The organism is Chloracidobacterium sp. (genome assembly GCA_025057975.1).
GTDB lineage: Bacteria > Acidobacteriota > Blastocatellia > Chloracidobacteriales > Chloracidobacteriaceae > Chloracidobacterium.
Window position 1 is genome coordinate 57,672 of sequence record JANWUV010000001.1, and the last position, 57,671, is coordinate 115,342.

Annotated in this window: 51 protein-coding genes and 1 tRNA gene (2 of these 52 cut by a window edge); 33 read left to right on the top strand and 19 right to left on the bottom strand. The window is 60.9% G+C overall.

Annotated elements, in window-relative coordinates; genetic code table 11:
• Window positions 1-1,253: the 3' portion of a diguanylate cyclase gene (locus NZ585_00240; GenBank protein ID MCS7078466.1), read on the top strand. The gene continues 973 nt to the left of window position 1, outside the view; the window shows 1,253 of its 2,226 coding nt (coding positions 974-2,226); the start codon falls outside the window, past its left edge; it ends in the stop codon at window positions 1,251-1,253.
• Here NZ585_00240 and xseA read toward each other — a convergent pair.
• Window positions 1,244-2,626: an exodeoxyribonuclease VII large subunit gene (xseA, locus tag NZ585_00245; protein ID MCS7078467.1), complete on the bottom strand. Its 1,383-nt coding sequence runs from the start codon at window positions 2,624-2,626 to the stop codon at window positions 1,244-1,246. The two genes, NZ585_00240 and xseA, sit on opposite strands and share 10 nt — an antisense overlap.
• A gap of 35 nt (window positions 2,627-2,661) precedes the next feature.
• Window positions 2,662-4,224 (bottom strand): sugar transferase, encoded by a 1,563-nt coding sequence (locus tag NZ585_00250; GenBank protein MCS7078468.1) that lies wholly within the window; start codon window positions 4,222-4,224, stop codon window positions 2,662-2,664.
• A gap of 209 nt (window positions 4,225-4,433) precedes the next feature.
• Between NZ585_00250 and NZ585_00255 the strand changes: the two genes are divergently transcribed.
• From NZ585_00255 to NZ585_00305, 11 genes are all read left to right on the top strand, one after another.
• Complete coding sequence (locus NZ585_00255) at window positions 4,434-5,192, top strand: metallophosphoesterase (GenBank protein ID MCS7078469.1); 759 nt, start codon at window positions 4,434-4,436, stop codon at window positions 5,190-5,192.
• Window positions 5,193-5,213: 21 nt separating this feature from the next.
• The gene (locus NZ585_00260; protein MCS7078470.1) at window positions 5,214-6,386 is read left to right on the top strand and encodes an MFS transporter; all 1,173 of its coding nucleotides are present in this window, start codon (window positions 5,214-5,216) and stop codon (window positions 6,384-6,386) included.
• A gap of 136 nt (window positions 6,387-6,522) precedes the next feature.
• Window positions 6,523-7,770: a VWA domain-containing protein gene (locus NZ585_00265; GenBank protein ID MCS7078471.1), complete on the top strand. Its 1,248-nt coding sequence runs from the start codon at window positions 6,523-6,525 to the stop codon at window positions 7,768-7,770.
• The gene (locus NZ585_00270) at window positions 7,751-8,437 is read left to right on the top strand and encodes an outer membrane lipoprotein carrier protein LolA (protein ID MCS7078472.1); all 687 of its coding nucleotides are present in this window, start codon (window positions 7,751-7,753) and stop codon (window positions 8,435-8,437) included. The genes NZ585_00265 and NZ585_00270 overlap by 20 nt, the downstream gene beginning before the upstream one ends.
• A gap of 338 nt (window positions 8,438-8,775) precedes the next feature.
• Window positions 8,776-9,978 carry an aminotransferase class I/II-fold pyridoxal phosphate-dependent enzyme gene (locus NZ585_00275; protein ID MCS7078473.1) on the top strand — a complete coding sequence of 401 codons (1,203 nt, stop codon included), beginning with the start codon at window positions 8,776-8,778 and terminating at the stop codon, window positions 9,976-9,978.
• 105 nt (window positions 9,979-10,083) lie between these two features.
• Window positions 10,084-11,901 carry a signal peptide peptidase SppA gene (gene sppA / locus NZ585_00280; protein MCS7078474.1) on the top strand — a complete coding sequence of 606 codons (1,818 nt, stop codon included), beginning with the start codon at window positions 10,084-10,086 and terminating at the stop codon, window positions 11,899-11,901.
• Window positions 11,902-11,992: 91 nt separating this feature from the next.
• The gene (locus tag NZ585_00285) at window positions 11,993-13,144 is read left to right on the top strand and encodes a response regulator (protein MCS7078475.1); all 1,152 of its coding nucleotides are present in this window, start codon (window positions 11,993-11,995) and stop codon (window positions 13,142-13,144) included.
• Between the two features lie 187 nt (window positions 13,145-13,331).
• Entirely contained in the window at window positions 13,332-14,078 is a 747-nt protein-coding gene (locus NZ585_00290) for a YebC/PmpR family DNA-binding transcriptional regulator (protein MCS7078476.1), read from the top strand.
• Between the two features lie 8 nt (window positions 14,079-14,086).
• A complete protein-coding gene (locus NZ585_00295) occupies window positions 14,087-14,950 on the top strand; it encodes an alpha/beta fold hydrolase (GenBank protein ID MCS7078477.1) in 864 nt (287 codons plus the stop codon).
• 5 nt (window positions 14,951-14,955) lie between these two features.
• Window positions 14,956-15,810 carry a 16S rRNA (cytidine(1402)-2'-O)-methyltransferase gene (gene rsmI, locus NZ585_00300; protein MCS7078478.1) on the top strand — a complete coding sequence of 285 codons (855 nt, stop codon included), beginning with the start codon at window positions 14,956-14,958 and terminating at the stop codon, window positions 15,808-15,810.
• Between the two features lie 84 nt (window positions 15,811-15,894).
• The gene (locus tag NZ585_00305; protein ID MCS7078479.1) at window positions 15,895-16,962 is read left to right on the top strand and encodes a 3-deoxy-7-phosphoheptulonate synthase; all 1,068 of its coding nucleotides are present in this window, start codon (window positions 15,895-15,897) and stop codon (window positions 16,960-16,962) included.
• Window positions 16,963-17,001: 39 nt separating this feature from the next.
• Here the strand turns inward: NZ585_00305 and NZ585_00310 are convergent, their stop codons facing one another.
• The gene (locus NZ585_00310; protein MCS7078480.1) at window positions 17,002-17,376 is read right to left on the bottom strand and encodes a hypothetical protein; all 375 of its coding nucleotides are present in this window, start codon (window positions 17,374-17,376) and stop codon (window positions 17,002-17,004) included.
• Window positions 17,377-17,630: 254 nt separating this feature from the next.
• Here NZ585_00310 and NZ585_00315 point away from each other — a divergent pair, with 254 nt between their 5' ends.
• From NZ585_00315 to NZ585_00360, 10 genes are all read left to right on the top strand, one after another.
• Complete coding sequence (locus NZ585_00315) at window positions 17,631-18,125, top strand: flavin reductase family protein (protein ID MCS7078481.1); 495 nt, start codon at window positions 17,631-17,633, stop codon at window positions 18,123-18,125.
• Between the two features lie 35 nt (window positions 18,126-18,160).
• Complete coding sequence (locus NZ585_00320; protein ID MCS7078482.1) at window positions 18,161-19,450, top strand: HD domain-containing protein; 1,290 nt, start codon at window positions 18,161-18,163, stop codon at window positions 19,448-19,450.
• Between the two features lie 119 nt (window positions 19,451-19,569).
• Window positions 19,570-20,088 carry a pantetheine-phosphate adenylyltransferase gene (gene coaD, locus NZ585_00325; protein ID MCS7078483.1) on the top strand — a complete coding sequence of 173 codons (519 nt, stop codon included), beginning with the start codon at window positions 19,570-19,572 and terminating at the stop codon, window positions 20,086-20,088.
• 698 nt (window positions 20,089-20,786) lie between these two features.
• A complete protein-coding gene (locus NZ585_00330; protein ID MCS7078484.1) occupies window positions 20,787-21,212 on the top strand; it encodes a MerC domain-containing protein in 426 nt (141 codons plus the stop codon).
• Window positions 21,213-21,441: 229 nt separating this feature from the next.
• A complete protein-coding gene (locus tag NZ585_00335) occupies window positions 21,442-23,508 on the top strand; it encodes a dehydrogenase E1 component subunit alpha/beta (GenBank protein MCS7078485.1) in 2,067 nt (688 codons plus the stop codon).
• A 9-nt stretch (window positions 23,509-23,517) separates the two neighbouring features.
• Complete coding sequence (gene hisA / locus NZ585_00340; protein ID MCS7078486.1) at window positions 23,518-24,246, top strand: 1-(5-phosphoribosyl)-5-[(5-phosphoribosylamino)methylideneamino]imidazole-4-carboxamide isomerase; 729 nt, start codon at window positions 23,518-23,520, stop codon at window positions 24,244-24,246.
• A 65-nt stretch (window positions 24,247-24,311) separates the two neighbouring features.
• A complete protein-coding gene (locus NZ585_00345; protein MCS7078487.1) occupies window positions 24,312-24,977 on the top strand; it encodes a transcriptional regulator in 666 nt (221 codons plus the stop codon).
• Window positions 24,977-26,056, top strand: coding sequence for an Mrp/NBP35 family ATP-binding protein (locus NZ585_00350; GenBank protein MCS7078488.1), 1,080 nt, complete (start codon window positions 24,977-24,979; stop codon window positions 26,054-26,056). The genes NZ585_00345 and NZ585_00350 overlap by 1 nt, the downstream gene beginning before the upstream one ends.
• 4 nt (window positions 26,057-26,060) lie before the next feature.
• On the top strand, window positions 26,061-26,294 hold the full coding sequence (locus NZ585_00355; GenBank protein ID MCS7078489.1) for a hypothetical protein: 234 nt from the start codon (window positions 26,061-26,063) through the stop codon (window positions 26,292-26,294).
• A 263-nt stretch (window positions 26,295-26,557) separates the two neighbouring features.
• Window positions 26,558-27,316 carry a glycerophosphodiester phosphodiesterase gene (locus NZ585_00360; protein MCS7078490.1) on the top strand — a complete coding sequence of 253 codons (759 nt, stop codon included), beginning with the start codon at window positions 26,558-26,560 and terminating at the stop codon, window positions 27,314-27,316.
• Here the strand turns inward: NZ585_00360 and NZ585_00365 are convergent.
• The 7 genes from NZ585_00365 to gatA all read right to left on the bottom strand — a co-directional run bounded on the left by NZ585_00365 (window position 27,303) and on the right by gatA (window position 36,910).
• Window positions 27,303-28,763: a trypsin-like peptidase domain-containing protein gene (locus NZ585_00365; GenBank protein MCS7078491.1), complete on the bottom strand. Its 1,461-nt coding sequence runs from the start codon at window positions 28,761-28,763 to the stop codon at window positions 27,303-27,305. The two genes, NZ585_00360 and NZ585_00365, sit on opposite strands and share 14 nt — an antisense overlap.
• Before the next feature lie 150 nt (window positions 28,764-28,913).
• Window positions 28,914-30,182 (bottom strand): ammonium transporter, encoded by a 1,269-nt coding sequence (locus NZ585_00370; GenBank protein ID MCS7078492.1) that lies wholly within the window; start codon window positions 30,180-30,182, stop codon window positions 28,914-28,916.
• Window positions 30,179-30,604 carry a P-II family nitrogen regulator gene (locus NZ585_00375; GenBank protein ID MCS7078493.1) on the bottom strand — a complete coding sequence of 142 codons (426 nt, stop codon included), beginning with the start codon at window positions 30,602-30,604 and terminating at the stop codon, window positions 30,179-30,181. The genes NZ585_00370 and NZ585_00375 overlap by 4 nt, the downstream gene beginning before the upstream one ends.
• Window positions 30,561-30,941 carry a hypothetical protein gene (locus NZ585_00380; protein ID MCS7078494.1) on the bottom strand — a complete coding sequence of 127 codons (381 nt, stop codon included), beginning with the start codon at window positions 30,939-30,941 and terminating at the stop codon, window positions 30,561-30,563. Before NZ585_00380 ends, NZ585_00375 begins: the two co-directional genes overlap by 44 nt.
• Before the next feature lie 70 nt (window positions 30,942-31,011).
• Window positions 31,012-34,029 (bottom strand): ATP-binding protein, encoded by a 3,018-nt coding sequence (locus tag NZ585_00385; GenBank protein MCS7078495.1) that lies wholly within the window; start codon window positions 34,027-34,029, stop codon window positions 31,012-31,014.
• Between the two features lie 189 nt (window positions 34,030-34,218).
• Window positions 34,219-35,232 (bottom strand): HEAT repeat domain-containing protein, encoded by a 1,014-nt coding sequence (locus tag NZ585_00390; GenBank protein MCS7078496.1) that lies wholly within the window; start codon window positions 35,230-35,232, stop codon window positions 34,219-34,221.
• A 226-nt stretch (window positions 35,233-35,458) separates the two neighbouring features.
• Window positions 35,459-36,910, bottom strand: coding sequence for an Asp-tRNA(Asn)/Glu-tRNA(Gln) amidotransferase subunit GatA (gene gatA / locus NZ585_00395; GenBank protein ID MCS7078497.1), 1,452 nt, complete (start codon window positions 36,908-36,910; stop codon window positions 35,459-35,461).
• Between the two features lie 154 nt (window positions 36,911-37,064).
• On the opposite strand from gatA, the gene hutH reads away from it, so the two are divergent.
• Window positions 37,065-38,576, top strand: a complete 1,512-nt coding sequence (gene hutH / locus NZ585_00400; GenBank protein ID MCS7078498.1) for a histidine ammonia-lyase — start codon at window positions 37,065-37,067, stop codon at window positions 38,574-38,576.
• 32 nt (window positions 38,577-38,608) lie between these two features.
• On the opposite strand, the gene NZ585_00405 is transcribed toward hutH, so the two are convergent.
• Entirely contained in the window at window positions 38,609-39,667 is a 1,059-nt protein-coding gene (locus NZ585_00405) for a homoserine dehydrogenase (protein MCS7078499.1), read from the bottom strand.
• 100 nt (window positions 39,668-39,767) lie between these two features.
• Here NZ585_00405 and NZ585_00410 point away from each other — a divergent pair.
• Window positions 39,768-39,844: transfer RNA gene (locus NZ585_00410), tRNA-Val, on the top strand.
• A gap of 12 nt (window positions 39,845-39,856) precedes the next feature.
• Here the strand turns inward: NZ585_00410 and amrB are convergent.
• The gene (amrB, locus tag NZ585_00415) at window positions 39,857-41,143 is read right to left on the bottom strand and encodes an AmmeMemoRadiSam system protein B (protein ID MCS7078500.1); all 1,287 of its coding nucleotides are present in this window, start codon (window positions 41,141-41,143) and stop codon (window positions 39,857-39,859) included.
• A gap of 249 nt (window positions 41,144-41,392) precedes the next feature.
• On the opposite strand from amrB, the gene NZ585_00420 reads away from it, so the two are divergent.
• The 3 genes from NZ585_00420 to NZ585_00430 are packed head-to-tail and all read left to right on the top strand — an operon-like array spanning window position 41,393 to window position 44,209.
• Window positions 41,393-42,040, top strand: coding sequence for a sigma-70 family RNA polymerase sigma factor (locus NZ585_00420; protein ID MCS7078501.1), 648 nt, complete (start codon window positions 41,393-41,395; stop codon window positions 42,038-42,040).
• 28 nt (window positions 42,041-42,068) lie between these two features.
• On the top strand, window positions 42,069-42,746 hold the full coding sequence (locus NZ585_00425; protein ID MCS7078502.1) for a hypothetical protein: 678 nt from the start codon (window positions 42,069-42,071) through the stop codon (window positions 42,744-42,746).
• A gap of 14 nt (window positions 42,747-42,760) precedes the next feature.
• Window positions 42,761-44,209 carry a PDZ domain-containing protein gene (locus tag NZ585_00430; GenBank protein MCS7078503.1) on the top strand — a complete coding sequence of 483 codons (1,449 nt, stop codon included), beginning with the start codon at window positions 42,761-42,763 and terminating at the stop codon, window positions 44,207-44,209.
• Here the strand turns inward: NZ585_00430 and lpxC are convergent.
• From lpxC to NZ585_00445, 3 genes are all read right to left on the bottom strand, one after another.
• A complete protein-coding gene (gene lpxC / locus NZ585_00435; GenBank protein ID MCS7078504.1) occupies window positions 44,145-45,065 on the bottom strand; it encodes a UDP-3-O-acyl-N-acetylglucosamine deacetylase in 921 nt (306 codons plus the stop codon). The two genes, NZ585_00430 and lpxC, sit on opposite strands and share 65 nt — an antisense overlap.
• Before the next feature lie 494 nt (window positions 45,066-45,559).
• Window positions 45,560-46,219, bottom strand: coding sequence for a GNAT family N-acetyltransferase (locus NZ585_00440; GenBank protein MCS7078505.1), 660 nt, complete (start codon window positions 46,217-46,219; stop codon window positions 45,560-45,562).
• A 56-nt stretch (window positions 46,220-46,275) separates the two neighbouring features.
• A complete protein-coding gene (locus NZ585_00445) occupies window positions 46,276-47,061 on the bottom strand; it encodes a hypothetical protein (protein MCS7078506.1) in 786 nt (261 codons plus the stop codon).
• Between the two features lie 205 nt (window positions 47,062-47,266).
• On the opposite strand from NZ585_00445, the gene NZ585_00450 reads away from it, so the two are divergent.
• The gene (locus tag NZ585_00450; GenBank protein MCS7078507.1) at window positions 47,267-48,163 is read left to right on the top strand and encodes a DUF3108 domain-containing protein; all 897 of its coding nucleotides are present in this window, start codon (window positions 47,267-47,269) and stop codon (window positions 48,161-48,163) included.
• Between the two features lie 580 nt (window positions 48,164-48,743).
• The gene (locus tag NZ585_00455; protein ID MCS7078508.1) at window positions 48,744-49,376 is read left to right on the top strand and encodes a response regulator; all 633 of its coding nucleotides are present in this window, start codon (window positions 48,744-48,746) and stop codon (window positions 49,374-49,376) included.
• On the opposite strand, the gene NZ585_00460 is transcribed toward NZ585_00455, so the two are convergent.
• Complete coding sequence (locus NZ585_00460; GenBank protein ID MCS7078509.1) at window positions 49,364-49,834, bottom strand: 23S rRNA (pseudouridine(1915)-N(3))-methyltransferase RlmH; 471 nt, start codon at window positions 49,832-49,834, stop codon at window positions 49,364-49,366. The genes NZ585_00455 and NZ585_00460 overlap by 13 nt on opposite strands.
• Window positions 49,835-49,881: 47 nt before the next feature.
• Here NZ585_00460 and NZ585_00465 point away from each other — a divergent pair, with 47 nt between their 5' ends.
• Window positions 49,882-50,961, top strand: coding sequence for a glycosyltransferase family 2 protein (locus NZ585_00465; protein ID MCS7078510.1), 1,080 nt, complete (start codon window positions 49,882-49,884; stop codon window positions 50,959-50,961).
• Here NZ585_00465 and NZ585_00470 read toward each other — a convergent pair.
• Window positions 50,958-51,617: an HTH domain-containing protein gene (locus tag NZ585_00470; GenBank protein MCS7078511.1), complete on the bottom strand. Its 660-nt coding sequence runs from the start codon at window positions 51,615-51,617 to the stop codon at window positions 50,958-50,960. The genes NZ585_00465 and NZ585_00470 overlap by 4 nt on opposite strands.
• 102 nt (window positions 51,618-51,719) lie before the next feature.
• Between NZ585_00470 and NZ585_00475 the strand changes: the two genes are divergently transcribed.
• From NZ585_00475 to murI, 3 genes are all read left to right on the top strand, one after another.
• Window positions 51,720-52,817, top strand: a complete 1,098-nt coding sequence (locus tag NZ585_00475; GenBank protein ID MCS7078512.1) for a homogentisate 1,2-dioxygenase — start codon at window positions 51,720-51,722, stop codon at window positions 52,815-52,817.
• 103 nt (window positions 52,818-52,920) lie between these two features.
• Window positions 52,921-53,958, top strand: a complete 1,038-nt coding sequence (locus NZ585_00480) for a suppressor of fused domain protein (GenBank protein MCS7078513.1) — start codon at window positions 52,921-52,923, stop codon at window positions 53,956-53,958.
• Window positions 53,948-54,760 (top strand): glutamate racemase, encoded by an 813-nt coding sequence (gene murI / locus NZ585_00485; GenBank protein ID MCS7078514.1) that lies wholly within the window; start codon window positions 53,948-53,950, stop codon window positions 54,758-54,760. Before NZ585_00480 ends, murI begins: the two co-directional genes overlap by 11 nt.
• Before the next feature lie 190 nt (window positions 54,761-54,950).
• On the opposite strand, the gene meaB is transcribed toward murI, so the two are convergent.
• Window positions 54,951-55,925: a methylmalonyl Co-A mutase-associated GTPase MeaB gene (meaB, locus tag NZ585_00490; protein ID MCS7078515.1), complete on the bottom strand. Its 975-nt coding sequence runs from the start codon at window positions 55,923-55,925 to the stop codon at window positions 54,951-54,953.
• A 22-nt stretch (window positions 55,926-55,947) separates the two neighbouring features.
• Window positions 55,948-57,671: the 3' portion of a tetratricopeptide repeat protein gene (locus NZ585_00495; protein ID MCS7078516.1), read on the bottom strand. The gene runs 211 nt beyond the window's last position; 1,724 of the gene's 1,935 nt are visible here — the last part of the coding sequence; its start codon lies beyond the right edge, outside the window; it ends in the stop codon at window positions 55,948-55,950.

A 57,671-nucleotide genomic window follows, 5' to 3' on the forward strand; every position in this document is an offset into this window, starting at 1 on the left:
ACTTCCACATTGCCTCGCGGCTTTCCGACCGCACTAGCGTCCGGGCGACCTATCTTCAACGCCCTTCCGGGCTTATCCCCGACGTGCTGGAAGGCGGAGAAACTATCCTCTGTCGTGATCTGCGGCAACTGCCCGAATGGCGCGGACACTCAACGCGCTCCCGCTCCAAGATTGCGACGCCCATCTGGCTCGAAGGCCGCATTGAGGGGGTTCTGGAATTTGAAAGCGTCCGTCCCGGCGCATTTGACGAGGATGATTGCTCAATTGCAGAAGACCTCGCCTTGCAGGTGTCTGTCGCCATCCGCAACACCCGGCTCTACCACAGCGCGCAAGCCGAGCATGAGTATTTGCAGACGGTTCTCGATGTCGCCATTGACACCGCCATCATCTCCACTGACCCAGCTGGGAACATCGTCACGTTTAGTCGCGGCGCGGAAAAAATGTTTGGCTACGACGACAAGGAGGTGGTTGGCTCATCTATTTTGCCGCTCTTCAAGGATTCCAGCGTGGCGGAGAGCATAGCCAGACTCCTAGAAGGCAAGCCCGTTCACTTCGGCGAAACGGATGTGGAGCTTAGGCGGCGCAACGGTGACACCTTCTACGCCAGTCTCTCCGTACACCAACTGCGCGCCAAACGTGGCGAGGGCTTCCTGTTAGTTCTGATGGATGTGACGGAACGCCGCGCCCGGCAAGAACAGCTTCTCAAGCTAAGCATCACCGATGAACTGACCGGGCTGTACAACAAACGCTACTACCAAGACATTCTGCCGCGCGAAATCGCCCGCGCCCAGCGGCGCGACGCCACCTTTGCCCTGTGCTATTTCGACCTGGATGGTTTCAAACGATTCAATGACACGCGCGGACACGTCGCCGGTGACGAACTGCTCCGCTGGGTCGGCGGTCTAGTGCAATCCGTCATTCGGCGGCAAGTGGATTTGCCGTTCCGCTATGGCGGCGACGAGTTTGTGCTGATTTTGCCGGAGACGCCGGCGGAAGCCGCGCGGCGCGTCGGCGAACGGATTTGTCAAGGCGTTTTTGAACGCTTCAACGGCGAGGTGACGGTGAGTTTCGGCATCGTTGAGTACGCCGGCGAATCGGCCGAGGAGCTCACTGTCCGCGCCGACAAGATGATGTACGCCGCCAAGCGCGCCGGCGGCAATCGCGTCACGACCTACACCAGCGGCGAATGGCGCTTCCAAAGCGGCGGCTGGCCCGTTGCGACGACACCGGAAAAACCACTGACCTACGAATAATCGGACGGCGGCGTATCTTCCGAAAGGAGCGTCATGGCCACTGCGCGCCCATATAGCTCGCCGTCCGCCAGCCGAACGTGGAACATTTGCTCCGGCTGAATGTCGGCGACGGAGCGGATGAGTCGCCCGTCGGGATGCCGAACGATAGCGTAGCCACGGGCCAGCACGCGCAACGGCGACAACGCTTCCAATTGCGCCGTGACGTGCGCCAAATGGTGGCGTTCGTGCGCCATCCGTCTCCAACAGGCAGTGGCTAGCTTGTCCGCCAACTCCATCGTCGCTTGACGCCGCGTATGAAAGCGCAGGTCCCAGTTGCAACGGTGCAAGCGGTCGGCGGCTCGCTCCAGCCGCCGCTCGGCCGCCCGTAGCCGTTCCCGCATCGCCGATTGCGCCGCCAGCGCCAGTTCGTCGCACCGCTGCACGGCGTCGCGTAGGCGCGCACGCGCATCTTCGAAAACCGGATGCCGCGCTAGTCGCTCTACGGCGTCCCGCGCTTCCAGCAACCGAATTCGCATTGCGCCGACCAGCGCCGCCGTCCGCGCTTGAAGGTGCGCTAGCAGGTCAGCCCGCCGTGCTGCCACCATTTCCGCCGCCGCCGACGGCGTTGGCGCGCGCACGTCGGCGACGAAATCCGCAATCGTGAAGTCAATCTCGTGACCCACGGCCGAAATGACCGGAATGTTGGACTCGGCAATCGCACGCGCAACCTCTTCGGTGTTAAACGCCCAGAGCGATTCCGCGCTGCCGCCGCCGCGTCCGACAATCAGCACGTCCACCGGAAAGTCCGGGTCGGTATGGCGGCTAAACCAACGGACGCCCGCCGCAATATCAGCGGCGGCCTCCACGCCTTCCACTTGCGCCGGATAGAGCAACACACTCACGCTATCGTTCCGGCGGCGCAGTACGTTGAGAATGTCTTGAATTGCCGCGCCGGTCGGCGAGGTCACCACGCCAATCCGACGTGGAAGCAACGGCAGCGGGCGTTTGCGCTCCGGCGCCAGCAACCCTTCAGCGGCCAGCTTGGCCTTGAGCTGCTCAAACGCCAACTGGTGCGCCCCAACGCCGACCGGCGACATCGCCTCCACCGTCAGCTGGTACTCGCCCTTGGGGGCGTAAACCGTCACACGCCCACGGCACACCACGTACAACCCATTTTGCGGGCGAAACCGAATCCGGTAGTTCGTCCCGCGCCAGCAGGCGCAGCGAATCTGCGCCTGCGCGTCCTTGAGCGTGAAGTACCAGTGACCCGACGTATGGGCGACGAAATTTGAAATTTCACCTTCGACGACGACTTCGCCAAAGTCGCGTTCAAGTCGCCGTCGAATCTGCGCTGTCAGCGCCGAAACGGTCAGGCGCGGGGTTGATTCGAACATCGCCCACATCGAGCGTTCACACTCGCCGGTGGTTTTCAGTAAGTGTTGTCGCCACGGAGGACGACCGGAATCGTCCGCAGCAGAATCTTGATGTCAAGCCACAGTGACCAGTTTTCGATGTAGTAAATATCGAGCCGAACCATTTGTTCGAACGTCAGCCGGTTGCGTCCCGAAACCTGCCACAACCCTGTCACGCCGCCCTTGACGCTGAAGCGCGCCCGGTGCCAGTCCTCGTACTCGGCAACTTCGTAGGGAATCGGCGGACGCGGCCCGACCAAGCTCATTTCACCCTTGAGAACGTTCCACAGGTTCGGCAGCTCGTCGAGGCTGTAACGGCGAATCCACTTCCCGACTTTGGTCAGGCGGGGATCGTTGAACACCTTGCCGTAGAGCGGCTTCCCGCGTGTGCCGCGATTGGCACGCGACGGGTAGCGGATGGTCTCCACCATGAGCCGCCGGTGAATTTCGTCCGTCGCGTCGGCGTACATAGAGCGGAACTTGAGCATTTGGAACGTTCGCCCATCCATGCCGACCCGTTCCTGACGGTAGAAGATCGGCCCTGGCGACTCACGGCGGATGGCGATGGCGATGGCGGCCAGCACCGGCGACAGAACAATCAAGCCCACGCTTGCGCCCACGACATCCAGCGCCCGCTTCAGAAACCGGTTGACGCCCGACAACGGATCGCGGAAAAGCTGGATCATCGGCAGCGAACCCAGTTGTTCAATCTGGGTTTTTTCGGGCAAGCAGTTGAACAGGCTCGGTACGACGCGAAAGTTGAGATGGTGTTTCCGCCCGGCGTTCATCATGGCGTTGAAAATCCGGCGCGGATGAAGTTGCGAGTCGGTGATGAGTACTTCCTTGATGCCGAGCGCGCGGGCCAGTTCCGGCAGGTCGTCAAACGTACCGATAATCGGCACATCTTCAATCATGTCTGGCGTGTCAGGTGTGCGCTCGTCGGTTGTGAGCACGCCAAGCACTTTGTAGCCCAAGCGGGGCGACTCGTTGATTTCGGCGATACACACGCGCGCTTCCTCGCCAATCCCAACCACAAAGGCCGGAATGAGGTCGTAGCCTTCACTGCGTACCCAAGACTGCACTTGGCGCAACAGGATGCGACTAGCAACCACTAGGACCAGTAGGATGGCCCAGTCGCAGACGAAGACGACCCGCGAGAGGAACAACGGCTGGTCGAGCATGCCGCGATGGAAGAAAAACAGCGTCACAAAGCTGTAAATGCAGCCGAGCGAGACGCCTTTGAACGCTGCCAGCAAGTCGTCAGAATAGCGAAACGCCCCGCGTAAACGGTACAGCCCGTAGTGCCGCAGCGTCAGCAGTCGGACGAGGAGCAATGTGGGCAGAAAAGGGACGTAGGGCGTCAAAGTCGGCTCAACCTGCCAGAAGGCCGAGGCAATCCAGATGCCGGCAGCCAACGACCCGGTGGCAGCCGCGGTGTCGAATAGCACCAAGCCGGCGATGACGATGGGAGCAAAGAACTGAGACGTTGTGTCGCCAACCGAAGATAGGAGCGGGCGGACAAAAGAGACGGCGGTCGGCGACGAAGACGACCCAAGCGGTGGTAGTGTTGTTTGTGCCATGCTTTGTTTCAAAAAAGACAAAGGGAACAATCCGAGCAAAACGCAACCCCGGACCGGGGACTGCGCTGGAGTGATTTCATTACTTGCTTGCGGTAATTTCAACCAAATTTTCTTAGAAGCTTGGCTTTCTCATAGAGCGTACTTCATTTGAGAACGGCGGCGATAAAAAAGTCGGTCGCATTCCGCCTGCTTGCCAGGACGCTCATTCCATGCGTGTTTTTGCCCTTGGCGATCCTCACTTGTCCTTTGCCAGACCGAAGCCGATGCACATCTTCGGCGAACACTGGCGCGACCATGCCGCTAAGATCGAGCAGGCGTGGGCACGCATCGGGACGCCGGACGATGTACTCATTCTGGCCGGCGACCTTTCGTGGGCAATGCGGCTGGAAGACGCCCGTCCCGACCTTGATTGGATCGCCCGCTTGCCCGGACGCAAACTCATCATTCGCGGCAACCATGACTTCTGGTGGCAGTCGCTCGCCAAGGTGCGGGCGGCGGCGGATGCTTCCATCACGCCGCTCCAAGCTAGTTGCGTCATCATCGGGCGGATCGCCTTCGTTGGGACGCGCGGCTGGCAGTGTCCGGGCGACGAACCGAGTACAGACGTGCTGGAACGACAGGAAGCCGCCCTGCGCCGCGAGAAGCCGCGTCGTGAGTACACTGCGCAGGATCGAAAAATCTACGAACGCGAGGTGGGACGGCTGCGGCTAGGGCTGGAGGCGGCGCGCCGGCAACGCACGGCGTTTGACCGGCTGGTGGTCATTCTCCACTATCCCCCGATGAACGCCCGGCATGAGCCAAGCGGCTTCACGCAGTTGCTGGCGGAATACGAGGCCGACTGGTGCGTGTACGGTCATTTGCACGGCGAAGCCATTGCCACGGCGTTTAACGGCCGACTTGGGCGCACGCGCTTCCAACTGGTCAGCGCGGACAGCCTCGACTTCACGCCCTTCCAGCTTGAGCTATAACGGCTTGCACCGACTTGACCTATGACGACGCGCCGTCCCATTTCACGCCCGATTCTACTGCTGGGAGTCGTCAGTTTGTTGACCGACATGGCGAGCGAAATGCTCTATCCCATCGCACCGCTGTATCTGACGGGAACGCTGGGGGCGTCGCTTGTTTTGGTCGGGTCTCTGGAGGGTGTCGCCGAGGGCATGGGCGGTTTTCTGAAAGGTTACTTCGGCGCATTGTCCGACCGGTTGGGGACGCGCGCGCCGTTTGTTCGCGCCGGTTACACGCTGTCGGCGCTGTCAAAGCCGCTGCCGGGCCTCTGGCCGGCCGCCGGGGCGGTGGTCTTGGGACGGCTCGCCGACCGCCTTGGCAAGGGCTTGCGGAGCGCGCCGCGCGACGCCCTACTGGCGGGTTACGCGCCAGTCGGCGCGCAAGGGCGCGTCTTTGGCTTCCACCGCGCGATGGACACCGCTGGAGCGGTGTTAGGTCCGGCGGCGGCGTTGGCGTTTCTTGCGCTGCGGCCAGGCGACTATCGGACGTTGTTCCTGCTGGCTTTTTTTCCGGGCGTCTTGGCGGCGCTTTGCGTGTGGCGGGTGACGGACACGCCGTTTCAGCCTGCGCCGACGCGCCGCTTTGCGCCGTTTGCGGTTTTTGCCTACTGGCGACGTTCATCGCCGGCGTACCGCCACCTTGTCGTCGCCCTGACGCTGTTTGGGCTGGTCAACAGCAGCGATGTATTTTTGATTCTCAAGGCGCGGCAAGTCGGCTTTTCCGACGCCGCCGCCGTCGGCGGCTACGTCCTGTACAACGCTGTCTATGCGTTGGCGGCCTATCCAGCTGGCGACTTAGCCGACCGGCTAGGTAAGCAGCGGGTGCTGATATGGGGATTGGGACTTTACGCCGCCGTCTATGTTGGTTTCGCGCTGCTGACCCAGGCCTGGCAAGCCTGGGCCTGCTTTGCCGTCTATGGGTTGTACGCCGCCGCAACGGAAGGCGTCGGTAAGGCGTGGATTGCCGACCTGACGCCGCCTGAAGAACGTGGCGCGGCCATTGGGCTGCAGACGATGTTAGCGAGTTTCAGCGTTATCGCGGCGAGTACGGCGGCGGGCTTGCTCTGGGAAAAGGTTCATCCGTCTGCGCCGTTCTGGGTTGCCGCCGCCGGAGCAGGATTGTCTCTGCTTTGGTTGCGCGCCGCGCCGCGCATATGAGCGCCTGTTCCAGTCTCGCTTGTCGTCGCGGGCTGACTGTGACAAAACGCCGCCGAGGTGTTTGTCGCGGCATAGGCAACGCTAGGAGCTGGGTATGAGACAAACCCAAGTGAAGTCAGCACTTGGAGGTGACGACGTGAACTGGATACGGGTTTTCGGTCGCAGCACCGGTCGTTTTCCGGTCATCATTTTTTGCGCGATTTTTTGCGCGCTGGCGGTTGGATCACCGGCCGTTGCCCCGCTCCCCACAGCGCTGGCGCAGTCAGGCGCGACGCGCAAAACATCGCCGCCGCCCAACGACAAGCCGAACCGGACACTCCCAGACGAAAAACCATCCACCAAGCCCGGCGACGCCCCCCAAGGCGGCCAAGACCCAGACCGTCCTATGGGGACGCCGCGCCGCCGCCCGCCCACGAAAGAACCAACGACTGACGACGACGGCAACGTCATCGTTCTCACAACAAACGTCGTCAACTTGGAAGTCGTCGTCTGTGACAAAAAAACCGGTCGCATTTTCACCGATTTGAAGCCGTCCAACTTCACCATTCTCGAAGACGGTGTCAAACAGGACATCACCAACTTTCAGACCGGCGACAGCTCCATCACGTTGGTCATGGTGCTGGAATACAGCCGCGTCATCGGCCCGTTGGTTTTTGAAGTGCTTGAACCGGCGGCGCAGTTCATTGAACGGTTCGTCCGCCCAAACGATTACATTTCGATTGTGCCTTTCGACATTCGCCCCAAGGTCCTGACTGACTTCACCAACGACCCGGCGGTGCTGCGGTCAAGCATCGCGCTGCTATACCGAAACTTTCCGGCGTTTACCGAAAGCAATCTCTTTGACGCGCTCAAATTCGTCATCAAGGGCGGCAAACTTGACGGCGAGGACTACACCGGACTGGAGGAAGTGCAGGGGCGGACGGCGATTTTACTTATCGCGCTGGGGATTGACACCTTCAGCCGCATCAACTACGACCAAGCACGCAAAATCGTCGAGAACGCTGGCGTGCCCATCTACTGCATTGGCATCGGTAATCTGTTTTACAAGCTCAATGACCCGCTGCTGTCCCCGGAAGCCAATCTCACATTTCTTCAAGCGTTCAACACGCTGCGCACCTTCGCCGAAAGCTCCGGCGGACGCTACTTCCCGGTGACATTTGTCGGCGAACTGCCCACCACCCTGCGCTCGATAGATGCGCTGCTGCGCAGCCAGTATAGCATCGGCTATGAACCGACCAATCCACGCCGGGAGGGCAAGCGCCGGAAGATTGAGGTGCTGGTAGACATTGACGGCGACGGCAAACCGGACAACAAGCGGTTGGAGCTTCAGTACCGCCGGAGCTATGTCGAGCCGGGAGGCGGTGATGGCAAGCGCAAGAAGTAACCCGTCGCGCCTCGCACGGCGACGGTTTCTGGGTTGGTTCCTGCTTGCCGGGGGCGGATTATTAGGCGTACCAGTCGTCCGACCGGTTTCGGGATGCGCTGCCGGCGCAAGCGTGGACGCCCGCGCCGTTTTCGCTGGTGTGCTCCGGCGGTACGGACGCCTAACGGCGCTGACGGCGGATTTCACGCAGATTCATCAGGGCCGCCAAACCCTCCGCGAGCAAGGCAAACTGGCGCTTCGGCGCAATGGACGTATGCGGTGGGACTACGCCGCGCCCAACGTCAAGCAGTTCATCTGCGACGGCAAGCAAACCTACTTTTACAGCGCCGCCCGTGGGCGATACGTGGTTGAGCCGGTACGCGCCAGCCGCGACCCTCGGACGCCGTTTTTGTTCCTGCTGGGTGACCAGCGCGCGGCGCGGCTGTTCAGTCAGGTGGAGCTGGCGGCTGAGCCGCCGGTTCGAGCCGGCTACGTGGTACTGCGCCTGACGCCGCGCGAACGCCTTGAAACGGTCACGGCGGTGTTGGCAGAGTGCCACCCGACGACCTTCGAGTTGGCGCGCATTTCGCTGTTGAGCGCTTCCGGTGGCCGCGATGATTTTCTGTTCTCGAACATCGTTGAAAACCCATCGCTGCCGGAAAAGCTTTTCGAGTTCACGCTGCCCTGAGCTGCTGTGTCAACATAACGGAGGTCACGTGCGCCCCGATGAAGGTCGCCACTGCCCCTGCCTGTTAGCGATCAAAAGGACACGGCGACTTGGCGCGGGCCGGCACAAGCAGACATAGCAAGCTGACGCAGATTGAGAGCACACTTAGCGTATAGCCCTGTTCATTGGGGACGGCGGAGACGACGCCGTCCCTTCCCCACTCAGCCTGACACGGTGACCCGCACGCCGATTGCGAGTGGGACCGGATTCCGCTACAACCTAGCCGTTTCGTCAACGACTCACAGGGATTCGGTAGAAAGGCCCGCCGACGGCCTTTCCGCGCCGAGGAAAGGCTTTGTATGACCAGTCCTGCGCCGTTTCGTCCCGCCGAACGGACGAAGAACTACAACTATGCGATTCGCAATATCGTCGCGGCCGCCAAAGCCGTCGAAGCCGAAGGGCGGCCGGTGCTATACCTGAACATTGGCGATCCAGTGCTTTACGGCTTCCAACCGCCAGCTGCCCTGACGGAAGCCTTGGCGCGCGCCGCCCGCGACGGCCACAACGGCTACGCGCCGTCGGTCGGGACACTCGCGGCGCGTGAAGCCGTCGTCCGTGACGCCGAAGCGCGCGGCGTGTACCTGTCGCCGGATGATGTTGTGATCAGTTCCGGCGCGTCTGAAGCGGCGGACATGCTGCTCAGCGCGCTGCTGGAGCCGGGCGACGATGTACTGACACCTTGCCCGACCTATCCGCTCTATACGGCGATCATCGCCAAGCTGGGCGCGCGTGAAAACTACTACCGGCTTGATCCGGCGCAGGGCTGGACGCCCGACCCGGACGAAATCCGCGCCAAGATCACACCCCGAACGCGCGCCATCGTCATCATCAACCCAAACAATCCCTGCGGCTCGGTCTATGACGCCCGGCTGCTGTTGGAACTCCTCACCATTGCCGAAGAACACCGGCTTGTCGTCATTGCGGACGAGGTTTACTACCGGTTGACCTATGGGCCGCCGCCGCCGCCAATGGCGCAGCTGGCCGCCGGGATGGATGTGCCGGTCGTTACGCTGGAAAGTCTCTCAAAGTCACACCTTGTCCCCGGCTGGCGAGTCGGCTGGATGACCTACACGAATACACAACGGTTCGGCGATGTCATCGCCGCCGTCCGCAAAATCGCCGAGGCGCGCATTTGCAGCCCGCTGCCGACCCAGCAGGCGTTGCCGGCGGCGCTCGCCGACCAATCTCACCTGCCAGGGCTGGTTGAGGAAATGAAGCTCCGGGCCGCGATCACCGTTGAAGCGCTCAACGCCATCCCCGGCTTGAACTGCGTGGCGCCACAGGCGGCCTTCTACGCTATGGGACAGGTTGAGGACCTCAAGGGACAGACAGACGAAGCGTTTGTTCTGGCGCTTTTACGTGCGACGGGCGTACTGTTTGTCCACGGCTCCGGCTTCGGCCTCGACCCCTATGCTGGTTACTTCCGCATTGTCTTCTTGCCGCCGCCGGACACGCTGCGCGATGTCTATGCGCGTCTGGCGACTTATGTTCGGCAACGCTGAGGCAGCGTGTATAGTTAGGCGCGACAACAAAAACGATTCAAAACTTGCGCTGTTCGTCCCGTCACGACAACAGGCGGCGGACAGTGTTGGAAAGCGGGCGCGGTTATGCGGGAGTTTCTGAAGTACGTCTTTGCCAGCCTGACTGGTACCGTTATCTTTTTCGGTATTCTGCTGGGCGGCGTTCTCTTGTTGCTGGCCTCGATTGTGTCCCTGTCAGGCGGGCGGGGAGTCGAGCCTGACGTACGCGACAAAACCATCCTCGTCTTTGACCTCTCAACAACAATTTCCGATGTTGCGCCCAGCGAAGATGGGCGCAACATCGATGTGCAGCGCTTTTTGCGCGGCGGCAGCGGGCGGATTCTCCCCCTGAGCACCGCCCTGGACTGCCTCGACAAAGCCGCCGCCGACAAGCGGATTGTCGGGCTTTACCTGCACGGGAACCTGCAAAGCGAAGGTTACGGCTCCGGTTTCGCCGCGCTGCGTGAAATCCGTGAGGCGTTGCTGCGCTTCAAGGCCGCCGGAAAGCCTATCTATGCCTACAATGAGACCTATAGTGAACGGGACTACTACTTGGCGTCCGTAGCGGACAAGATTTTCCTCAATCCCTTCGGCTCAATAGAAATGAACGGTCTCGCCTCGGAAGTGATGTTCCTGGGCGAGGCGCTCAAGAAGTACGGCGTAGGTGTTCAGGTCACGCGGGTCGGCAAATACAAATCGGCCGTCGAGCCGCTGATCCTCGACAAGATGAGTCCTGAAAGCCGTGAGCAGACCCAGAAGCTGCTGGACGATGTATGGAGCGAGTTTGTCGCCAGCGTCGCCCCGACCCGCCAACTGACGCCCGACGACCTGCAACGGCTGGCGAACGAAAAAGCCATCCTGACCGGAGAAGACGCCGTAGCGGCCAAGTTGGCGGATCAGACCGCCTACTTTGATCAAGTGCTGACCGAACTGCGTAAGGTGACGGAAGTTGGGCAGGACGCCCCGTTTCGGCAAGTGAACCTGACAAGTTATGCGCGGGTGTCGCGTCGCTCGCTGGGCTTGGAACGCACCTCCCGCAATATCATCGCCGTCGTTTACGCCGAAGGCGAGATTGTGGATGGACAGGGCAACGACGGGCAAATCGGCGGCGACCGGCTCGCCAAAGAACTGCGCAAGTTGCGCCAAGACCGGGCCATCAAAGCCATCGTGCTGCGCGTCAATAGCCCCGGCGGCAGCGCCTTGGCTTCCGAAGTGATTCGGCGCGAACTGGCCGAAACGCGCGCCGCTGGCAAACCCGTCATCATCTCGATGGGCAGTGTCGCGGCGTCCGGCGGTTACTGGATTTCAACCGCCAGCGACAAAATCTTTGCTGCGCCTAACACGATTACCGGCTCGATCGGCGTCTTCGGCATCCTGCCGAACATCCAAAAGCTGGCCGCCGACTACGGCGTGACGTGGGACACAACCAAAACCAACCGCTACGCTGATTTGGGAACGATTACGCGCCCCAAGACTGAGGAAGAACTCAAGCTCATCCAAGCCAACGTCGATCGGATTTACGATGAATTCCTGACGCGCGTGGCCGAGGCCCGCAAGCTCTCGAAGGAAGCCGTGCAAGAGATCGCTCAGGGGCGTGTGTGGTCAGGCGCGGAAGCCAAGCGGCTGGGGCTGGTAGATGAATTTGGCGGTTTGGAAGCGGCTATCCGGGCGGCGGCTGAGGCGGCTAAGTTGGGCGCGGATTGGAAGATTGCAGAGTACCCCAAGCGCCGCAACTTGGCAGAACAGCTTGCCAAGCTCCTGGCGGATGAGGAGCCTGACCGGTTGGCGCAAGGGCCGCTCCAGCGTGAATTAGAGCGGATCTGGACTGAGGCGGCAGCGCTGGCCGCGCTCAATGACCCGCTGGGCGTCTACGCCCGGCTGCCCTTCACACTCCGCTTCAACTAAAGGCCTGCGCAACAAGCGGCCCCGTCCGGCGCGCGCGGAACGCCGATGTATGTTTCTCACTGAGCCCTAATCTTACTGAGCCCTAAAAGCCATGGATGACGCCCGCATTCGAAACGCCAAGATTCTTGTGGTTGACGATCTCGAACTAAACATCAAACTGCTGGAGAATCTCTTGGCGGAGGCTGGGTATCGGAACGTTTACAGCACCACCGATTCCCGTCAAGTCGCGCGACTCTACCGAGAACTGTCACCTGACTTGGTGCTGCTCGACCTCCACATGCCGCACCGCGACGGCTTCCAAGTCATGGAAGACCTGCGCGAAATCGAGCGGGATTCCTACATTCCGGTACTGGTTCTAACCGGGCTTCCTGACCACGCGACACGACTGCGGGCGCTGGAAGCCGGTGCGCGTGATTTCCTAAGCAAGCCTTTCGAGCACGTCGAAGCGCTGACGCGCATCCGCAACATGATTGAGGTGCGGCTATTGCACAACGATGTCCGCGAACAAAACCGACGGCTTGAAGAAAAGGTCCGCGAGCGAACCCAGCAGCTTCGGGAGACCCAGTTGGAAATCGTCCGTCGGTTGGGGCGGGCGGCGGAATACCGTGACAACGTGACTGGCATGCACGTCATTCGGATGAGCCACTACTGCGCCGAACTGGCCCGGGCCATCGGTTGGGACGAAGAAGCCTGTGAAATGCTGCTGCATGCCAGCCCAATGCACGACATTGGGAAAATCGGTATTCCTGACCGAATTCTCCTCAAGGAAGGCCAGCTCACGCCCGAAGAGTGGGAAGTCATGAAATCCCATGCCACCATCGGAGCGGAGTTGCTGAGCGGCTCCAACTCGCCGTTGATGCAAATGGCGATGGAAATCGCCCTCTCACATCACGAGAAATGGGACGGCTCCGGTTATCCGCGCGGCCTCAAGGGCGAAGACATCCCGATTGTCGGACGGATTGTGGCGCTGTGTGACGTGTTTGACGCCCTGACGACCGAACGCCCTTACAAACAAGCTTGGCCTGTTGAGGATGTCATCGCTGAACTAGAGCGTCAGAGCGGAAAGCACTTTGATCCCTACCTAGTCGAAACGTTCAAGAAGATTCTCCCCAAGATTCTACAAATCCGTGAACGCTACACGGAAAAGGCGGCGACCGCCGCCGCCAAACACAGCGGTAGCCGCCAGCCGTTAGCGCCGGACGAAAAGTACCACCTGCCGCCCTATTTCCAACCGCAAACGTGAGTTCCGGCAGGGACGGGCGCGACGCCTACGCCTGACGCACTGACCAATCACGTTGGTGCAGTCGCCGATTTGCTCCCGGGCTGCAAGACGCGCCGCTCCCGCCCCCTGTGGTAGAGTCACGGGCGTCAGTTGGTTTGAAAAACTTGACGAGTTTTGACACTTGCCTGGCTGAGGGAACCCAAACGTCATGTCCGGTCACAGTAAATGGCACACCATCAAGCACAAGAAAAGCGCGCTGGACGCCAAACGCGGCAAGATTACAACGCGGTTGGTTAAGGAGCTGACGGTGGCGGCGCGGGTTGGCGGCGGCGATCCGGCCGGCAATCCGCGTTTGCGCAAGGCCATCGCCGACGCCAAAGCCGAGAACATTCCGAACGACACGATTGAGCGGGCCATCAAACGTGGGACCGGCGAAATCGAAGGCGCTACATACGAAGAAATCATCTACGAAGGTTATGGCCCCGCCGGTGTCGCCATCTTGATTGAGGCGGCGACCGACAACCGCAATCGTACGGTCAGCGAGCTCCGGCATTTGTTTGCTAAAAACGGCGGCAACTTAGGCGAAACCGGCAGCGTCAGTTGGCTCTTTGAGCCTAAAGGCGTCATCACGGTTGAGAAGAGCGTCAAATCGGAGGAAGAACTGTTCGAGATCGCTGTTGGGGCTGGTGCGGAAGACATGCGCGATCTGGACGAATACTGGGAAATTCAAACCCAACCGGAAGCCTTCGACGCGGTTTTGGCGGCGCTGAAGGCGGCAAACATTCCTACTGTTTCCGCCGACCTAACGCGCGTCCCCAAAACCTACGTCAGGCTTGAAGGTAAGGATGCGCAACAGATGCTCAAGCTGTACGAAGCCCTCGACGATCATGACGACGTACAGAAAATCTTGACCAACTTCGAGATAGATGACGCCGAGTTCGACCGACTGAAGTAGCGCGCAGTATGTCATCTCTAGCCGAGCCGCCTGTGCATGCGCCGACTTCCGTCTGGTTGTGGCGCGGTCAGCGCATTCACTACGCCCGGCGTGGGGACGGCGACCCGGTGCTGCTCATTCACGGCCTCAATGCGGCGGCGTCCGCCTACGAAATGCGCAAAGTCTTTCTGGGGCTGGAAGACGCTTTTGATGTCGTCGCCCCGGACTTACCTGGTTTCGGGGCTTCGGAGCGGCGGCGGATGGACTACACAGCCGCCCTGTACGTTGACTTCATCCTCGATTTTTGCCGCGAACGGATCGGTACGGCCTGCCATGTCATCGCAAGTTCGCTGGGCGCGGCGTACGTCATTCGTGCGGCAAGTCTTGCGCCGGAGCTGTTTCGGAAGTTGATCCTGATTGCGCCGACCGGGATTCGCGCGCTGGCGGATGAGCGCCCGACGCGCTGGCGGCGGCTGGCGCGCAGTATTCTGTTTTCGCCGGTTGGGACGCTGGTGTTCGGGCTGCTCAGGACGCGCGCCGCCATCCGGTACTTCATGACGACGCAGGGGTTTCACAATCCGCGCAACTTTTCACGCGAATACGAGGATTATCTTTACCGGACGATGCGAGCGAAAAACGCTAAGTACGCGCCCATCGCCTTTTTGACCGGCATGGCGAACTGTAATGTCAGCCTGCTCTTTGGGCGTTTGACCATGCCGGTGCAACTGGTTTGGGGGAAAGACGCGCGCACCACCCCGGCGCGACAGGCGGAGGATTTTTTAGCGCGGAAGCCGGATGCGCAGCTGACGCTCTTTGACGCCTGCGCCCTGCTGCCACATGACGAACACGCCGACCAATTCAACCGACTGGCGAAGCGTTTCTTGCGCGAGTAACGGCAATGCCGCTCTACCTCGTCCCAACGCCGATTGGTAATCTGGAGGACATCACCTACCGCGCCGTGCGGGTTTTGCGTGAAGCCGACCTCATCGCTTGCGAGGACACACGCCGCACGCGCCAGTTATTGGCGCACTACAGCGTTTCAACGCCGTTGGTGAGCTACCACGAACACAATGAGCGCGCCCGAACGCGCGAGTTGCTGGAGCGCCTGCGCCGGGGCGAAACAGTGGCGCTCGTCAGCGACGCCGGGACGCCGGTGGTTTCTGATCCGGGTGCTTATCTAGTGCAAGCGGCGATTGCCGAGAATATAGCGGTCATCGCCCTCCCTGGCGCTTGTGCGGCCGTCACAGCGCTGAGCGCGGCAGGCCTGCCAACGGACGGCTTTCGTTTCGTCGGCTTTCTTCCTCCCAAAGCCAATGCGCGGCGCACGGCGCTGGCCGAACTGGCGGACGAGCCGGTGACGCTGGTGTTTTACGAGGCCCCGCATCGGCTGCCAGCGTTCCTGCACGACGCCTACGCGCTGTTGGGCGACCGGCCGGCTGTTGTAGCGCGTGAACTGACCAAACTGCACGAAACCTACGTGCGCGGTACGCTAGCGTCTCTAAGGGATCACTTTGAGACGGAAACGCCGCGCGGGGAAATCGTTGTGCTGATCGCTGGGAAAACCACCGCCGCGCCGCTGCCGCCGGACGACGCCACGCTTGTGGCCGAGATCGCCCGTCGGATGGACGAGGAAGGGCTAAGCGCCACGGAAGCGATCAAGCAGACGGCGCAACACTACGGCCTGCCGCGCCGCCGGGTGTACGAGCAATGGCTGCGCCGCGCCGCCATATCGGTTGCCAATGAAGGGCCGTAACTGCTATGCGTTGTTTACGCCGACAATTCGGTTGTGTAAGTCTGACTTCCCCCCTATGGCGTTTGTGCGGGGTTGTTTTGTCCCATGGACTACGCGATTGACGACGTTCGCATTCAAGCTTTTGAGCCGATTCCAACCCCCAACGAACTTCGGAAAGAACTGCCTATCACGCCCAAGGGCGCCGCAACGGTCTATTACACACGGGAGGCTATCAAGCGGATTTTACGCCGCGAGGACGACCGGCTGCTGGTCGTCGTCGGCCCGTGCTCAATTCACGACCCACAGGCGGCGCTGGAGTATGCGGAGCGACTGCGTCCGCTTTGTGAGACGTACGCTGACGACCTTGTGCTGACGATGCGGGTGTACTTTGAAAAACCCCGGACGACCATTGGCTGGAAGGGACTGGTCAACGATCCTGACCTCAATGGAACGTTCAATGTGCAGCGCGGTTTACGTCTGGCGCGGCAACTGTTGGTGACGTTGTCCGAAATGGGCGTGCCGGCCGGTAGTGAGTTTGTGGATTTGATTTCGCCGCAGTACACGGCGGAGTTGGTCAGTTGGGGTGCGATCGGCGCGCGGACGACGGAAAGCCAATCGCACCGTGAGCTGGCTTCGGGCTTGTCCTGCCCAGTAGGTTTCAAAAACGGAACCGGTGGAACGATTCAGATTGCTGTGGACGCTGTTCGCTCGGCGCGTGAGCCGCACGCTTTTCTGTCGCACACGAAAGAGGGCCGTTCGGCGCTATTTCGCACGACCGGCAACCCTGACTGCCACATCATCCTGCGCGGCGGCCGGACGCCGAATTACGACCCGCACCACGTCGCCGAAGCGGTGCGTTTGATGGAAAACGCCGGGCTGCCGGCGCGCATTATGATTGATTGTAGTCACGCCAACTCAGGCAAGGATTACCGGCGGCAGCCTATCGTCTGCCGCAGCGTCATGGCGCAGGTCGCTGAGGGTAATCGCGCCATCATTGGCACGATGCTGGAAAGTCACCTGGTTGAGGGCAGACAGAACTACGTCCCCGGACAGCCGCTGGTGTACGGACAGAGCATTACGGACGCCTGTATTGGTTGGGAGGAAACGACGAAACTACTGGAAGAACTGGCGCAAGCGGTTCGCGCCCGCCGCCGTACCCCGGCGCGCGCCTGACGGTTGACACCGGGGTGATAGCGGGTCGGTTGTTGGCTTTTACTCTTTCGGAAGCAACGAGCCAATTGTGCCAAAAACGGTGTCGGCAACGCCTTGAATAGTTCTCTCCACGGCTTTGTCGAGTCCGAGTCGCGCCACTTGGTCGGAAATCAGCTCTGTGCCTTCAAGGATGCCAAAGGGCCAGAGCATAAACAGCGCGACAAAGGGTGTCGCCAAAATGGTGACGCCGATCCGAACCAAGTCGTTGCTGCCAAACAGCGTCCCTTCAAGGAAGCGATACGTTTCCTTGCCGGAGCGGTAAATGCCCAGCAGCGGCGTCACCGGCAGCATCGTCATCGGATAAACATAGCCGGTGATCATTAGGTTGATGAAGCCACGTTCGGTGACGGGGGGAAGGGCAGTGGTTTCGCTCATAACAGCTGCGTACCTCGCACAGGAAACTGGCCATCGCCTCTGCCAGCGCCGCAATGAGAACCGGCGCAGCCATGGCGGCGAGCCGGATGCGATTTTGGGTTGTGTCGGGGACGCCGTTTGAAACGATAATCGTCAGGGCATGGTGCCCCTAGCGTACTCAATCCACGCCACGGCGCACAATGAAAATCTTGTCGCGGTTGAATTCACCGCGTCTTTTCTCGATGTTTTCCGACCTGTGAGGAGACTGCACCCTTATGACCGAGACCCTTCAGACGACCGATATGGAAGCCATCGGGGCGGCGCTGGGACGTATTTCCAGTGGCATTTTTATTCTGACCACCGGCGCGGGCGCAAAGGCCACCGGTATGCTGGCGTCGTTCATCAAACAGGTGAGCTTCCATCCTCCGATGGTGATGGCGGCCATTCGGCAGGGACGCCCCATTCTGACCCGTCTGCGAGAAAGCGGCGCGTTCGCCGTCAATGTCTGCCATAAGCAGAACGGTAAACTGGTCGCGCACTTCGCTAAGGGGTTCGCTTTAGATGAGCCGGCGTTTGAGGGCATTGCGCATGAGCCGGCTGTGACTGGCGTACCGGTCATCCCGGAGGCGCTGGCGTATCTCGATTGCGTCCTGCGGCAGGAAGTCACCGCCGGCGACCATATTCTGTTTTTAGGGGAGGTCGTCGCCGGCAAGGTGACCAGCGAGGGCGAGCCAATGATTAGGATTCGGAAAAACGGCTTTGACTACTAAGCGCCGGCTGAGGGCGCGAAAAGGAGAGCATCACCGTGCCGCCGCGCCGCTACAGCGACCCGGTTCACGGCATCATCACTTTGGAGCGCGAATCGTCGGGGGACGCTTTGTTGATGGCGCTCATTGACGCGCCGGAGATGCAGCGCCTGCGCCGGATTCGCCAGCTAGGGTTGGCCTGCGTCGCTTTTCAAGGTGCGGAACACAGTCGCTTCGCCCATAGCTTGGGCGTGATGCACACGATGACGCTGGCGCTTGACGCCCTGCAACGGAGCGGCGTCGCGTTGGACGCGGAAACCCGCCTCCAGGCCCGGGCGGCGGCGCTGCTACACGACCTCGGTCACGGCCCATTTTCGCACGTGATGGAGAAAGTGCTCCATCAGCGTCACGAAGACTGGACGACGCGCATTTTGTGTGCGCCGGAGACAGCGGTTCACGCCATTCTGGTCGCTTACGACCCAGCGTTGCCGGAAAAACTCGCCGCGCTGATGGCGGGCAAGTTTCAGCCGCGATTCATTGCGCAGCTAGTTTCATCGCAGCTTGATTGCGACCGATTTGACTACCTGCTGCGCGATAGTTTGATGACCGGCGTCAGTTACGGCCGCTATGACCTGCCGTGGATTCTGAACGCCCTCGCGGTGGACGGCGACGGCCGGCTCATTGTCCGCGCACGCGGCGTCCTTGCCGTCGAGGAATATCTGTTTGCCCGTTATCACATGTTCCGGCGGGTGTATTTCCACCATGCGCTGCGCGCCGCTGAAAACATGTTGGTGGCGATGTTTCGACGGGCTGTGACGTTGGCGGCGGCTGGGGCGCTGGTTTTTCGTCTGCCGGACTCTGCAATGGACAAACTCCTGACGATGCGCCCGTTGACGCCGCTGGAATACCTGAGCCTTGACGACGCCGATGTCCTGTTCCACATCAAGCAGTGGCGACATGACCCCGATCCGACGTTGTCCGATCTGGCGCAGCGATTCCTCAATCGGCGACTCTTCAAATCACTTGACGTTTCAGACTTTGCACCCGACCGGTTGGACGACCTCCGCACGGCGCTTGCCGAGGCGCTACACGCACGTGGACTTGACCCGGAGAGTTACTTGCTAGAAGACGACGCGCAGGATGTACCGTACTTTGGCCCCTACACGCCGGACGCCCCCGACCGCCGGATCATCGTGGAAGACGGACGGACACAGCCGTGCCTGCGTGAGATTTCTGAAGTTTCCAGCGCCGTCGCTGGTCTGCGCCCTTATCGTTTGCGTCGGCTGTGTTTCCCAGAGGAGGCGCGCGCCGTCGCCGACCGAGTGCTGCGCCAGACGGCAGCGGAATGACCGGGCGGTTACAGAGATTCGACATTCCTGCAACGTCACGGTAGAGTTTTGGCATAGGCCTGGTCGCCAACCAAACCGAACATACGCTTTACGACGACTGTCTGAAAGGAGCGCGCGCTGTGTGCCGTGCCGTATATCCGGGGTCGTTCGACCCTATCACCAACGGACATCTCGACATCATTCGTCGGGGCTGTACGCTCTTTGATCACATCACCGTCGGCGTTCTCAACAATGAGCAGAAAAATCCACTGTTCACCGTCGCAGAACGCATTGAAATGATCAAGCAGGTCACCGCGCCGCTGGCCGAGGCCACCGGCACGTGCATCGAAGTGGATAGCTTTGACGGCCTGCTTGTGGATTTTGCCAAACGCAAGCGAGCGAACTGCATCGTGCGTGGATTGCGCGCCGTCTCGGATTATGAGTACGAACTGCAAATGGCGCAGATGAACCGCCATATGCAGCCTGACATTGAGACGGTCTTTCTGATGTCGGCGGACACCTACAGCTTTGTCAGCTCACGGCTGATCAAGGAAATTTTCTTTCTGGGACGGTCAGTCGGACAGTTTGTGCCGCCGATTGTTGAGGCGCGGCTCAGAGCTAAGGTTCAGCACAAAGCAGCTGACTCAGAGCGTACGTGAAGAACCGCCGCCAGCCTTTCAGCTTGCGCGCCGACTTCCGCGCACTCAGGCTAGGGGAAGAATAACCACTAGTAACTCTTGACAATAAGCTCTGGCGATCGGTTCGCTGCGTTCAGGCGTCAGCTTGAGTTCACCGGCTCGAACACGTGACTTGCGCCACAATTGCGGCGCAAGTCACGTAGGTTGCGTGACGTACTTCGTCATGTGCTTCTCATGTGCGTTTACTCCGCACCGGCTACAACGGAGACCGGGGGAAGTCGCCATTGGTTCTTGCTCCTATCAGTCGCTGTTATTACGGCGGTGGTTTACATCCACGGGAACGCCTATCCGCTTGGTGGAGTCATCCAGACAACGGCTTTGACCGAAACGCGCAGCCAACGTCGCGCTGGGAAGCTGCAACCGTCCTGACTTCAGACCGCCCACCCAACCAGCGGGCGTCCCCAGCGTTCAGCCAGTCGTTGTCGCCGCGCCTGTCATTGTGGCGAAATCAAAGGTGATTTCCCTCCTCGCTCCTTGTCGAGCTTGTTGTGATAAGCGTCAGGCGGGGAACACAGGGTTTTGGGGCGCTGTGCATCAATGCAGGGGCTAGACTGTGGGGCGGCAGCCGACTTCGGCGGTGCAGATTGTCACGGCGGGGGCGCAGGCGTATAGTGGACGCCTGCAAACAATAATTTTCTTTGCTAGGGCGGAACTTGCCAGTGCCCGACACGTCAGTGCCCCAAACCGCCAGCCAAGCGTCCTGGTTGGAGCGTCTTAACTGGATCGCCGCCGCCGCCTCACTCATTTGCGCCATCCATTGCTTGGCGACGCCAGTTCTCATCGGCATCCTTCCGCTGCTTGGGTTGGGTTTGCTAACCGAACCGTGGTTGGAGTGGTCGCTGATCGGCTTTACCGGGACGGTTGGATTCCTGACACTGTGGCCAAGCTATCATCACCGGCATCGTCGGTGGCAACCACTGGCTCTGTTTGGGGTTGGTTTGGCTCTTATTCTCACCGCTAAGTTAGTTGCGGATGAAGGCTCATCGCTTGAAGCCTCCGGCATGGTTGCCGGCGCGTTGTTCGTCGCCGGTGCGAACTTGACCAACCACCGGCTGGTTCACACCTGCCCAACCTGCCGCCACTGACCTACGCCTCCCTCACGTTTGTCCGCCGCCCCGATTGTTGGTTGGGGGGCGGTTTCCACTTTAGACTTGAAAAACGGCGCGTGACAGACCACAAAAGAAGCTTTCTGCACCGTCGTCTGGCGGCGCGGCGCGCGCCTGACGCGCTCACTTTTTCCGAAAGGAGATTCGTTTCGTGCAGCCCCAGCCTGTTCTGCACCAGACGTACGCCGGTCTAGAGCCGGCGGACTTGATGGCGATGTACCGCACGATGGTGCTGTCGCGCCGTCTTGACGACAAGGAAATCCAGCTCAAGGGACAAAATAAGGTTTTTTTCCAAATCAGCGGCGCCGGCCACGAAGCTGTTCTCGTTGCGGCTGGGCGCGTCCTACGTCCCGCCTATGACTGGTTTTATGCCTACTACCGCGACCGCGCCCTCTGTCTCGAACTCGGTATGACGCCGCGCGAGATGTTGCTGGCGGCGGTGGGGGCGGCGGACGACCCTAACTCCGGTGGCCGCCAAATGCCCTCCCACTGGGGACACAAAGCGCTCAATATCGTCTCCAAATCAAGTTGCACTGGCACGCAGTTTCTGCAAGCTGTTGGCTTCGCCGAGGCAATGTACCGACAAGCGCGTTTGAATCTCGACCCTGCTGTTCTCGGTCGTCAGTTTCCGCCAGACGCCGTTGTGTACTGCTCGGCCGGCGAAGGCGCGACCAGCGAAGGTGAGTTTTTCGAGTCGCTCAATACGGCCTGCAATCTCAAACTGCCGGTCGTTTACCTGATTGAGGACAACGGCTATGCAATTTCCGTCCCAGTCGAGGTGCAGACGGCTGGCGGAAGTATTTCGCGTCTGGTACGTGGCTACCCTAATCTCCTTGTGCTGGAAGTAGACGGTACGGATTTGCTGGCCAGCTACCAAACAATGCAGATGGCGGTAGCCTATGTCCGCGAACGACGCGGGCCGGCGCTTGTTCATGCTCATGTCATCCGTCTCTACTCGCATTCGCTTTCTGATGATGAACGGCTCTACCGCACTCTGGAGGAACGCGAAAGCGACGCGCGGCGTGACCCGCTGGTGACATTCGCCGACTTTCTCCTGCGTGAGGGCATCGCTACGCAGGAGGAGTTAGCGGCGTTGCGCGCTGACGTAGAACGTGAAGTTAACGCCGCCGCCGATGAAGCCCTGTCCAGTCCGCAGCCGGCGCCGGAAACAGCGACCCTCTACGTCTATTCGCCAGATGTAGACCCGACTTCGCCCGCCTTCGATAGCCCGCGAACGCACCATGAGGGCGCACCGGCTACTATGGTGGATTTGCTCAACGCCTGTCTGCGCGACGAAATGGCCCGCGATCCACGCATTCTGGTGTTTGGCGAAGATGTCGCTGACGCCAGCCGCGAGGAAAATCTCAAGGAAGTCAAGGGCAAAGGCGGCGTTTTCAAAGTTACGCACAACCTCCAACGGCTGTACGGCGGCGACCGCGTTTACAACTCACCGCTTGCCGAAGCCAACATCATCGGCCGCGCCATTGGATTGGCGACGGCTGGCTTCAAGCCGGTGGTGGAGATTCAGTTTTTTGACTACATCTGGCCCGCCTACATGCAGCTGCGCAACGAGCTGGCCTTGCTACGATGGCGTTCCAACGGCGCATTCAAGTGTCCGGTCGTCGTGCGCGTCCCCATCGGCGGCTACCTCAAAGGCGGCGCGATTTATCACAGTCAATCAGGTGAAGCGCTCTTTACGCATATTCCGGGGTTGCGCGTCGTTTTCCCCTCGACAGCCGAAGACGCCAATGGTCTGCTGCGAACCGCTATCCGCGCCGACGACCCGGTGATTTTTCTCGAACACAAACACCTGTACCGACAGGCCTACAACAAAGGCGTCTATCCGGGTCCCGACTACATGATTCCCTTTGGCAAGGCCAAAGTCGTCCGAGAGGGTGACGACTTGACGGTGATTACCTATGGCGCGCTGGTTCAGCAGGCGCTTGTCGCTGCCAAGGAGGTCGAGCGGGACTACGATGTGTCGGTTGAGGTCATTGATTTACGCACGCTGTCGCCCTACGACTGGGGCGCGATTGTAGCGTCGGTCAAGAAAACCAACCGGGTCATCGTCGCGCACGAAGAGCCGTTGTCGTGGGGCTACGGCGCGGAAATCGCTGCCCGCATCGGCGAGGAACTCTTCGATTATCTCGACGCGCCAGTGCGGCGCATTGGCGCACTAGATACGTTTGTCGCTTACGCCCCGCAGGTTGAGGATTATATCCTGCCGCAGATTTCCGACTTGGTTGGCGCGATGGCGGCGCTGGCTGAGTACTGAGTCGCCGCGATGTTTGAGGTCATTCCGGCGATTGATCTCCGGCAGGGTAAGTGCGTCCGGCTGCAGCAGGGCGACAAAGACAGCGCCACGGTCTACGCCGCTGACCCGCTTGCCGTCGCCCAACGGTGGCGCGACGAAGGCGCTCGGCGGCTGCATGTTGTCAACCTCGACGGCGCGTTTGACGACGACGACACGGATAATCTTCAGGCAACAGCGCGCATCGTCCGTGGCGTAGATATTCCCATCCAGTTTGGCGGCGGCATTCGTAGTTTTGCGACGGCTGCACGGCTGTTTGAGCTGGGCGTCCACCGCATCGTCCTGGGTACCGTCGCCGTCGAACAACCAGCGCTGGTCGCCGAACTCATTACGCGCTTCGGCGCGGAAGCCATCGTGGTCGGCGTTGACGCTAAGCAGGGACGAGTGGCTACCCACGGCTGGCAAGTCGCCGGCGAGTGTACGCCGCTAGAGCTCGCGCAACGGGTGCAGGCGCTAGGCGTGACGCGCATCGTCTATACCGACATCACCCGCGACGGCATGCTCGTTGGGGGCAATGTAGCTGCAACAGCGGAACTGGCGCGGGCGACCGGGCTACGTGTCATCGCGTCGGGCGGCGTCGCCACACTTGCCGACCTTCAGGCATTGGCCGCCACAGGCGTCGTTGAAGGGTGTATTGTCGGTAAGGCGCTCTATGAAGGGCGCTTTTCGCTCCGCGCCGCCTTGCAGAGGCTTTTTGGCTAGGTTTTAGAAAAATAAAAACGTTTTTATTGACAAAAATCCCCACGGCGTGCATGCTTTGGCAGGGTATGACGACCTTTGCGGCACTACTCAAGGAACATCGCCACGACATCGTACGCCTCCTCAAGCAACACGGTGAAATGACGAGCGAGGCGCTGGCGGCGGCGCTTGGACTGACCCGCGTCAGCACGCGGCGTCATTTGGAAATCCTTGAGCGACAAGGTTACGTAACCTACCGCACGGTGGCGCGGGGACGCGGTCGTCCGAGTTACCACTACTCGTTGACGGCGCGGGCGGCGGAACTGTTTCCGCGCAGCTATGACACGCTGGCCTGTGAACTCCTGCAAATGACCCGCGAGTGCTTTGGGGAGGAAGGCGTTCTACGAGTGATTAGCGCACGGGCGGCGCAAGTGCTGCGGCACTTGGCGCCGCACCTCACGCCGCTCGATTTTCCAGCGCGTGTGGCAAAACTCGCAGAGTTCCTCATCGAGCGTGGCTATCTTGCTGAGTATGAAGCTCTCCCCGACGGCTCGTTCCGACTCATCGAGCGCAACTGCCCTACGATCAATGTCGCCAAGGCGTTTTCCGAGTTGTGCGCGCAGGAAAGGCAACTTTACGAGAACCTGCTGGGCGGCAAAGTCGTTCGTGAGCAATGGATGGCCAACGGCGACAGCGCATGCGGCTACCGAATCTTTCCACCGTCCGCAGCCGCTTCTTCGGGGGAGGCATCGTGATGCGCATTCTGGAACAGCAAGTACTGGACGCTCTCCGCGCCGTTGAGGACCCGGACCTCCACCGGGATGTCGTCTCACTCGGCATGATTCGAGATGTCGAGATTCGGGACGGCAACGTAGCTTTTCGCTTCGTGCTGACGACGCCGGCGTGTCCGGTCAAGGAGCAACTCGAACATCAGGCGCGGGCGGTCGTCGCAGCGATTCCCGGCGTCAAGCAGGTGACGGTCAAGATGGAAGCGCAAGTACCGCAGGGACGCGGCGTCCCCGAAAAAGCCGGTATTCCCGGCGTCAAAAACATCATCGCCGTCAGCTCTGGTAAAGGCGGCGTTGGTAAGTCCACGGTCGCCGTTAATTTGGCGGTCGCCCTTGCACAAACTGGTGCGCGCGTCGGGCTGCTGGACACGGATGTATATGGCCCGAATGTGCCCATCATGATGGGCGTTGTGGAAGAGCCGCGCGTCCGGGGCAACAAAATCATCCCGCGCGAAGCGCACGGCGTGAAGTTTATGTCTATCGGCCTGATTAACCGGGGCGACAAGCCAGTGATTATGCGTGGGCCGATGTTGCACGGCGTCGTTCAGCAGTTCCTGCGGGATGTTGAGTGGGGTGAACTGGATTACCTCATCGTGGATATGCCGCCGGGTACGGGTGACGTACAACTGTCGCTGGCGCAGCTTGTGCCAGTCTCTGGCGCGGTGCTGGTGACAACGCCGCAGGAAGTGGCGCTCGCCGACGTACGCAAGGCGTTCAACATGTTCAAGCAGGTCGGCGTCCCGATCTTCGGGATTGTTGAAAATATGAGTTACTTCTCACATCCAAACATCCCTGAACCGATTTACATTTTCGGCAAGGGCGGGGGCGCAAACATGGCCGAACAGTTCGGAACAGTTTTTCTCGGAGAGATTCCCTTGAGCATTGAAATCCGGGAAGGCGGCGACAACGGCGTGCCGGTCGTCGTCGGACACCCCCAGAGCACGCAAGCCAAAGCCTTTCAGTCCATCGCCGAACGACTCGCCGCCCAAGTATCCGTGGCGGCGATGGCGGCCCCGGAACTTCCTGAACTGAACATTGGAGGGTAAAACAGTGGAAGTGAAAACCATGGGACAGGTTGTTATTTGCGAAGAAAACCGTTTTTCCACCTTTGTCAAGAGTAAAAAGTCCGAAGGCTACCGAGACTTGGAACGCTGGCAACGGTGGTTCGCCGAACGGGGGATTCCATCCGTCATCGCCAGTACGCCAAGCGGCTACGCTCTCTACCGGAATGGGTTGATTCAGGTGGACATCCACGACGACAGACCGGCGCGAGCCGCCGCTTGAGACACAGCGTCAGGGGAGCAACACACAAGTTCCTCTGAGAGGGGGAAGAAGCCTCCCTCCCAATTGGGAGGGAGGCTTCCGATTCACAGCGCGTTGTGATCGAGGCGGGTTGACGGATTTCGTCTCGTGGAGGGAAACGAAATTACCTAGGTCGCTTAAGCGCCCAAGCCCTGCCGTCACAGGGCATGTGAACTAACCAAGTTATACACCCGTCGGTCCCCGCTGGCAACAGGTTTTCACCTTTTTGCGCCGGTCGCTTCTGTATGCCGCGTCCCCTAATCTTCGGACACCGAGGCGCGGCAGGAACGGCGCCGGAAAACACCCACGCGGCCTTTAGGCACGCTTTCGCTGTCGGAGCCGACGGCGTCGAACTGGATGTGCGGTGTTGCGCGTCGGGCGAGTTGGTGGTCATCCACGACGCTACTATTCATCGCACCTCCAACGGCGCAGGCTACGTTGGTCAGCTTTCGCTCAAGGCTTTGCGTACGTTTGACTTTGGCGGATGGCACAGTTCGCAGTTCAGCGGCGAACCTATCCCGACGCTGGAGGAAGTATTCGCACAGCTTCCGGCGGATAGACTCGTCAACGTCGAAATCAAAAACGACGGCTTCCACAGCCATGGCGAAGAAGCGGCGGTGGTGCAGCTTGTCGCCCGCTTCGGCCTACGCGAGCGCTGTTTGATTTCCTCGTTTAACCCACTTGTGCTGTGGCGGCTTCAGCAAGCCGACTCCCGCATTGCGCTGGCCTACCTTTACCGGCCAGAGTCGCCTTGGTACTTGCGCCGCCTACCCATCACTCGCCTGCTGCAACTCAAAGCCATCCATCCTCATCACACGCTGGTGACAGCAGCGAAGGTCGCCGCCGCCCATCGGCGCGGGTTGCAAGTCAATACTTGGACGGTCAACGAAGCAAGCGACTTTGAGCGAGTTCTCGCGTGTGGCGTAGACGGGATCATGACAGATTACCCAGAACGTCTCCTTGCCTGGTTGGACGCATGGCCGTATCGGGTCACGGCAACGTGAACGAAAAGAAGTTGGTGACGGCGCGACGTTCGCCTTGCGGCGTGCGTCCTAACGGACGGCTTACGGCTAGCACCAAGTCGTCGCCGGGACGCAAATCCGCCAACGCCGTGAGAAAATCCTCCGCTGTACGGACAGGACGGCGGTTGACAGCTGTGATGAGCATGCCCTCTTGCAAACCGCTCTCGGCCGCAAGGCTGACCGGGCTGACTTCTGTAATGAGCGCCCCGGCTTGCCCGCTGTAGAGGTCCTTTACGCCGAACTGCATCAGCTTCAGCGGCGAAGCGTCGGCGACATTCAAACCCAGTCGGCGGAGCATGGTTTCCGGTTCGTCGGGCGGTGCGTCGCTAGACGGGCCGCCGCGCCGCTCAAAGCGCGGGCGTGTTGTCCGCACTGGCGGCGAGAGGCGTTCTTCGGTGCGCAGGGTCACGACAGCTGGTTTCCCGTTGCGGAAGTAGCGCACTTCAACAGTAGTGTCGCCGGGCGTCGCCGCCAGCTCGCGGATCAGGTCGCGATCACTGCCGATCCGCCGACCGGCGTATTCGACCACGACATCGCCGCTGCGCAAGCCAGCGGTATAAGCTGCCCCGCCTTCCTCAACGTGCTGAATGAGCGCGCCTTGGTCATCCGGCAGACCATAAACCCGTGCATACTGTGGCGTCACGCGATCAATGTAGACGCCCAGCAGACTGCGCGAGACCTGGCCGCGTTCGATAAGTTGCCGGGTCACGTCGCGGACGGTGGACGAAGGCAAAGCGAATCCGATGCCGCTGTAGCCACCGTCCCGTGAGGCGATTTGCGTATTGACGCCGATGACCTCACCAGCCAAGTTGAGCAGCGGGCCGCCGGAATTCCCAAAGTTGATGGCGGCGTCGGTTTGCAGAAACTGCTGCAGCGTGTTGCGCCGGTCGGTCACGCGATCCTTGGCGCTAATGATGCCAGTCGTCACGGTTTGATCCAATCCGAACGGACTCCCAATCGCCACTACCCATTCCCCAACCCGTAGGGCGTCGGAGTCGCCGAAGGTAAGCGGCTGAATATCGGCGCGTCCAATGAGCTTGAGCACCGCCAGATCGGTTTCAGGGTCGCCGGCGACAAACCGCGCTGGAAGTTGCCTGCCGTCCGCTAACCGAACCGTTAGTCGGGCGGCGTTCTGGACGACATGCAGATTGGTGACAATATGCCCCTCGCGGTCAATGATAAACCCAGAACCGGTTGCGCCGCCCAGGCCGCGCGCCAAGCTCGGACCCGCCGCACGAATGTTGACGACTGCTGGGCGAGCCATCTGCGCCACCCGACTGAAAGCCAAGCTTAGCGCATCAGCGGTTGGTGCAGGCGCAGCTTGAGAAACCGTCCGCCCGTGCCGTCCCACCAGGACGCCCGCGCCAAGGGCGCACATCAGCGCCAAACCAAGCATGGCCGGTCGGAGATACCGTGGTTTGGCCGTCATCGCCGGACCTCCTTCAAACGCCGCACCCGGAGCCGCCGTTTCTTACCCGCTCAGCATGACGGCCGACGGGTGACTGAAAGCCCACAACTCTAGGAACCCTCCGAGAACGCCCCTAGCTGCACCAACGACAGACGAGCCACCATTTGGCGGTCACATCACTGCCGGGTCAAAGAGATCATCGCCGGTGGTCTCGTGGTAAGCGGCTTCGCCATGCGCGTGTCGGTCAATACCTTCGCGCTCTTGGGTTGGAGAAAGCCGCAGCGGGATCACCAACCCCACAAGCTTTAGCAGAACGAACGTCATCACGAGCGTGTAAGCCAACGTCGCTGCGACGGCCATTGCCTGCGTGAGCAAGAGTTTTGGATTGCCGGCAAGCAAGCCGTTTGCGCCCGCTTCATTGAGCGACTGTTGGGCGAACACGCCGGTCAGCAGTGCGCCGCACATACCGCCGACGCCGTGACAGGCGAAGACATCTAGTGTGTCATCCAAGCTCAAGCGGCTGCGCCACTGAATCGCAGCATAGCACGCGGCTGCGGTTAGTCCGCCAATCGCCATAGCGGCTAGCGGTGAGACAAAACCGGCCGCCGGCGTCACACCAACCAACCCCACCACCACCGCCGTTGCCGCGCCTACGGCAGTGGCCTTGCCAGTGCGAAATGTCTCAATCCCCAACCACACTAAAACCGCCGCCGCCGCGCCAGCGTGGGTGGTGACAAGAGCAAGACCGGCTAGACCACCCGCCGTCAACGCCGAACCGGCATTGAACCCAAACCATCCGAACCACAGCAGCCCGGCACCCAAAAGCACGAACGGTACATTGTGCGGGCGCAGCGGTGCCCGCTTGACATCAGTGCGCGCCCCAACTAGTGCGGCGGCGACCAAGGCCGCCGCGCCAGCTGTGATGTGCACGACCGTACCGCCAGCGAAGTCAAGCGCCCCGGCTGACCGAATCCACCCGCCAAGGCCCCAGACCCAGTGGGCAACTGGGGCATAGACGCCGATACACCATACCGCCACAAACAGCAGGTAGGCCCGAAAGTCCATGCGCCCGACGACGGCACCAGCAATAAGCGCCGGCGTGATGGCGGCGAACATCCCCTGAAACGCCGCAAAAGCCAAATGCGGTACCGTTCCGGCGTAGTCCGTCTGGGGTGCGCCGCCGACGCCCTGAAAGCCGGCCCAGGCCGTGCCGCCGAGGATTGCTCCGCCGGGCGAGAACGCCAGCGAGTAGCCGATTAAAACCCACATCAGCGTCGCCACGCAGAGCGCGCCAAAGGTCATCATTAGGGTGTTGAGCACATGCCGCCGGCTGACCAATCCGCCGTAAAAAAACGCCAGTCCCGGCGTCATCAGGAAAACCAAGGCGGCGGAGACCAGAAGCCAAGCAGTATCGCCGGACGAAACACCAGTGTCGTTCATACGGGCTTGTTACCAACGTCGGTGGGGGTTGTCGCCGATGCTTCTTGCAATGCGCGTGCCTGTACCTCATCGGCCGTCAGCGGCGTCAAAGCAGCTTCATTTTCCTCACCGGTGCGGATGCGAATGACACGCTCCAGCGGCTGGACGAAAATCTTCCCATCCCCGACTGCGCCCGTCCTGGCTGCCGTCAGGATGGCGGTGATAGCCGGTTCCACAAACGGCTCAGAAACCGCCATGCGCACTTCCACCTTCTCGGTAAACTCAACCACAATCCGTTGGCCGCGGACGTACTCAATAATCTCCGGCTCACCGCCGTGTCCGCGCACACCGCTGACGGAAAGACCCGTCACGCCGACGCGAAAAAGCGCATTTTTGACCTCAGCCAGCCGTTCCGGCCGGATGATCGCCGTGATGAGCTTCATACCGTTCTTCGCTTTCTTGCCGTCTCACCCACTCCGCCGGCGTGTCTACTTCGACCGGCGGCGCGGCTGACGCTTCTGGTTGAGCGCCGCCGTTGAGGACGGCGCGGCGTGCAGGATACACCTCTTCGGCCAAATAACGGGCGTACGCCTCAAATTCGTCGAAGTCCCCGCCTTGGGCTACGATATACACGTCGTCGCCGACGACTTCAAACAGATAACTTTCACCACACGAGGCAATGTAGCGATACTCCACCCGATCGTCATCTGTTTGCGTGATATACCGTGAGCCAAGGATCATGTTAAGTTTGCCGAGATACGTAGGCTCCAGTTTAACCATAGCTACTGCGCTTCGGTGAGGTTCGGCCTCAATGCAAGGAGTGACGCCAACAGCGCATTATAACGGCGCATTATTCCGTTAGAATCTCATTCAAAACGCGGATGGTGTCATCATCGAGAAGCGGCATTTCGTCATTCCCAACCAAGGCGGCGATTTTGCGAATGGTTTCCTGCGACACCTGCTGTCGCCGACGTTTGAGCCGCTCCCGAATCTCCTCGCGTTGACTGCGCAGAATCTCACGGTGAATCTCTAGACCACGCCGCACCAACTTGAGCGCTCGTTCCTCCGCCTGCCTCAACCGGCTGGCTTCTTCCGGCGCAAAACCGCAGCGACATTTGGGCTGGGTCAGCAGAATTTCTTCAACCGGTTCGTTGCATACCATCTGGTACAGGTTGGAGATTTCGTTGATGGCGTCCACGAGGAAGTCTTGGCGGCTGATGCTGAGCTGCGTGAGCATTTCTAGGTTCTGCCACTCCGAGCTTGAAACCAGCCGGGTGCAGAGCGGCTCAATGACATTGGCCTGGGTCGCGCCAGCGTGTAGCAGGCAGTAAAACTCCGCGTAAACGGGCTGAAACGCTCCAAAGGTGAGGTCCACCTGCTTGCGGTTGTTTGGATAAAACAGCTGCCAAGGTGGCGCGCCCCGCAGCTTGAAGGTGGCGCGAATGCGCTCGGCCGTAGGGTTGTTGGTGGGGAAGCTCTCATTGAGGTAACGCAGCTTAGCTTCACAACTGGCCTGGGCCTGACTGTAGCTGTAAACGGCTTCAAGGATGGCGCGGTCGCGCCACAGCGCATCGAAATCACTGTCGAACAGGAAGCTGATTTCCTCCATTTCTTCAGTGATGGAGCGCCGCATCAAGGCGTGCCGAATGTGCGCCGCAACGCGGTCGAACCGTCGAACAACCTGAATCGCTTCCCAGATTTCCGTCTCTTCCTGTGGGGCTTTCGACAGCGTTTCCAAGGCTTTGGACAGATCACGCTGCCGCCACGCTTGGTAGTACGCGCCAAGTTCCGAGAGCGCACGGTCAACGTCTTCGGGAATGCACATCTCAACGCGCTGGCGGTCTGGCGCCACCAGATGCCCAATCCAGAGCGCCGCATCCAGCGAGAGCGCCTCAGGCATGCCTTCCGGTGAGACCGGCGAGGTGAGCGGCAACAACCACTCCCACATCTGCCACGGCGCTGGCCGGCTGGGCAGCGGAACATCACTAACCGTGCCGTTTCGAAAGACAAACCGCCCCTCTGAAAGATACTTCCGGCGAAACAGCGCTGCGCCGGCTTGCAGGGCTTCGTCAACAATACGCCTTGCGACTTCATCCGTCGGCAGCCCGCCGCCCAGAATCGTTGGGTCGGACAAACACACCAAACGCTTGAGCGCCCAGACATCATCGGTGTCGAGCGCGCCCGGCAGCCAGTGGACGCCTAAGTCATCAGCTCGCAAAGCCTCCAGATCGAAATCGGCTTGACCGGCGCGGCGTGGAAAGTGGACGCGCATCTGGTAATCGTTGCTCCGATGGGACTGAGCCGGCTCCCAGATAATCCCCAGCGCATCTTGGCGGATAACATGCCAGAGGCTGGCGCACTGAAGACTCCACAACTTATCGCCCTGTTGGGCAAAACCGACTGGAAAGTCTTCAAACAGGAGGCTTCCAGAGGCCAGCAGGGCAAGGTTGATGCGCGGATCATTGTCCGACAGCGCCCTGGCATGAGCCGTCACAAGGCTGTCGAGAGCTTCGCCGGGGTGGAGTGGAAAGCGGTATTCACGATTTTCAGGGTCGTCGCCAGTGACGATGACGTTCTTCGCCAGCGCCTTGATTTGCTGAAGCAAGGCCGCCGACAACTTGTAGGTCGGCTTCTGGCCATACAGGTCATAAAACAAGATACCGTTGGTCAGGTCGGCCACCGTCGCTGGAATGCCGGCCAGCGAGTGCATGAGAATCGCCTTGAGCAGCATGCGCGTATGCAAACGCTGCCCTTGGCTGATGCGTGGAATAACCGCCTCCACCGCTTGATCGTAGTTCTCAAAGGCATGGGCTAGCGACGGCGTACTCCGCAGCATCGGCTCAAGCACGTCAAACATTTCGTCCACAGTGAAGAGGCTTTCCGCCGGCCGGTTCCGAATCCGCTCCGCCGCCTTCAATGCGAAGGCTGGAAAGGAAAAACCACTCAGGTAGCGCCGCAGCCGAACACCAATGTCCCATGCCATCGGATGGAGCGGGTACAGGTTGATGAGCCGCTGTTCATCCAGCTGAAGCTTAGGCAACTTGTGTTGTAGTTGTTCCCGCACTTGGGTGACGGCGTGCCGCTGCCGGGCGTTTTTGGTCAGCAAGTGCGCGCCAATAAGCGCTGGAATGGCGTTTTCACCGAGGTATTCAATGACATACCTGCCAAGCAACGCGCTTACCTGTTCCGCCGACAGCCGCCGTCCGCGGGCGCTGTCGAGTAGAGTGTCCGTCGCCGACACATAGACGCACAACGGCGCTTGCTGTGAGACACGGCTCAGGAGTTCAAGCGTCCCCACCACAACGCCTGCCGTCCGAGGCGTTCGCTCATAGAGCAGGTCGTCAAGACCGTCAATCACGATGACCACCCCATCAGTCGGCGGCAACGACCGACAGGCAGTAAGCAGGTCGTCCACCATCGGCGTCACACCATCCGGCGGCGGCGTGGAAGTCGTCAGCATGTAGCTCAGGAAGCGCGCCAAGTAGTCCAGCGGGGCAAGCGTAGTGTCCGACCGGCTGACTTGCCCACTGTAAAAACTGACGATATGCCAACGCCGTGACCCAAGCTGGGCATGAATCTCCTGCAACCGCTGTGAAACCTGACCAAGCGGTTTGCCTGCAAACTGCGCCAGCGCATGCACCAACCGTAACAGAAACGATTTGCCGCTACCCGGCGGCCCAACCAGCAATGACGCCCGATGACCGGCGGGTGTCGGTATGATCAACCGTTCGCTCAGACGCTGAAGAACATCGCCGAACTCATACGTCAGCAATGCCCGCTGGAGCAGGTCACGCTCCCACCCAGGCGTAGAGAAATCCACTGGCGTGAACTCAGCGACATTGAGGCAGTCTCGAATTTTTGAAGCCATAGGTCAAAGCTGGCAACGCCGTCAGACAGCACACGGCGTCCTCAACGCCAAGATGCGCAACTAGTTTTCCGAGCAAACGTCAGGCATCGGGTTTGAGATGTTATGGGCACCGTGTCTAGTGTTTACGCCCATCATACTCGCCCCACAGGCGGGACGCCATGCTTCACGAGGGGTTTCTCAATCCTAGGTTTAGCTCCGTGAGCGGGCGCGGTTGGTGGGCTGTCGCGCCGGATTCAGTTTCCCAGATGAAGAACGGGCGCGCACCGCCGTCACCAAGCGTAGGTAGGCCGCCGCCGCTCGATACCGCACGGCGTCTTTGGGGTCTTGAAAGAGCGGCACAAGGTCACGTCGCGCCACTGTCTGTTCACTCATCGCCAGCGCATGAACGGCGGCGGCGCGAACCGTCCAATCTTCATCTGTCAACGCCTCGCGCAGCATGGCGACGGTTTCGGCGTCCTTGACAGGCGGTAGAACGGCGATGGCCTGCGCACGGCCTGAGAGGTTAGCGTCCGCCAGCAGCCCTGCCAACGAGGAAAGTCCCATGCCAAGGCCCGGCACGGGCATAAACCCGATCCCATACCGAAAAGCCAGCCGGAAAAAGCCGCCGGGCGTTTTCATCGAACGAAACAACGCGCGGCGCTGACTTGAAAAATACCCTGATTTGGCTCGCCGCTCGCCGGCCACGATGTCGAGGAGGGCCTGTTTTCCGTCCGCATTCCCGTGCGCATAGAGCGCTTTGGCAGCAGCGAAGGCGACTTCCGGCGTCTCACTGTTCAGGGCCTTTCTGAGCAATGGCACGGCGCGCGGGTCGCGCAAGCCAGCGAGCGTAGCGCAGGCGGCAACCTGAACGTGCATGTCCTTATCAGCGATAGCGGTTTCCAGCAGCGGGAAGGGATCGTTCTCAACGCGGGTCAAGCTCAACGCTATGACAACTTCGCGCCGTCGGTCGGCGTTTCGCTCGGTCAACCCCTGCGCCAAGATGATCCGCGCCGCTTCAAGAGCAGCCCCGCGTTCCTCCGGCGTTTCTTCCTTCGCCGGTTGCGGAGAGCCGACCGCTGTACCACTTGCTACTGTACCACCCGCTACGCCAGTGGCGACGCTGAGCGGCGACTGCGCGTTTGCCGTTACGGCTAGCAAGCCACTCAGCAGCAGCACGCTGCTTTGTCGCCGGACGGAACTTTCTGACTTGCTCCGCAGAGACATTTTTTTCACGCCAAGTCGAGTCAAAAACAGCAGCCGGACGGCGGCTGCGTCCACCACCGCCTTGTCGAAAGCCTGTCCCTCAGAGATTGCTCTACAGCGTCATGGAGCCGGAAGCCACTCCATTTCTACGGAACGGCGGCTTAGGCATCGCTACCGGCAGAACGCCATCGTCATCTTTCAAAGATCTTTACAACTCAAGGCGACGACGTTCCCTGTCGGGAAGCGACTACAGCGCTAACACGCGCTCCAACATTCGACCCGCCCGGAACATCCGGCTTTCCTCAAAGGCAGGAGCGATGATCTGGAGGCCGATCGGTAGCCCTTCGACGCTCTTTCCGCAGGGCAAACTCATACCGGGTACGCCGGCCAGGTTGAGCGTTACGGTGTAGATGTCCGACAGATACATCTGCAGGGGGTCGCCCGTCTTCTCACCCAGTTTGAAAGCAGGCGTCGGCGTGGTGGGCGTCACGATGACCTCGCATTGTTCAAATGCGCGGTCGAAATCACGCCGCAAAAGCGTCCGCACCTTCTGCGCTTTCAGGTAATAGGCGTCGTAGTAGCCCGACGACAGGGCATATGTGCCTAGCAAGATGCGCCGCTTGACTTCGGGGCCGAAGCCCTGCTCGCGGCTTAGGGCGTACAGATCGTGAACCGTCGTCACATCCGGCGCGCGGTAGCCGTACCGCACACCGTCAAAGCGCGCCAGGTTAGCGCTGGCCTCGGCCATAGCGATGATGTAGTAGTCAGCGATGGCATAGTCGAGGTGTGGCAGCGACACTTCAACGAGCCTCGCGCCAAGCCGCTCATAGGCTTTGAGCGCCGTCCGAACGGCGGCTTCCACTTCAGCGTCCAGTCCGGCACCGAAGGCTTCCTGCGCTACCCCGATGCGCCAACCACGCAGGTCGGCGTCGCCGTCGTCAGAAAGCTCTGCTAGGTAGTCCGGGACCGGATGCAGCGAACTGGTGGCGTCGTGTTCGTCGTAGCCGGCCATGACGCCGAGCATGCGCGCCGCATCGCGGACGGTGCGCGTCATCGGGCCGATTTGGTCAAGTGACGAACCAAACGCGACCAATCCGTAACGCGATACGCGGCCGTAAGTCGGCTTGACGCCGACAATTCCGCAAAAGGCGGCCGGCTGCCGAATCGAGCCGCCGGTGTCGCTGCCGGTGGCCGCCAGACATAGCCCGGCCGCTACCGCCGCCGCGCTGCCGCCGCTCGAGCCACCAGGTACGCGGGTTGGGTCGAGCGGATGCCGTACGGGGCCGAACGCCGAGTTTTCATTTGACGACCCCATGGCGAACTCATCCAGATTCGCCTTGCCGACAATGACCGCACCGGCGGCTTCCAGTCGCGCCACGGCCGTCGCCGTGTAGGTCGCCGTATAGTTCGCCAGCATTCGGGAGGCGCAGGTCGTCCGCGTTCCGGCCAGACACTGGTTGTCCTTGACGACGATGGGCACACCCTCCAACGGCCGCAGCGGCTCGCCGGCGGCGATTCGCGCATCGGTCATCGCCGCCTGTTCCAGCGCCCGGTCGGGCAGCGTGGACAATAGCGCGTTGAGGTCGGGGTTGCGCTGTTCAATGGCCGCCAGCGCCGCCCGACAGACTTCGGTCGCCGAACAGTCGCGCGCCCGCAACGCCGCATGCAGGCGGTCAATGTCAAAATCAAGTAGATTCACCACGGTTACGCTAAAAAACGGTATGGTGTCGCCGACGACCAAGGTCGTCGGCCACGGCGACGGTAACTGGTCGCCTACGCGGTCGTCAATTTGACGACCGCCGTGATGAACCGGCGGTGCCGGTTTTCAGGCTTTCCAAACGGAGCAGCCCCCCATGCAACTCAGTGGACAGAACTTAACCCTGCAAAACGTCGTGGACGTAGCGCGCCGTACCTCAGTACAGGTGGAGATTGCGCCGGAGGCGCTTGCCCGCATGGCCGAAGCCCGCGCGGTTGTTGCGTCCATTGTGGCGCAGGGGCGCATCGTATACGGCGTCAATACGGGCTTCGGCAAGCTTTCTTCCGTCACCATCCCGCCGACGGCGTTGGCCGAGCTTCAGGTCAACTTGGTGCGTTCACATGCTTGCGGCGTTGGTCGTCCGCTTTCTGAAGCCGAAACGCGTGCGATGATGCTGCTGCGGGCGAATGTTTTGGCGCGTGGATTTTCCGGGGTGCGTCCAGTCGTTGTGGAGCGGCTGGTCGGCTTGCTCAACGCAGGCGTGCACCCAGTCATCCCAGAGAAAGGATCGGTCGGGGCCAGCGGCGATCTGGCCCCGTTGGCCCATCTGGCTCTTGTACTTATCGGGGAAGGCGAAGCCTTCTTTCGCGGCGAGCGGCTTCCCGGACACGTGGCACTGGCGCGGGCCGGTTTGGAGCCGCTGACGCTTGAAGCCAAGGAAGGGCTAGCGCTGCTCAATGGAACGCAGGCGATGTGCGCTGTCGGCGGGCTGGCGCTGGCGCGGTTGCTCGAACTAGCCGAACTAGCCGATGTCGCTGGGGCGCTGTCGCTTGACGCGCTACATGGTACGGCCGCGGCCTTCGACGCACGCATCCACGCCGCGCGGCCTCACAGCGGACAGATCGCCGTCGCTGCTCATTTGCGCGACTTGCTCGCCGGCAGCGAGATTCTAGCCTCGCACCGGGATTGCCCGCGCGTACAGGACGCCTACAGTCTGCGGTGTATGCCGCAGGTTCACGGCGCGGTGCGCGATGTCCTTGAATTTGCACGGCGGACGCTTGAAACCGAGTTCAACAGCGCCACCGACAACCCCCTCGTCTTTACGGACACCGGCGACGTGCTTTCCGGCGGCAACTTTCACGGTGCGCCCGTTGCGTTGGCGCTGGACGCCTGCGCCATAGCTGCCGCAACGTTAGGTGGCATCGCCGAGCGCCGCATTGAGCGCCTGCTCAACCCTGATTTGTCGGGGTTGCCGGCGTTTCTGGCGCGTCAGCCGGGTACGCAGTCGGGGCTGATGATGGCGCAAGTGACGGCGGCGGCGCTGTGTAATGAAAATATGGGACTGGCGCACCCCGCCTCGGTCGGATCCTTGCCGACGGGTGCGGCCAAGGAAGATTTTGTCTCCATGGGGATGACGGCGGCGCTCAAGCTCCGCACCGTCGCCGAAAACGTCGCTGACATTTTGGCGATTGAGTTACTGGCGGCGACGCAGGCGCTCCCGTTTTTGCGCCCGCGCCGAACCAGCCCACGGCTGCAACGAGTCGAGGAGGTTCTACTCGCCATCGTCCCGCCGCTGGAAGGCGACACGCCGCTGACGCCGTACATCGCCGCCATTCGAGAGCGGCTCAGCGAAGTTTTAGCCGCAGCAAACGCCACCCCGACACCGTAACTGTGAAGTGGACTTTCCGCACACGGCGGTGTTTACGGGGCGATGTCGCGCGCAATGGATAAAACGTCGCGTAACATGGCAGCGGCCGTCCCCACTGGGCCGTCCTCCATGCTGAACGCGGTTGTCCGCCCGAAGATGTCGCTCTGATAGACAATGCCGGCTTCCTGCATGCCAAGTCGCGCCAGCGGATGGTCGGCTGGAACGGCCGTCGGACGGACGCTTAGGGCGTAGCGGCCATCCGGGCCGCGTTCCGCCTTGGCCAGCAGAATCAAGCCGCCGCCGTTGCGCCGCGCCTGCCGGATGTCGTCGGGGGTGACGCGAGTGATGCCCTCTACGGCGATGTCGGTCAGGCGGGTCGGTTGGCGCAGGACAGCGTTAGCCAGAATGAGCAGCTTGTTAGCGGCGTCCCAGCCTTCAACGTCCAGCGTTGGGTCCGGCTCGGCGATTCCAATACGCTGCGCTTCCGCCAGCGCCTCGGCGTAGGTTTTCCCTTCGCCCATCAGTGTCAGCATGACCTGTGTGGTGCCATTGAGAACGGCTTCGATGGAGCGAATCTCCCCGCCGGCTAGGTCACGCCACCCGATGTTAACGCTTGGAAGCGCGCCGGCGACTGCACCGCTGAAACGCAGCCGCGGCCGCTGCGGATCGCCGGACCAGTCGCTCAGTCGGGCCAGTTCATCGAAGGCGACTACCAGGGCTCCCTTGCTGGCCATCACAACGTGCAGCCCCCGTTGCAGCGCCGTACGGACCAGATCGAGGCCCGGCTGTCCGGTGTGAATGTCCGTCGGCGTGGCTTCAAGGAGGAGATCGGCTACAAGTTCCCGAACCGCTGCCGCCATCTCCATGGACTGAATGTTGCCGCCGGCCAGCGCCGTCACGCCGCGCCGTGCGCGCTTGCAGGCGACGATGGCGGCTGTGTCCAGCCCGTGTTCGGAGGCGATACAGCCGGAGGAATCGGCGACAGCGACAAACTCAAGCGCCACACCGTAGCGTTTACGCAGCAGCGCCGTGCGCGCTGGAAGAATCTCTAGGAATGTGCGACCGATGTTGCCCAAACCGGTCAAGATGCAACGTAGCGTGCGTGTTTCCATCGAAATGCACCCTGTAGGTCACAGCGACGGCTGTGATTGACGTTTAGCGCGCCGGTTTGCTAGCTTCTCTGCTCACCGTTGCTCCTTTGGCGAGGCAAATGGGCGGTTAGTCTCAGTTGGTAGAGCACTCGCTTCACACGCGAGGGGTCACAGGTTCGAGTCCTGTACCGCCCACCACTTTCCCACTGTCTACGCTTCCCCGGCTTCCTTGCGCCAAGCAGCCGCCGCGCCGTAGGTCACCGCCGAACGAGTTGGCCGTTCCTGCCACTGTTCGTAGTAAAGTACCCGTCCCTCGGTCGGCCCGAACGCCGCCAGCGCATCGAGGTACGCCATCAGCGGCGGAAAACCGCAAACGCGCCGCGCGTCGCCGTCGCGCGCAATGTGGTCAAGAACGGCCTGACTGTCCCCGGCGGCGACGTGCTCAAGTAACTCGGCGTCGGCGCGTTCCAACGTTTGGGCTTGGGTTCGTGCGTCAAAGTCGTCGCCGAACTTTGGGCCGACGTGCGCCAAGTCGCCGCCGACCAGCAGCACCGTCCGATAGGGCGTCTCTGTTAGCGTTGTGCACAGGGCTTGAATAAACATTTCATAGTCGGCGCGCGCCTGCTCACGTTCGGCTTGATCCGTGGCGTAGAGTCCATGGAACGACGTACACAGAATTGGCGTCATCCGCACCGGCCGCGCGCTGCCAGAGGGCGCGTCAAAAAGATGCCGCAGGAACACGGCCTGAAACTCAATCGAGTGTTCCCGCCGGTGCGCCGTGTCGTCGGCGCTGATGGAAAAGCCGAGCCGCGCTTCCAGCCGGTCGAGGAAGTCACGGTCGCAGGGGAGCAGCCCTAGTGGCGTGTCGTAGTCCTTCCGCGACGCGATGAACAGCCCCTCGCCCCCATAATGGGACGTGCCAAGGACGACAAAATTGATCGGTTCGTCGGAAGGAACGGTTTCCGCCAATTGCTGAATGAGGCGATACGCCGGAGCGTAGGCGCGTTCCCCCACTCGCAAGTCAATGTGCGGCGCTACCACACCAACCAACCGCTCAATCGGCGGATGTCCCGCCGGCGCAGCGGGCGCATGCGCCAGAATGGTTTCCAACCGTTCACGGAGGGCGCTCGGCTCAGATGGGTAGCTCGCACCGGCATGAACCGCCGGACGCACGGTCGCTGCCCGAAACGCCGCCAGATGTTCGGCGGCGAAGGCGGCAAAGCGTGGGCTGTCCAACAGCAACCATTCATCAAGTTTTTCGATAATGGTGCGAATGTCACGGGCGGACCACCGCCCGCCGAAGCGCTGCGCCAAGATGTCCGGCAGTTCTGCGAGCGTCGCTCGCCCATCACAGGCAAGCAGCAGCGGTGCCAGATGGAGATCCAACGCGCAGCCTTCAATGAACCCCTGCGGGTCGTGGAGCAGCATCAGCCCTGCCTCCCTGTCAACGAAAAGTTGAAGGGGGCGTAGGCGCGGCCGGTCGAGCAAGCCAAACATGGTGTCTCCTCATCTCAAGTGGTTTGCATGGTCGCCAGGGAGTAGCGCACGCACTGTAGCACTTGTGTTTGCCCCGTGAACACGGTATGCCATAGACAAACTGCCGGTCATGGGCGGCGAAAATGGCTGGATTTTTGGAACTTTCAACATAGTTGCACGTGAACCTTTGTCAAACTGCGCCATCGCACGTTGCCTTACTAGGCGGGCGACTTTGTGCGTTGAGATTGTGAGTTGAGGAATAAACGCCGAATGTCCCATCCGATAAGCAGCGCCCTAACCTATCCTCTTCACACCGAGGTGCGGCGGGTCGTGACGGTTGACGCCGCCGGCGACCACGAACTGATCGCAGCGGTTCAGGCCGGAGACGAGCAGGCGTTTCAGGAACTCGTACGGCGCTACCGCAACCCAATTACGAACTTTCTCTTTCGGATGCTCGACGACTACGACCGCGCCGTAGAGTTGGCGCAGGAGACGTTCTTGCGCGTTTATGCCAATGCAGCGCGCTACCGAGCGACGTTTCATTTTTCCACCTACATTTACCGGATTGCGACCAATCTGGCGATCAGCGAACTACGGCAGCGCCGCCGGCGCAAACTTGTATCGCTGTTTACGCCGTGGTCGTGTCAACAAGACGACGAGGAAGAGTCACCGCTAGATATACCCGACGAGCGCCCGCTCCAAGACGCCGATCTGATTGAACGTGAGCGGCGGGCCGCCGTGGCGCGCGCGATTCAAACGCTGCCGGAAAAGTACCGTGCGGCGTTGGTGCTGCGTGACGTGGAAGGCCTGAGCTACGAGGAAATCGCCGGTGTCCTGAAGATTTCCGAGGGAACGGTGAAATCGCGCATCAATCGCGCTCGTGGGTTGTTACGCGACAAGCTGCGCGCCTACCTGTAGCGTTGCGCTGTCCGTAGGAGAGACCATTATGGCGAACTGCCACATCATCCGTCGTCAACTGGAAGCTGTTGAATATGACACGGACGCCTTGCCGCCGAACGCCGCTGACCATTTGACACAGTGCATAGACTGCCGAACCTTTGCCTCTCAGATGCAAGGTCTGCGGGCGTTGCTTGCGGATCAACCACGGGTGGCGCCGCCGGCGACCTTTGACGCTGAGATTCGGCTTCGTCTAAGCCGCGAGGCGCACCGCTTCCAAGACCCATGGCTGGCTTGGATACCAACGCCGGTGTTGGCGTCCATTGCGGCGGCTGTCGTTGTCGCGAGCGCCTTGGCCGTACGCTCCTCTATGCCATTGGCGCTCCAGACGCCGGCACCAACGATCACTGAAGCGCTGACCAAGCCCACCCTCCCTGACCAAACCTTGGCGACAACCCTTCGCGCCCAACTTGGTGCGACTACGCCGACAGCGCGCCCGGTGCTCCCCCCACGCGCCTTGCCAGCGGCAACGCGCTTGGGTCGCGCTGCTTCGGCGTCATTTCATCCATCGCCGCCGGCCGAGACCGCCGGCATGGTGGTTTTGTGGCGCGGACGGTCAGGTGAGCGCATTGTCCGCTTGCCCAAGGTTATCTACGGCGTGCAGCCCGTCGTTGAGCGCCGCGCCGCCTCTTCCAACGGTGAAGCGTCCGACGATTCCGTGTTTTAGGTGACCTGTCCGCTATGTCATATCGCGCGTGCGCGTTAGCTGCCGGTTGTCTGGTCGGCAGCGTGCTGTTCTTCGCTGTCGGACAGTCCCAAGTTGTGGAACGGCTGCGGAGTAACCCGCCAGCGCGCAAAGCCGATCCGACTGGCGTGGGACAGTGGTTGGTGACGGTAACCCACCACGTCACTATGGGTGAACTCACGGCAGTGATGGAAGATGCTGCGACGGCGGCGGTGCTTGATGGCGCGTGCGCTCCGACCGACATTGTGCTCACCAACGTCACGACCGGCGTCGTAGTGGACGCTGAAGGACACGTTCTCACGCAGCTGGCCAATCTCCCGCCGGGTCATAAAAACCCGACCATCGTAGTGCAAACCCATGATCGGCAGACATTCCGCGCTCGGTTTATTGGTCGGGACGGCGCAACAGGAATGTGTGTGCTTCACGTACCGGGGCTGCCGGTCGCACCGCCGCCGGTGGCGTCTATTGCACCGCCGAAACCCAAGTTCTCAGTTCGGGAGACGCGCACGCCGGGCAAGCCGCCGACAGTTCGCATCATGCTGCCGATGTTCCGGCCGACGACCGCCTCTACCCTGCATAGTCGTCCTGAGGAATTGCCGCCCTTGGTCTGGGACGAGATTGTGACCGACTGGGAGACGGAGCTGTTGCTTGCGCCGCCAGCAGAGGCCAACTGTGGCGTGGCGGTTGACGAGCGTAATCGTCTCGTGGCGATTGTCCAACCGAAAGACCGGCGACTGCGCGTTCTGCCAATGGAGGATGTCCGGCGGGTCACGCAACGGATTATCGCGGCTGGGCAAAGCGTTCCGCATGGTTGGCTGGGGATTGAAGGTAAAACCCTCACCACTTTCCCAGCCGACGAGCGCGCCCGATTGAGTGTGCAGTCTGCCTATGGCGTCGTGGTCACAGCGGTCGTGCCGGGTAGCCCGGCCGAGGAAGCTGGGTTGACGCCGGGGGATGTTATCCTCAAGGCCGATGGCCGTCCCTTGGAGTCCCGCCGGGAGTTGAACGAGGTCGTGGTCGGTCATGCGGCCGGTGACGTTCTGGAATTAGTCGTGGAACGCGCCGGAAAGCCTCGGACATGCCGCGTCACGCTTGGTTCGCCGGAAGAAGCGCCGACGCTGAAGCCGCCGCCGGCGGAACACCTGGCGATTGGGTTGATCACATCCGATATGACGCCGCAACTTGCCGCCTTCTTTGGAGCGGCGGGCGGTTTGCTTGTCACTCACGTTGTCCCCGATAGTCCGGCCGCCGTCGCCGGTTTTCGCTCCGGCGACGTGATTACAGCCGTTGATGGACAGCCTGTCCATTCCAGTGAAGACTTGTCGGCGGCCCTGTTGCGGAGCATGAGCCGGGACGGTGAAACGTCGGTGACATTGGATATCATCCGTGAGCGGCAAGCGCAGCGGCTCGTGGTGTCGCTTCCGGCTCCGACGCCGAGGTGGTGACAACCTCGCCGTTGACCGTCCAAGCGGCGGCTTCTCGCACCAGCCGCCTGATAAGCGCCGCGTGCAAGCCGTGACCGGAACGCTCGGCGATAATCCGCCCCTGAAACGCCATTCCCAAAAGGGCGAGGTCGCCGATGATGTCAAGCGCTTTATGGCGCGCGAACTCATTGGGGAACCGCAGCGGCTCCGGGCTGAGGATGGTTGTGTCGTCCAGCACAATGGCGTTCTCTAGCGTCGCGCCGCGGACAAGGCCACTATTGCGGAGCGCTTCGGCTTCAGCCAGAAAACCAAAGGTACGGGCCGGGGCGATGTCGCGGCGATAGTTTTCGGGCGTGATGGCGACGGCGAAAGTTTGCCGTCCAATGCAGGGATGGGCGAACTCAATCGTGCTCTCAATGAAAAAACCGTCGCTCGGCTCAACGGCGATGCGACGGTTGCCTTCAACGACTTCGATACGCCGCTCGATGCGCAACGTCCGCCGGGGACGATCCAAAGTCAGCGTCCCGGCTTCCATAACGGCGGTGACGAATGGACGCGCGCTCCCATCCAGAATCGGCACCTCACAATTGGTCAGGTCGAGGATAGCGTTGTCTATGCCGCAGCCGTACAGCGCCGAAAGAACATGCTCCACGGTTGAGACCATGACGCCTGCCCGCATAAGCGTCGTCGCGTAGCTAACATGCGCAACGTGGCAGGGCGCGGCAGGGACTTCAAAGCCGTTTAAGTCCACCCGCCGAAATACATAACCGGTATCCGGCGGGGCCGGGCAAAGCGTCAGTTCCACTTCCTGTCCGGTGTGCAGGCCGACGCCGCGAACCGAAACGGCGCGGCGCAAGGTTGTTTGGTAAGTTGTCATGCCGATAGTTCGCTACCCTAAGGGGTGTCGCCACCGCCGGTCATCGGCGGCCCAAGTTAGGGCAGGCAGCTTGCGTGCCATTTCGAGCTTGGCGCTGGAGAAACACCAAAATCCCTACCAATCAAAAGCTTGCCCCACACCGACGCGCCCTGCCTAACACCGCCGAATGGCCCATCTGTGGTTGGTTGTTCACAGGTTCGCCGCGTGATGTGGACGATTGTCCACATGCGGCGCGGAGGCTGGGGTCTCCACGAGGCAATGGCGCACGACGTTTTCAGCGTGGGTATTCCCTTGTGCGCTGTCTCTAGGGAATCCAGCTTTGGTTTTCCGGGAGACTACCTGTGGCGTGCGCTTGGCGGTCGGCCTCCGCCACCTTAGCACGCACCGCGCGTTACGCCCCTGGGTGGGGATGACTTTGCACCACCCACGTTGCGAACCGTTTGGTCTGAAGCTAAAGCGGGCGTCAATGCGACGCCCAAGCGAAAAAAGTTGTACTAACCGCGATGGCCGTTCGGCAGGGCGTGCCAATTGCCGTGCCAGTCAAACCACTCCAAGGCGGCGAAACGTTTTTTGTAGTCGTAGTGGGAGGCTTCGTGGTAGGCGTAGCCCGGATAGTAAAACTCGTCGCCGCGTTCACGTGAGTACTCAATCTCAATCAGCATCGTCAAAATGCCAAGGCTGCGCTTGGCGTATTCGGGATCAAACACGCCGTAGACGCTGGAGGTCGCTCGCTTGCCAATGTCCAGAAAACTTTTGGCAACAAGCCGTTCTCCGTCGTACACCGCAATCTCCTCGTTCCGGCACGGAACGGACGCCGGTTGCTCGGAAAGAAAAGTATAGAGCGAATCCGGCACGTTGTCGGTAAAGCGTTGCTTGTGAAGCTCAAAAAGCCGGTGGGTGTCCTCATCAAGGATGGTTGGTCGGATGACCACACGCAAATCACGGTTGCGGCGGCGGACGCGACGTTGGCTTTCAGAGAGATAGAAATCGGCCAGTCTGATCCGAAGCGGTAGGACATGGCGTACGCCCTCGCGCGTCACGTTGATCCAGTAGCGATAGAAATATGTCCCAAAGTGGCGCCAACCATTCGCCCACAGCACATCCAACTGCGCCGGGGATACGCGGTCAGCTTCAAAGTACTGTCCGTGCGACATCGTTCCCAAAGACTAGGCGGAACACAGCCTCAGCGTCGCCGCACGGCGGCGTCCAGCTACTTGCGTTTGAAGACGCGCTTGATGTCGGGCGTAAACTCGTTGATGAGGTTGGTGACAAAGTTGAAGCTAAGAGCAAGGTTGCCAAGCCGGACGCCGTCGCCGCGAACGGTGTAACGACTGGGATACCACGCAATCTGAGCAAAAGCACCGCCGTAATCCGCGACAATATTCGCAATCGCCGGGCGAATTTTGCCTTCGTCGTTGTACGTGACAAACACAAACGCCAACGCATGAGCTGTCCGCTTGAGAACGCCTTTTTTAGCGCTACGGACATAACGCGGTTCATGCTTGAGAAGCGCCGCCAGTCCCGATTGGATGCTGTTAGTGACAACGTTGTTGGCGAACTCCGAAGCAAAACGCCGTCCATAGCCTTTGACGCCGCCGCCCCATTCCGGGGGCGAGTCGCCGAGGTGCGCTCCGACGGCTGGGCCGAACGCGCCGAAGACAGCCGCCGGGCTCCAGTACGTCGCCCGCAGATAGTATATCCACCGTTCGCGTCCAGTCAGCGGCTGGTAGTCATCCTCAGAAACCGTGCCTTTCCCGGAGGCAAAGTTGACGCCGGTACGAACCCTTTCATCCGGTTGGTCGGCGGCGTTGCTCAACGTTTGGTCGGCGACTGGCGGCGCTCCACCATCTTGTATAGTCTCGGTCAGGCGCGGCGCCACATCCATATTGCGAATCGGAATGCACTGTCCGGCGGCGTTACCGCCAAGGTAGAAAAACAGCCCTAACCCAAGCAACCAACCAGTGACGCGCCGGTTGCAGTATGCAAAGCAAGTCATAGATGAAGGCCCATGGCGCAAAATCCCTAGGGGGGCGAGGTCGGCATTGTGCCGGAGCGAATGTGAGGATACAAACCGGCATGAAGCCTAGCTGTACCTTAACCAACGTCCCGTTGAACCGCGCGCATCCGAGCATTGGCGCGGTCAAAGCCGAATCATGCCGTTGTTTCAAATCTCACAAACTGGACTCAAACGGTTGTGGCTTATGACGGAGTACTCAACGACAAAGTGGAGCCGGCGGCGGCTAGTCGTTGCTGGTTGTCTGCTGGCGGCGTGGCCGGGGGGATTGTGGTGGACGAGCGAATCAGGCGCGGCGCAACAACGCCCGCGTATTGTCGTCTCGCCGGTGGAGACGGCGACCAACGGCAGCGGCGTCAAGGCTGCCCCGGCACGCCATCGGTTTATCGTCGGCGAGCGGCTGACCTACAGTGTACGGGTCAGCGCGCCAAGCGTTGGCCTGCGGGATGCGCCGGTGGCGCGGTTTTCAACGGAGGTCGCCGAACAAGGCGTGTTTTACGGGCGGGAAGGCTTACGATTGGTCGTCCGGGCAGAGACCACTGGCTTTGTCAAAGCGACATTGTTTGACCTTGACGACCGCTTTGTGACCTACCTTGACCCAACAACGCGCCTGCCCTATCGGGCGGAGGCGGATATCCGAGAAGGCGCGCGCATTGAACGCACTGTCACGGTTTTCGATCAGGCGAAGCGTCTGGCGCGCATTAATGATGAGCGTATCGTCAAACTCAAAGGCGACGCCTACGATTTGGCCGGATTGCTGTGGGCGACGCGCAATCTGGATTTTACGGGACCGGCGACGGTCACGATGCTCGCCGTCAACGACCGGAACGGCCAAGTGATCACTGTTGAGATTGAGCGAGTTGGACGCGAGACGCTGGATATCGCCGGCCGCACCGTACCAACCGTCAAGCTGGCGCTGCGCCCGCTGGACGCCGCCGGCAAGCCGTCGGATGAGCGCAAAATCCGGCTCTGGATCACTGACGACACCGACCGGTACGCTGTGCGGATCAGCGGCGGCAATGAACTTGGGGAGTTCTGCGCCGAGTTGACCCGTTTCCCGTCCCGTGCCGCAGAGCCGGAATGAGCGGCCTCGATGGAGATCCGCCGATGAATCTCCTATATCCCACATTCCATGCCGGCGCATTCTGACGCACGGAAATCTTAGGTCACGTCCAATGTTCTTCCCTATGGTTGGTACTCGTCTGAGTCGTGTAAGCCGCTCAGCTTGAAGCGCTTTTCACAGAAGCGCTGCTCCACGACTGCTTGAGACGAAACTTGGGAGATCACCCGCTTTCGGGTGATCAGGGGCGTCACGGTAGGTAAGTCATCGGCGTATACGTTAGACGCGCCGCCTGCCAATCTGTTGTGACGGCGCTACGCCCACCGAAGCAGGCGCTGAAAGTGCGCATAAATTTGCGTCGTTTTATCCTGCCTGACGCTGTCCCCGCAGCGCGGCCAAGAATACGCCTTTCAGCCGTCTCCGGCCCTGCCTTACGCCGTAGCGTAACAACGCCACGCACGATGGTGACCACTTCTGTTCGGCTGTCTTCGCGCGCTATACCGCCCCGTAGTGGATTCGCCGCCGCTTGTGTTGTTCACCGTGCTGTTTCAGACTGCGCCAACGTCACCAACCCAGCACTGAAGCGGTTTCTGTTGGATAGGCCATGGCACACATCCTCTTGGTTGAAGACGAAACCGACCTAAGTGATGTCATTGTTGACGCATTGAAAGCAGAAGGCCATACGACCGTGGCGGTGTCCGACGGCATTGAAGCTATGGTGCAGCTCAAAGCTGGCGTTAGAGAGGGGCAGCCTTTTGCCCTCATCATTTGTGACATCAAGTTGCCTGGTCTGTCCGGATTGTCAGTGTGCGACCTTGTTCGGCTCGATCCACATCTGGCTCACATACCGTTTCTCTTCCTCAGCGGCTTGGGCGACACCGAACAGCGGTTGGACGGCCTTGCGCGCGGAGCCGACGACTACCTTGCTAAGCCTTTTCTGCTCAATGAACTCATCGAGCGGGTCACTTGGCTTCTCAACCGCCCGGCGACTCGCCAAGCCGACACCGTAAGCGCCCCGAACCCCCTAGAACAACGAACCTTTGACGACCTGCTCCGAGACATCGTTCACAACACTCGTAACGGTACACTGCATTTCCTGCTCGACGACGGATCGCGGGGACAGATCGCCTTTCGGGAAGGCAAGGCGGTCATCGTGGTCGGCGACGGCGCGGCGTCACCCGAAGACCAGTTGCACCGTCTGTTTGCCGGACAGGTCAAACTGTTTCACTTCGCGTAGGGCAGGTTGGCTAAGCGAGCCAGCGCGCGATAGACCTGCTCAGCCGCCAATACGCGCGCCATTTCATGGGTGAACGTCAACCGCGACAGCGACCAGCGCCACGCCGCCCGCCCCTGCACTTCCGCCGTCACGCCCCAGTGTCCGCCAATCACGAAGTACAGGTCGCGGACGCCCGTCTCGCGCCACCGCTGGAGTTTTTTGGCAAACGCCTCCGATGAGACGACTTCGCCTGCAACATCCAGCAACACAACCAGGGCCCCGGCCGGCAGCGCCGCCAGAATGTTCTTCGCTTCGCGGGCGCGCGCTTGCTCTGGATCGGCGGCGATGGAAGCTTCGGCTTCGCGCACCACTTTGGTCGTACAGGGCAGAAAGCGGCGGATACGTTCGCCGTAATCCCGCGCCAACGCCTCCCAGTGCGGTGACTTCGTTTTGCCAACGACGAGAAACGTGATGTGCATGCAGACCCAACTTTCCGGTCGGCTAGACGCCGCCGGTCGGAGATAGGATGCCAGCGATGCCTCGGCCGCCGTTTTCCGTCAGCGTCGTCATTCCAACCTACGAAGGTAAAGAACTGCTGGCGCGTTTTCTGCCGTCGGTTGTCACGGCGCTCCGCGCCTACACAGCCGCCGCCAGCGCACCCGTGGAAATCATCGTTGTGGACGACGGCAGCCGGGACGGCACAGTGGACTGGCTCGCAGCGCAGGCATTTGACTTTACGCGCGTCCTAGGGCAGCCAGTTAACAGAGGTTTTGCGCCGACCTGCAACATCGGTTTCGCCGAGGCACGCTACGATTTGATTTGGTTGCTCAACAACGATGTTGAAGCAACCCCGGACGCGCTGCTTCCACTGACCAGGCACTTTACGACACCGACAGTATTTGCCGTCACGTCCCGCGCGCAGCGTCTCAATGACGACGCCCTTGACGGCGCTGGCCGGTTGGGACGCTGCGTTCGGGGCTACTGGAAGGTTTTTGAAGGGTATGATGTGCTGCCCAGTCAGACGCCGCCCGACGCCGTTTTGCCGACGCTGACCGCCGCCGGGGGCTACAGCCTTTTCGATGCGGCCAAACTTCGTGAACTTGGCGGTTTTGATGAGCTGCTGGCGCCGTTTTACTGGGAAGACGTGGAACTGTGCTACCGCGCTTGGAAGCGCGGCTGGGAAGTACGCTACGAGCCGCGCAGCGTGGTGTTTCATCAGTCAAGCGCCACCATTAAGTCGCGCTTTGCGACGCGCACGGTAGAGGTCGCAGCGATGCGCAATCGTTTGCTGATGCACTGGATTCATCTCCACGACGGACGCTGGTGGACGGCGCACATGCTGATGACGGCGTTGCTGTGGCTAGCCGACGGTGTTACTCAGCGCGGCTTCCGCGAAGCCTTCGCGCAGGCGTGGGCTGTTCGGGGTGAAGCGTGGCGGCGACGAGCACGGGAAAAAGCTAACTGTCGGCGGACCGACCGTGACATTGCAGCGATCTTTGAAGCCGTGCGTCGGCGGCCCTACGTGCGAACATTCCGCGACCCTCACGAAGAGGCTCTGTTTCGCGCCATGCGGGAGCGCGACTTGCGCGGAAGTGATCAAACTTAGGCGGAAGCGGCTGGCCGTTGCCGAATAATGAATCGGCAGCAGGACGCTCCTTCCGAGAGGGCGCACTGGCGCGTCACCTCCGCATCGAGCGATTCAGACGCAATAACGCAGTCGCCGTTGCAGATTTCTGGGAAGTCGCGTGCAATCAGGAGCACCGGACAATGGTGCATCACGACTACATACTCATCCGGAGCCCCGTTTTCGACCCGGACAAGGTAGCCCATTTCCTCGAACGCCCGCGCGAACTCTTCAACCCGCTTTTTGAGCGACTTGCCGCGCAAACGCGGTTTGATCTTGGCTGTAATGGTGTCGGCACGGCCCTGCAAAATCGAGTTGACGACTTCGCGGCCGAACCGATGCTCAATTTGCTGGAGAATCTCAACGCTCAGTACGTCGTAAGCCTGCGGGAACAGTTCGTCGGCGCGTTCAGTCAGGCGGTAGAGATGGACAGGGCGGCCCCGCTCACGCCGCTGGACGGTGGACTCAATCAGCCCGTCGCGTTCAAGCGCGTCAAGGTAGCGTCGGACATTGACGCCCGACGTAGCCAGCTCCGTCGCCAACTCTTCAACGCTGAGGGGCGCGCGCGTTTTTAGTAGAAAAACAATTTTTTCGCGCGTATCTTTCCCGCTGATGGGGTTAACCTTCAGGGCGGCCATGGCAGCATTGTGCCACAACTATGCCGCCGGAAGAAACCCGACCAGCCCAACGCGCAGCGAGGTTACCGCATCCGTCGGACGAAGATACCGGGAGCAATGCTAATGTATCAAACCAAAGGTCTTATTACTAAGCAAGCGCATGTTGACATCCCAGCCGGCACGTATGAGGAGCAGCATGGGCGCGAAGGCTTTTTCGGCCCTGTTTCCCATCTTTACCATCGCCGCCCCCCGACTGGTTGGACGCGCATCGAAGGCGAATGTCGTCCGCAGGCGTTTTACGCCGACCGAGCCGAAACTGCCGACAGTCGGCCGACTGTGCTGCTGGAGAATACAGATGTCAAGCTTGGCGTCGCCCGGCGTCGCGGCGCAACACCCTACTTTGAACGCAATGCAGATGGCGACGAGCTGTGGTTTACGCACCGCGGTAGCGGTGTGCTTGAAACCGACTACGGGCAGTTACACTTTGGCGTCGGCGACTATCTTGTGATTCCGCGCGGGACAACCTACCGCTTCGCCTGCGCTGATGAGTGTTTTTTTCTCGTCATTCAGAGTGTAGGGACGCGCTTGCGTCAGCCGGAGCGGGGCCTGCTGGGGCAATACTCGCTCTACGACGCCACGGCGATTCGGACGCCTGAACTGCTGCCGGTCTCCGCGACTGCCTCAGAGTATACTGCCTCAGAGTATGAGGTTCAGGTTTGGCGGGAAGGGCGGCTTACACGCCTTTTCTACCCGTTCCATCCCTTAGATGTCGCCGGCTGGAAAGGCGAGCTTTATCCGTGGGCGCTCAACATTGGCGATTTCTGTCCGGTGATGAGTCATCGGGCACATTTGCCGCCGAGTGTCCATGTCACATTGGTCGGCGAGGGATTTGTAGTGTGTTCCTTTGTCCCACGTCCGTTGGAGGAGACGCCCGGCGCGCAGCGCGTACCGTTTTACCACCGTAACATTGACTACGACGAAGTGCTTTTCTACCACGCGGGCGACTTTTTCAGCCGGGATAACATCACCCCCGGTATGCTGACGCTGCATCCGCATGGCGTCCACCACGGGCCGCATCCAAAGGCCATCGAAAAAAGCTGGGCTCCTGGTAAGACGCATACGGATGAGTACGCCGTCATGTTGGACGCGCGCCGTCCGCTCCACGTCACGGACGCGGCGCGCGCCGTCGAGTGGAAGGAATACCATCTGTCATGGCGGTAGCCTCGGTGGCGGTTGGGGTCACGAAAATGTTACACCCCCGGCGTAAGGTGGATGCACTGCTACGCCTACATTATCCAGCTTGCATTGAAAGGAACGTCGCATTGTGAGTTCGCCCTCTTCTTCAGCGGATTACGGCATTGACGCCATCCGCGAAACACTTGAACGCTTGTATCCGGGCGCTGAGCCGATTCATTTCGGCACGATTATGCGCTACAGCGTAGGCGGTCCTGACCCGCTTGACGGCATTTCGTTCTACGAGCGCGAGACGCCGATTCCGCATTGGCACTGCATTTCCTTCGGGATGAGCGAGCTGTACGCTAAGACACCCGGCAGTGCCCCGGACATTAGCGGTTGGGGGTTTGAGTTTACATTTCGGCTAGCGCGCGCCGCCGAAGACAAAAACGTACCAACGTGGGTCATCCCCTTCCTGAACAACCTCGCCCGGTACGTTTTCAACTCCGGCAATCCGTTTCGCCCCGGCCATCACATGGATTTGCGCGGGCCGCTCACCCCGGAAGCGCCGCAGACGTTGCTTTCAGCTGTCGCTTTCATAGATGATCCAGAGTTAGCTCCCATCGAGACGCCGAACGGTCGTTTGCATTTCCTCCAGATTGTTGGGTTGACAAAAGACGAGCTACAGGCGGCCAAGCGGTGGAACACGCGCGGCATCCTGAAGTTGTTAGAAGAAAGTTGCCCGCTGTGGATTACCGACGTGGAGCGGGCCTCGATCACGGACCGGGCGGATGTTGCGGCGCGCATCCGCGACGGCATTGCGGCGGAGGGGTCGTCATTGCAGGGTGAATATGTGGAAGTGGCGCGATGGCGACCAGTGGATCCGCCGCGCTCCGGCGTGGAGATTGAACTTGATGCTGATGGGTTGGCGGACTTCGCCGAGCTGTTTCCGGCGCGGCTCAAGTTTGACCGGGAGTTTCTCATCTGGGGTGCAAAACAGACGATTGTGTTCCGTCCGTCCGCCACAGCTGGCTTTCAGGACGCTGGCAGCGGCGTCTTGGTGCTAGACATCACGCCGGAACTGGTTGACCAACTGGCGCAGGCGCTTAAGCCGCTGCCAGGGACGCACCGTTTTAACATCGGCGGTGAGGTCGTCGTGACGGTTGTACCCACGCAGGATGTCGGGTGACGCGCGCCCGATTGGGATTTTTGACTCCGGCGTGGGCGGGTTAACGGTGTACCGCGCTCTGCGCGCCCGCCTGCCGCAGGAGTCGTTTGTCTATCTGGGCGATACGGCGCGGATTCCCTATGGGACGCGCTCACCGGAGACGGTCCGCCGGTACGCCCATGAAGACGCCGCCTTTTTGCTCCGCTGCGGCGTCAAGCTCATCGTCATTGCCTGCAATACGGCGTCGTCGCTGGCGCTGGATTCATTACAAAACGAATGTCCCGTGCCGGTCGTCGGTGTCATTGAACCGGGGGCGCGCGAGGCGGCGGCTGCGACGCGCAATGGCCGGGTAGGCGTTATCGGGACGGAGGCGACCATCGCTAGCGCCGCCTATCCACGCGCCATTCGAGCCATTGCACCCACCGTCCAAGTGGTGGCTCAGAGTTGCCCGTTGTTTGTTCCGCTCGTTGAGGAAGGTTGGGCGACGCATCCAGTGACGGCGACGGTGGCGGATGAATACCTTGCGCCACTGCGGCGAGCGGCGGTGGATACGCTGGTGCTTGGTTGTACGCACTACCCGCTTTTAACGAAAGCCATCCGACAGGCTGTAGGCGAAAGCGTGACGTTAGTGGATTCAGGGGCCTGCGCCGCGCGGGAAGTCGCCGCCGTCCTTGAAAGGCGATCGGCTTGCGCGCCGCCTGACGCCCGGCCGTTCACGCGATTTTGCGTCACCGACGCAAGCGAGCGTTTTCGCCGCGTTGCCGCACTGTGCTTGGGCGAACCGGTGACGCGGCTTGAAACGGTGCGGGTTGAGTTCGCGTGACGAACAGCTGCGCCGCAGCGTGGCGGCCGACGCAACTTCGATTGAGGATGTTCCTGACGAAAAAATGTCCCCTCACAACGGGCGGCGTCCCCACTCGCCTGAGTGCAAAGCGCCGGAGGAGCTAGAAGTCGCATCCCCAGGAACGCTCCCCTTCACGTCAGCGCAGCACATAGCCTCTAGGCAAGGCGCACTATTTGAGTGACTTCCGAACGATGTAGTCCACCAGCGTGTAGGGATCAAGTTCGCGGTTTTGGATGCGTTGTAGAGCGTCCTCTAGTTGACCGTCGCGGAGTTCGCGCTGCCAGATGTAATGCAGGATGCGGTCGCGGATGAGTTCAAGGATGCGCCGTTCGAGAACGCGCCGGCGGCGCTGGTCTCGGACGTCGGGGTGTTCAGCCACAAAGGCAAGATAACGCTCAACAGCTGTCGCTAAGTCTTCCAGACCAACCGGTGGCGTCGCTGTAGCGACTGTGCGGACGATCGGCGGTTGCCAACCGTCAGGGCGGACGGCGAGTTCGAGCAGGGCTTCGAGTTCCATCTGGGTGCGCTCAACGCCGTCCCGGTCGGCTTTGTTGATGACGAAGACATCGCCGATTTCCATAATGCCAGCTTTGATGGACTGAATGTCGTCGCCCATCCCCGGCACGACAACAACCACCGTCACGTCGGCGGCTTTGACGATGTCCACTTCATCCTGCCCAACGCCGACGGTTTCAACAATCACCACGTCATAGCCAGCGGCGTCGAGCAGCAGAACCGCCTCGGTCGTGGCGCGCGCCAGTCCGCCCAAGTTGCCGCGCGTCGCCATGCTACGGATGAAAACATTGGGGTGGGTCGCCAGCTTAGGCATACGGATGCGGTCGCCCAGAATGGCGCCGCCTGAAAACGGACTCGACGGGTCAACGGCGATGACGCCGACGCGCTGACGGCGGGCGACATAAACCTGCGCCAGCTTATCGGTCAGCGAGCTTTTGCCGGCGCCGGGGGCGCCGGTCAGGCCGATGACTTTTGCGCGGCCAGTATGCGGAAACAGGCTTTTGAGAAGCTCGGTCGCTTCCGGTGCGTCGTTTTCAAGCAACGAAATGCCCCGTGCGATGGCACGCGGTTGTCCAGCCCGAATGCCTTGGATGAGGTTTGCAGCAAAAGAGTCGTTGGTGGTGGCCATGCAGGTGCAGTGAGAAGCCGTCCTAAGGGCGAGTGGAAGTTGGGCGATGCGCGTCCAGTTGCGTCAGTTTGCGTTCCGCTTCGCGGCGCGTCATCGCATCCGAACTGAGATCGAGGACTTTACGGTAACAAAGCCGCGCTTGCCCAACATTTCCCGCCTCCGCCTGCAGGTCGCCCAGCGCCGCCCACCAGACGGCTTCATCCGGTTTGCTTTGCAAGGCTAGGGTGTAGTGCTGGATTGCATCAGCCGTGCGTCCCTGCCGCCGCCGGATGACGGCCATTTGGGCGTGCAACTTGGCGTCGCCGGGCGAAAGTGTCAGCGCGGCTTCAAACTGGGCGGCGGCTTCGTCGAGTCGTCCGCTTTCAAACAGCAGCACGCCGTACAGTTCCCGGTACGGCATCCAGGTCGCATCACGCCGAACGGCTTCGTGCGCCAGCGCCAGCGCCGATTCACGCTGACCAAGCGCAAAATAGGCCTTCGCCCGAACAGCGCACACTTCGGCAAGCGGTAAAATTGCGTACGCGCGTTCAAACGCCGCCGCCGCTTCAGCAGGGCGGCCGGCGTTGAGCAACTCCGTCCCGTAGGCATGCCACAGCCAGACGCTCTGCTGATTGCCGGTCGCCAGCGAGCGCGCCAGCGCCGTCCGGGTGTCACGGTAAAAAGGAACTTCCTGCCGGGTTCGCCAAGCTGCGCCGCCAATCAGCAATCCCATAACTCCCGCCAGCAACCAGCGTAACGCAGCGCGCGGCGCAGCCTCCCAAGCAGCGCGAAACCCAGCCGCAACCGCCAGACAGTAGCCGATGCTGGGCAAGTACATCACACGCTCGGCGAAGACAAAGCCAAGCGGTCGGATGAAATGTGAAAACGCGGCTGCGCCGGTTAGAAGAAACGCCAGCCCAACCCAGGCTGGAGACTGGAAGCGGTAAGCCGTCCAGAGCAGCGCCCCAGTGCCTGTCAGTCCTGCGAGCGCGCCCCACAAGCGACTGTCGCGCCAATCAGTCACGACGGGGATGCTATTGAAGGAATAGTCCACTTGCAGCGGGAATGGCCACAGGTGCATGGCGACGTACTTCATCAGCAGCACGACGCCGGTCGCCCAGCGTTCCGCCGGACTCGCGTAGGACAGTGGATTCATTGGGAAGTCAATCGGGGCGAGAGGTACGCCGAGCCGAACCGACCGGTGCAGTCCCCAAAACAAGAGCGTAGCAACGCCACAGGCGACGCCGACGCGCCAGACAGTTGCAACCCAAGCGCGCAGCTTGAGCCGACCGATACCGTGAGCGTTCGCCCACGTCGTCAGCATCCAGAGCGGAAAAAAGAGAACGGCGGACTCCTTGGCCAGCCAACCACTCAAGAGACACAGTCCGGCAGTACCGGCGGCAAGCCATGCCCCCCATCCTAGGTACGGCGGCCGAGAACCAAGCGGGGTCAAGGCAAGAACCAAGGCGCTTAGCACGCCCAGCGCCGCAAGCATCTCCGCACGGCCGACAATCATGGCGACAGCCTCAATGTGCAGTGGATGCACGACGAAGCACAGCCCGGTCAGTCCGGCGACGAGAACGTCCCGAAGCCAAACGTACACTGCGAGCAGAACCAGCCAAGCGACGAGGATGTGTAAAGCGATGTTGACCAAATGTTGCCACCGGACGTCACCGCTCGACAGACGTGCCACGAGCGCATAAGAAGCAATCGCCAGCGGGCGGTAGTGGAAGTTTCTGTTCTCCCGTTCCGCTGCTTGAACGTCCT

Excerpts from the sequence above, each read along its gene's own strand:
- NZ585_00270 (MCS7078472.1), top strand. The coding sequence starts at position 7,751 with ATGGCAAGCGCAAGAAGTAACCCGTCGCGCCTCGCACGGCGACGGTTT.
- NZ585_00380 (MCS7078494.1), bottom strand. The coding sequence starts at position 30,941 with ATGGTTAAACTGGAGCCTACGTATCTCGGCAAACTTAACATGATCCTT.
- NZ585_00385 (MCS7078495.1), bottom strand. The coding sequence starts at position 34,029 with ATGGCTTCAAAAATTCGAGACTGCCTCAATGTCGCTGAGTTCACGCCA.
- NZ585_00390 (MCS7078496.1), bottom strand. The coding sequence starts at position 35,232 with ATGTCTCTGCGGAGCAAGTCAGAAAGTTCCGTCCGGCGACAAAGCAGC.
- NZ585_00425 (MCS7078502.1), top strand. The coding sequence starts at position 42,069 with ATGGCGAACTGCCACATCATCCGTCGTCAACTGGAAGCTGTTGAATAT.
- NZ585_00295 (MCS7078477.1), top strand. The coding sequence starts at position 14,087 with ATGTCATCTCTAGCCGAGCCGCCTGTGCATGCGCCGACTTCCGTCTGG.
- NZ585_00350 (MCS7078488.1), top strand. The coding sequence starts at position 24,977 with ATGCGCATTCTGGAACAGCAAGTACTGGACGCTCTCCGCGCCGTTGAG.
- hisA (MCS7078486.1), top strand. The coding sequence starts at position 23,518 with ATGTTTGAGGTCATTCCGGCGATTGATCTCCGGCAGGGTAAGTGCGTC.
- lpxC (MCS7078504.1), bottom strand. The coding sequence starts at position 45,065 with ATGACAACTTACCAAACAACCTTGCGCCGCGCCGTTTCGGTTCGCGGC.
- rsmI (MCS7078478.1), top strand. The coding sequence starts at position 14,956 with ATGCCGCTCTACCTCGTCCCAACGCCGATTGGTAATCTGGAGGACATC.
- NZ585_00440 (MCS7078505.1), bottom strand. The coding sequence starts at position 46,219 with ATGTCGCACGGACAGTACTTTGAAGCTGACCGCGTATCCCCGGCGCAG.
- NZ585_00450 (MCS7078507.1), top strand. The coding sequence starts at position 47,267 with ATGACGGAGTACTCAACGACAAAGTGGAGCCGGCGGCGGCTAGTCGTT.
- NZ585_00310 (MCS7078480.1), bottom strand. The coding sequence starts at position 17,376 with ATGAGCGAAACCACTGCCCTTCCCCCCGTCACCGAACGTGGCTTCATC.
- NZ585_00445 (MCS7078506.1), bottom strand. The coding sequence starts at position 47,061 with ATGACTTGCTTTGCATACTGCAACCGGCGCGTCACTGGTTGGTTGCTT.
- NZ585_00460 (MCS7078509.1), bottom strand. The coding sequence starts at position 49,834 with ATGCACATCACGTTTCTCGTCGTTGGCAAAACGAAGTCACCGCACTGG.
- NZ585_00255 (MCS7078469.1), top strand. The coding sequence starts at position 4,434 with ATGCGTGTTTTTGCCCTTGGCGATCCTCACTTGTCCTTTGCCAGACCG.
- xseA (MCS7078467.1), bottom strand. The coding sequence starts at position 2,626 with ATGTTCGAATCAACCCCGCGCCTGACCGTTTCGGCGCTGACAGCGCAG.
- NZ585_00260 (MCS7078470.1), top strand. The coding sequence starts at position 5,214 with ATGACGACGCGCCGTCCCATTTCACGCCCGATTCTACTGCTGGGAGTC.
- NZ585_00345 (MCS7078487.1), top strand. The coding sequence starts at position 24,312 with ATGACGACCTTTGCGGCACTACTCAAGGAACATCGCCACGACATCGTA.
- amrB (MCS7078500.1), bottom strand. The coding sequence starts at position 41,143 with ATGTTTGGCTTGCTCGACCGGCCGCGCCTACGCCCCCTTCAACTTTTC.
- NZ585_00430 (MCS7078503.1), top strand. The coding sequence starts at position 42,761 with ATGTCATATCGCGCGTGCGCGTTAGCTGCCGGTTGTCTGGTCGGCAGC.
- NZ585_00360 (MCS7078490.1), top strand. The coding sequence starts at position 26,558 with ATGCCGCGTCCCCTAATCTTCGGACACCGAGGCGCGGCAGGAACGGCG.
- NZ585_00365 (MCS7078491.1), bottom strand. The coding sequence starts at position 28,763 with ATGACGGCCAAACCACGGTATCTCCGACCGGCCATGCTTGGTTTGGCG.
- NZ585_00370 (MCS7078492.1), bottom strand. The coding sequence starts at position 30,182 with ATGAACGACACTGGTGTTTCGTCCGGCGATACTGCTTGGCTTCTGGTC.
- NZ585_00290 (MCS7078476.1), top strand. The coding sequence starts at position 13,332 with ATGTCCGGTCACAGTAAATGGCACACCATCAAGCACAAGAAAAGCGCG.
- murI (MCS7078514.1), top strand. The coding sequence starts at position 53,948 with ATGTCGGGTGACGCGCGCCCGATTGGGATTTTTGACTCCGGCGTGGGC.
- NZ585_00275 (MCS7078473.1), top strand. The coding sequence starts at position 8,776 with ATGACCAGTCCTGCGCCGTTTCGTCCCGCCGAACGGACGAAGAACTAC.
- NZ585_00420 (MCS7078501.1), top strand. The coding sequence starts at position 41,393 with ATGTCCCATCCGATAAGCAGCGCCCTAACCTATCCTCTTCACACCGAG.
- hutH (MCS7078498.1), top strand. The coding sequence starts at position 37,065 with ATGCAACTCAGTGGACAGAACTTAACCCTGCAAAACGTCGTGGACGTA.
- NZ585_00375 (MCS7078493.1), bottom strand. The coding sequence starts at position 30,604 with ATGAAGCTCATCACGGCGATCATCCGGCCGGAACGGCTGGCTGAGGTC.
- NZ585_00475 (MCS7078512.1), top strand. The coding sequence starts at position 51,720 with ATGTATCAAACCAAAGGTCTTATTACTAAGCAAGCGCATGTTGACATC.
- NZ585_00405 (MCS7078499.1), bottom strand. The coding sequence starts at position 39,667 with ATGGAAACACGCACGCTACGTTGCATCTTGACCGGTTTGGGCAACATC.
- sppA (MCS7078474.1), top strand. The coding sequence starts at position 10,084 with ATGCGGGAGTTTCTGAAGTACGTCTTTGCCAGCCTGACTGGTACCGTT.
- NZ585_00285 (MCS7078475.1), top strand. The coding sequence starts at position 11,993 with ATGGATGACGCCCGCATTCGAAACGCCAAGATTCTTGTGGTTGACGAT.
- NZ585_00465 (MCS7078510.1), top strand. The coding sequence starts at position 49,882 with ATGCCAGCGATGCCTCGGCCGCCGTTTTCCGTCAGCGTCGTCATTCCA.
- NZ585_00470 (MCS7078511.1), bottom strand. The coding sequence starts at position 51,617 with ATGGCCGCCCTGAAGGTTAACCCCATCAGCGGGAAAGATACGCGCGAA.
- NZ585_00335 (MCS7078485.1), top strand. The coding sequence starts at position 21,442 with ATGGCGATGTACCGCACGATGGTGCTGTCGCGCCGTCTTGACGACAAG.
- meaB (MCS7078515.1), bottom strand. The coding sequence starts at position 55,925 with ATGGCCACCACCAACGACTCTTTTGCTGCAAACCTCATCCAAGGCATT.
- NZ585_00315 (MCS7078481.1), top strand. The coding sequence starts at position 17,631 with ATGACCGAGACCCTTCAGACGACCGATATGGAAGCCATCGGGGCGGCG.
- NZ585_00250 (MCS7078468.1), bottom strand. The coding sequence starts at position 4,224 with ATGGCACAAACAACACTACCACCGCTTGGGTCGTCTTCGTCGCCGACC.
- NZ585_00305 (MCS7078479.1), top strand. The coding sequence starts at position 15,895 with ATGGACTACGCGATTGACGACGTTCGCATTCAAGCTTTTGAGCCGATT.
- NZ585_00455 (MCS7078508.1), top strand. The coding sequence starts at position 48,744 with ATGGCACACATCCTCTTGGTTGAAGACGAAACCGACCTAAGTGATGTC.